This is a genomic window from Delftia sp. DT-2, assembly GCF_028401915.1.
Taxonomy (GTDB): Bacteria; Pseudomonadota; Gammaproteobacteria; order Burkholderiales; family Burkholderiaceae_C; genus Comamonas; species Comamonas tsuruhatensis.
Genome location: NZ_JAQOTI010000018.1, coordinates 58,482 through 107,408, shown reverse-complemented (window position 1 = coordinate 107,408; position 48,927 = coordinate 58,482). Strand labels below are relative to the sequence as shown.

The 48,927-nt window shown below is 67.2% G+C and carries 44 protein-coding genes and 1 pseudogene; 29 read left to right on the top strand and 16 right to left on the bottom strand.

Going from position 1 to position 48,927, the window contains the following annotated elements; translation table 11 throughout:
* The 9 genes and pseudogenes from PO605_RS26490 to cydX all read left to right on the top strand — a co-directional run.
* Nucleotides 1-123: pseudogene (locus PO605_RS26490) on the top strand (electron transfer flavoprotein subunit alpha/FixB family protein); the annotation flags it as partial.
* Nucleotides 124-278: 155 nt separating this feature from the next.
* Entirely contained in the window at nucleotides 279-1,421 is a 1,143-nt protein-coding gene (locus tag PO605_RS26485) for an ABC transporter substrate-binding protein (protein ID WP_016450177.1), read from the top strand.
* 97 nt (nucleotides 1,422-1,518) lie between these two features.
* Nucleotides 1,519-3,309, top strand: a complete 1,791-nt coding sequence (locus PO605_RS26480) for an acyl-CoA dehydrogenase (protein WP_272207132.1) — start codon at nucleotides 1,519-1,521, stop codon at nucleotides 3,307-3,309.
* Between the two features lie 60 nt (nucleotides 3,310-3,369).
* Entirely contained in the window at nucleotides 3,370-4,329 is a 960-nt protein-coding gene (locus tag PO605_RS26475) for an NAD(P)H-dependent flavin oxidoreductase (protein WP_012204314.1), read from the top strand.
* Between the two features lie 292 nt (nucleotides 4,330-4,621).
* Nucleotides 4,622-6,277: a thiol reductant ABC exporter subunit CydD gene (gene cydD, locus PO605_RS26470; protein WP_272207134.1), complete on the top strand. Its 1,656-nt coding sequence runs from the start codon at nucleotides 4,622-4,624 to the stop codon at nucleotides 6,275-6,277.
* Nucleotides 6,274-7,959 carry an amino acid ABC transporter ATP-binding/permease protein gene (locus PO605_RS26465; RefSeq protein ID WP_272207131.1) on the top strand — a complete coding sequence of 562 codons (1,686 nt, stop codon included), beginning with the start codon at nucleotides 6,274-6,276 and terminating at the stop codon, nucleotides 7,957-7,959. Before cydD ends, PO605_RS26465 begins: the two co-directional genes overlap by 4 nt.
* Before the next feature lie 41 nt (nucleotides 7,960-8,000).
* Nucleotides 8,001-9,587 (top strand): cytochrome ubiquinol oxidase subunit I, encoded by a 1,587-nt coding sequence (locus PO605_RS26460; protein ID WP_016450181.1) that lies wholly within the window; start codon nucleotides 8,001-8,003, stop codon nucleotides 9,585-9,587.
* An 18-nt stretch (nucleotides 9,588-9,605) separates the two neighbouring features.
* Nucleotides 9,606-10,757 (top strand): cytochrome d ubiquinol oxidase subunit II, encoded by a 1,152-nt coding sequence (cydB, locus tag PO605_RS26455; RefSeq protein ID WP_012204318.1) that lies wholly within the window; start codon nucleotides 9,606-9,608, stop codon nucleotides 10,755-10,757.
* 49 nt (nucleotides 10,758-10,806) lie between these two features.
* A complete protein-coding gene (gene cydX / locus PO605_RS26450) occupies nucleotides 10,807-10,932 on the top strand; it encodes a cytochrome bd-I oxidase subunit CydX (RefSeq protein WP_012204319.1) in 126 nt (41 codons plus the stop codon).
* Nucleotides 10,933-11,131: 199 nt separating this feature from the next.
* Here cydX and PO605_RS26445 read toward each other — a convergent pair whose 3' ends face one another.
* On the bottom strand, nucleotides 11,132-11,728 hold the full coding sequence (locus PO605_RS26445) for a GbsR/MarR family transcriptional regulator (RefSeq protein WP_012204320.1): 597 nt from the start codon (nucleotides 11,726-11,728) through the stop codon (nucleotides 11,132-11,134).
* Between the two features lie 169 nt (nucleotides 11,729-11,897).
* On the opposite strand from PO605_RS26445, the gene PO605_RS26440 reads away from it, so the two are divergent.
* Complete coding sequence (locus tag PO605_RS26440; protein ID WP_272207130.1) at nucleotides 11,898-13,055, top strand: acyltransferase family protein; 1,158 nt, start codon at nucleotides 11,898-11,900, stop codon at nucleotides 13,053-13,055.
* Nucleotides 13,056-13,128: 73 nt separating this feature from the next.
* Here the strand turns inward: PO605_RS26440 and rnk are convergent, their stop codons facing one another.
* Nucleotides 13,129-13,533, bottom strand: coding sequence for a nucleoside diphosphate kinase regulator (gene rnk, locus PO605_RS26435; protein WP_272207129.1), 405 nt, complete (start codon nucleotides 13,531-13,533; stop codon nucleotides 13,129-13,131).
* A 294-nt stretch (nucleotides 13,534-13,827) separates the two neighbouring features.
* Here rnk and PO605_RS26430 point away from each other — a divergent pair, with 294 nt between their 5' ends.
* Nucleotides 13,828-14,970 carry a PA0069 family radical SAM protein gene (locus tag PO605_RS26430; RefSeq protein ID WP_272207128.1) on the top strand — a complete coding sequence of 381 codons (1,143 nt, stop codon included), beginning with the start codon at nucleotides 13,828-13,830 and terminating at the stop codon, nucleotides 14,968-14,970.
* Between the two features lie 73 nt (nucleotides 14,971-15,043).
* Here the strand turns inward: PO605_RS26430 and PO605_RS26425 are convergent, their stop codons facing one another.
* Nucleotides 15,044-15,976, bottom strand: coding sequence for a LysR family transcriptional regulator (locus PO605_RS26425; RefSeq protein WP_074923092.1), 933 nt, complete (start codon nucleotides 15,974-15,976; stop codon nucleotides 15,044-15,046).
* A gap of 370 nt (nucleotides 15,977-16,346) precedes the next feature.
* On the opposite strand from PO605_RS26425, the gene PO605_RS26420 reads away from it, so the two are divergent.
* From PO605_RS26420 to PO605_RS26390, 7 genes are read left to right on the top strand one after another with little or no spacing between them, the layout of a single operon-like run.
* The gene (locus tag PO605_RS26420; RefSeq protein WP_272207127.1) at nucleotides 16,347-17,327 is read left to right on the top strand and encodes a porin; all 981 of its coding nucleotides are present in this window, start codon (nucleotides 16,347-16,349) and stop codon (nucleotides 17,325-17,327) included.
* A gap of 55 nt (nucleotides 17,328-17,382) precedes the next feature.
* Nucleotides 17,383-18,885, top strand: a complete 1,503-nt coding sequence (locus PO605_RS26415) for an FAD-dependent monooxygenase (RefSeq protein WP_272207126.1) — start codon at nucleotides 17,383-17,385, stop codon at nucleotides 18,883-18,885.
* A complete protein-coding gene (locus PO605_RS26410) occupies nucleotides 18,882-20,228 on the top strand; it encodes an amidohydrolase family protein (RefSeq protein ID WP_272207125.1) in 1,347 nt (448 codons plus the stop codon). The genes PO605_RS26415 and PO605_RS26410 overlap by 4 nt, the downstream gene beginning before the upstream one ends.
* 10 nt (nucleotides 20,229-20,238) lie before the next feature.
* Nucleotides 20,239-21,246 carry an alpha/beta hydrolase gene (locus PO605_RS26405; RefSeq protein ID WP_272207124.1) on the top strand — a complete coding sequence of 336 codons (1,008 nt, stop codon included), beginning with the start codon at nucleotides 20,239-20,241 and terminating at the stop codon, nucleotides 21,244-21,246.
* 17 nt (nucleotides 21,247-21,263) lie between these two features.
* Nucleotides 21,264-22,268, top strand: coding sequence for a Bug family tripartite tricarboxylate transporter substrate binding protein (locus PO605_RS26400; RefSeq protein WP_047325751.1), 1,005 nt, complete (start codon nucleotides 21,264-21,266; stop codon nucleotides 22,266-22,268).
* A gap of 26 nt (nucleotides 22,269-22,294) precedes the next feature.
* Complete coding sequence (locus PO605_RS26395) at nucleotides 22,295-23,230, top strand: VOC family protein (RefSeq protein WP_272207123.1); 936 nt, start codon at nucleotides 22,295-22,297, stop codon at nucleotides 23,228-23,230.
* A 21-nt stretch (nucleotides 23,231-23,251) separates the two neighbouring features.
* Complete coding sequence (locus PO605_RS26390) at nucleotides 23,252-24,118, top strand: fumarylacetoacetate hydrolase family protein (protein WP_272207122.1); 867 nt, start codon at nucleotides 23,252-23,254, stop codon at nucleotides 24,116-24,118.
* 53 nt (nucleotides 24,119-24,171) lie between these two features.
* On the opposite strand, the gene PO605_RS26385 is transcribed toward PO605_RS26390, so the two are convergent.
* Entirely contained in the window at nucleotides 24,172-25,026 is an 855-nt protein-coding gene (locus tag PO605_RS26385; protein ID WP_272207121.1) for a LysR substrate-binding domain-containing protein, read from the bottom strand.
* A gap of 181 nt (nucleotides 25,027-25,207) precedes the next feature.
* Between PO605_RS26385 and phnD the strand changes: the two genes are divergently transcribed.
* The 5 genes from phnD to phnX are packed head-to-tail and all read left to right on the top strand — an operon-like array spanning nucleotide 25,208 to nucleotide 29,869.
* Nucleotides 25,208-26,095, top strand: coding sequence for a phosphonate ABC transporter substrate-binding protein (gene phnD / locus PO605_RS26380; protein ID WP_272207120.1), 888 nt, complete (start codon nucleotides 25,208-25,210; stop codon nucleotides 26,093-26,095).
* Nucleotides 26,092-26,982 carry a phosphonate ABC transporter ATP-binding protein gene (gene phnC / locus PO605_RS26375; RefSeq protein WP_099752408.1) on the top strand — a complete coding sequence of 297 codons (891 nt, stop codon included), beginning with the start codon at nucleotides 26,092-26,094 and terminating at the stop codon, nucleotides 26,980-26,982. Before phnD ends, phnC begins: the two co-directional genes overlap by 4 nt.
* The gene (gene phnE, locus PO605_RS26370; protein ID WP_272207119.1) at nucleotides 26,982-27,827 is read left to right on the top strand and encodes a phosphonate ABC transporter, permease protein PhnE; all 846 of its coding nucleotides are present in this window, start codon (nucleotides 26,982-26,984) and stop codon (nucleotides 27,825-27,827) included. Before phnC ends, phnE begins: the two co-directional genes overlap by 1 nt.
* Before the next feature lie 50 nt (nucleotides 27,828-27,877).
* A complete protein-coding gene (gene psrA / locus PO605_RS26365; RefSeq protein WP_272207118.1) occupies nucleotides 27,878-28,966 on the top strand; it encodes an iron-containing alcohol dehydrogenase PsrA in 1,089 nt (362 codons plus the stop codon).
* A 54-nt stretch (nucleotides 28,967-29,020) separates the two neighbouring features.
* Nucleotides 29,021-29,869, top strand: coding sequence for a phosphonoacetaldehyde hydrolase (phnX, locus tag PO605_RS26360; protein WP_272207117.1), 849 nt, complete (start codon nucleotides 29,021-29,023; stop codon nucleotides 29,867-29,869).
* Between the two features lie 159 nt (nucleotides 29,870-30,028).
* Here phnX and fghA read toward each other — a convergent pair whose 3' ends face one another.
* Both fghA and PO605_RS26350 read right to left on the bottom strand, forming a co-directional pair.
* The gene (fghA, locus tag PO605_RS26355) at nucleotides 30,029-30,901 is read right to left on the bottom strand and encodes an S-formylglutathione hydrolase (protein ID WP_046240405.1); all 873 of its coding nucleotides are present in this window, start codon (nucleotides 30,899-30,901) and stop codon (nucleotides 30,029-30,031) included.
* Nucleotides 30,902-31,150: 249 nt separating this feature from the next.
* A complete protein-coding gene (locus PO605_RS26350; protein ID WP_012204334.1) occupies nucleotides 31,151-32,260 on the bottom strand; it encodes an S-(hydroxymethyl)glutathione dehydrogenase/class III alcohol dehydrogenase in 1,110 nt (369 codons plus the stop codon).
* Between the two features lie 238 nt (nucleotides 32,261-32,498).
* Between PO605_RS26350 and PO605_RS26345 the strand changes: the two genes are divergently transcribed.
* On the top strand, nucleotides 32,499-33,536 hold the full coding sequence (locus tag PO605_RS26345; RefSeq protein WP_016450194.1) for a GlxA family transcriptional regulator: 1,038 nt from the start codon (nucleotides 32,499-32,501) through the stop codon (nucleotides 33,534-33,536).
* Between the two features lie 11 nt (nucleotides 33,537-33,547).
* Here PO605_RS26345 and PO605_RS26340 read toward each other — a convergent pair whose 3' ends face one another.
* The 10 genes from PO605_RS26340 to PO605_RS26295 all read right to left on the bottom strand — a co-directional run bounded on the left by PO605_RS26340 (nucleotide 33,548) and on the right by PO605_RS26295 (nucleotide 42,470).
* A complete protein-coding gene (locus PO605_RS26340) occupies nucleotides 33,548-34,864 on the bottom strand; it encodes a DEAD/DEAH box helicase (RefSeq protein WP_272207116.1) in 1,317 nt (438 codons plus the stop codon).
* A 253-nt stretch (nucleotides 34,865-35,117) separates the two neighbouring features.
* Entirely contained in the window at nucleotides 35,118-35,627 is a 510-nt protein-coding gene (locus PO605_RS26335) for a hypothetical protein (protein ID WP_272207115.1), read from the bottom strand.
* Nucleotides 35,624-36,277 (bottom strand): peptidoglycan recognition protein family protein, encoded by a 654-nt coding sequence (locus PO605_RS26330; RefSeq protein WP_272207114.1) that lies wholly within the window; start codon nucleotides 36,275-36,277, stop codon nucleotides 35,624-35,626. The genes PO605_RS26335 and PO605_RS26330 overlap by 4 nt, the downstream gene beginning before the upstream one ends.
* A gap of 240 nt (nucleotides 36,278-36,517) precedes the next feature.
* Nucleotides 36,518-37,828: a citrate synthase gene (locus PO605_RS26325; RefSeq protein ID WP_016450198.1), complete on the bottom strand. Its 1,311-nt coding sequence runs from the start codon at nucleotides 37,826-37,828 to the stop codon at nucleotides 36,518-36,520.
* 25 nt (nucleotides 37,829-37,853) lie between these two features.
* Nucleotides 37,854-38,153 carry an FAD assembly factor SdhE gene (locus PO605_RS26320; protein ID WP_012204343.1) on the bottom strand — a complete coding sequence of 100 codons (300 nt, stop codon included), beginning with the start codon at nucleotides 38,151-38,153 and terminating at the stop codon, nucleotides 37,854-37,856.
* Nucleotides 38,153-38,857, bottom strand: coding sequence for a succinate dehydrogenase iron-sulfur subunit (locus PO605_RS26315; protein WP_012204344.1), 705 nt, complete (start codon nucleotides 38,855-38,857; stop codon nucleotides 38,153-38,155). Before PO605_RS26315 ends, PO605_RS26320 begins: the two co-directional genes overlap by 1 nt.
* Before the next feature lie 27 nt (nucleotides 38,858-38,884).
* Complete coding sequence (gene sdhA / locus PO605_RS26310) at nucleotides 38,885-40,690, bottom strand: succinate dehydrogenase flavoprotein subunit (protein WP_016450199.1); 1,806 nt, start codon at nucleotides 40,688-40,690, stop codon at nucleotides 38,885-38,887.
* A gap of 33 nt (nucleotides 40,691-40,723) precedes the next feature.
* A complete protein-coding gene (gene sdhD, locus PO605_RS26305; RefSeq protein ID WP_012204346.1) occupies nucleotides 40,724-41,089 on the bottom strand; it encodes a succinate dehydrogenase, hydrophobic membrane anchor protein in 366 nt (121 codons plus the stop codon).
* Between the two features lie 35 nt (nucleotides 41,090-41,124).
* On the bottom strand, nucleotides 41,125-41,547 hold the full coding sequence (gene sdhC, locus PO605_RS26300) for a succinate dehydrogenase, cytochrome b556 subunit (protein ID WP_272207113.1): 423 nt from the start codon (nucleotides 41,545-41,547) through the stop codon (nucleotides 41,125-41,127).
* Nucleotides 41,548-41,681: 134 nt separating this feature from the next.
* A complete protein-coding gene (locus PO605_RS26295; RefSeq protein WP_016450201.1) occupies nucleotides 41,682-42,470 on the bottom strand; it encodes a GntR family transcriptional regulator in 789 nt (262 codons plus the stop codon).
* Nucleotides 42,471-42,688: 218 nt separating this feature from the next.
* Here PO605_RS26295 and PO605_RS26290 point away from each other — a divergent pair, with 218 nt between their 5' ends.
* From PO605_RS26290 to acnB, 5 genes are all read left to right on the top strand, one after another.
* Nucleotides 42,689-43,675, top strand: coding sequence for a malate dehydrogenase (locus tag PO605_RS26290; protein ID WP_012204349.1), 987 nt, complete (start codon nucleotides 42,689-42,691; stop codon nucleotides 43,673-43,675).
* A 14-nt stretch (nucleotides 43,676-43,689) separates the two neighbouring features.
* Entirely contained in the window at nucleotides 43,690-44,496 is an 807-nt protein-coding gene (gene tam, locus PO605_RS26285; RefSeq protein ID WP_272207112.1) for a trans-aconitate 2-methyltransferase, read from the top strand.
* Complete coding sequence (locus PO605_RS26280) at nucleotides 44,493-45,512, top strand: HpcH/HpaI aldolase/citrate lyase family protein (protein WP_012204351.1); 1,020 nt, start codon at nucleotides 44,493-44,495, stop codon at nucleotides 45,510-45,512. Before tam ends, PO605_RS26280 begins: the two co-directional genes overlap by 4 nt.
* Nucleotides 45,513-45,543: 31 nt before the next feature.
* On the top strand, nucleotides 45,544-46,125 hold the full coding sequence (locus PO605_RS26275) for a hypothetical protein (RefSeq protein WP_016450203.1): 582 nt from the start codon (nucleotides 45,544-45,546) through the stop codon (nucleotides 46,123-46,125).
* A 63-nt stretch (nucleotides 46,126-46,188) separates the two neighbouring features.
* Entirely contained in the window at nucleotides 46,189-48,780 is a 2,592-nt protein-coding gene (acnB, locus tag PO605_RS26270; RefSeq protein ID WP_016450204.1) for a bifunctional aconitate hydratase 2/2-methylisocitrate dehydratase, read from the top strand.
* The last annotated feature ends 147 nt before the right edge of the window (nucleotides 48,781-48,927 follow it).

Here is a 48,927-nt window from a genome sequence, read left to right as displayed (position 1 = left end):
AAGGACTCCAAGGTGATCGTGGCGATCAACAAGGACCCCGAGGCACCGATCTTCTCGGTGGCCGACTACGGCCTGGAGGCCGACCTGTTCCAGGCCGTGCCCGAGCTGGTGCAGGCGCTGTAAGCGACCAAAGCTGAAAAATGAGGGGCACAAGGCCCCTCTTTTTCCGTCACGGATGCCGGGATGGCCCGCTGGTCATGGTTCGCGGCAACGACTACAACAACGGCTTTGGCCGCCAGCGGGTGCTGGCAATGGCATGAACCGAGAGGGAGATTGAAATGAAGATGATGCGCTTGCGCCTGGCCCGCACGGCCGTGGCCTTTGTCTGTGGCGCCATGGCGCTGGCCGCCGAGGCCAATGCCTGGGTGGTGGGGCAGGTGGCACCCATGTCGGGAGCCGGCGCGACGCAGGGCCGGGCCTATGCCCAGGGCATGCGCCTGTACTTCGACCAGATCAACAAGGCCGGCGGCGTGCAGGGCCAGCCCGTGCAACTGGTCACGGTGGACGATGTGGGCCACCCCGATGAAACCGTGGACAAGACCCGCAAGCTGCTGGACGAGTCCAAGCCCGTGGTGCTGGCCGGCTATTTCGGCAACCGCAACATGGCTTCGCTGCTGGACAGCAAGCTGCTCGACCAGTCCCAGATCTCCCTGGTGGGTTACCAGAGCACGGACACGCGGGTGCTGAGCCATCCCCAGATCTTCAGCACCCGCGCCAACCTGCCCGAGGAAATGGCCAAGATCGCCTCGCACCTGGCCACCGTGGGCATCACGCGCCTGGCCCTGCTGCATGACGAGCGCCCGGATGCCAAGGCCGTGGCTGAACTCGTGGACAAGGCGATTGCGCCTTCCAAGGCCAAGCTGGTGGTCAGCGCCTCGCTGAGCACGGGCAAGGGCGCCATGGACAAGGCCGTGTCCCAGTTGCAAAAGGCCCAGCCTTCGGCGCAGGCCGTGATGGTGGTGGCCTCCAGCCCCGTGACCTCGGCCTTCGTCGAGGCGTACCGCATGGCGGGCGGCACGGCCCAGATCTACGCGACGTCCGAAGCCGATATCGAGCAACTGGCCAAGCGCCTGCCCGTGGAGTTCATGAGCGGCCTGTCCATTGCCCAGGTCGTGCCCAGTCCCTACAAGGTGACCATGCGCCTGAACAAGGAGTTCAGGGACGCGGCCACCGCTGCCGGCAAGTCGCTGACCGTGCCGGTCAGCTACGCCATGATGGAAGGCTATGTGAACGCCCGCGTCATCGTGGAGGCCATGCGCCGCACCCAGCCGCTGACGCGCGAGAAGCTGGCCGCTTCGCTGCGCGGCCTGGACGCCTTCGATCTGGGCGGCTACTGGGTTACCTATCGTCCGGGCTCGCAGGCGGGCTCGAAATTCGTGGATTTGTCCATCGTCAACGCATCGGGCCGCGTCACGCAATAACGCAGCAATGCAGTAGTGCCGTGGCGGCGCGCCCGCTGTCCCAGGTCGCCGCGCGCTGCGCGCCGGCGGTCCAGGCTCTGTTCAGGAAGGTTCAACAATGACTTACTCGGCTCCCCTCAAAGACATGCTGTTCGCCATGGAGCATCTGGCGCAGATCGACCAGGTGGCGCAGTTGCCCGGTTTCGAGGAGGCTGGCCTCGAGACCGCCCAGGCCGTGCTGGAGGAATGCGCCAAGCTGTGCGAAGGCGTGGTGGCACCTCTGAACCTGCCGGGCGACGTGGCGCCTTCCAGCCTCAAGGACGGCGTGGTCACCACCACGGCGGGCTTCAAGCAGGCCTTTCGCCAGTACGCCGAAGGCGGCTGGCAGGGGCTGCAGCATCCGCAGGATTTTGGCGGCCAGGGCCTGCCCAAGACGATTGGCGCGGCCTGCGTGGAAATGCTCAACAGCGCCAACCTGAGCTTTGCGCTGTGCCCGCTGCTGACCGACGGCGCCATCGAGGCCCTGCTGACGGCCGGAAGCGATGAGCTCAAGGCCACCTATCTCGAGAAGCTGGTGACCGGCGAGTGGACCGGCACCATGAACCTGACCGAGCCCCAGGCCGGCTCCGACCTGGCCCTGGTGCGCACCAAGGCCGATCCGCAGCCCGATGGCAGCTACAAGGTCTTCGGCACCAAGATCTTCATCACCTATGGCGAGCACGACATGGCCGAGAACATCGTCCATCTGGTGCTGGCCCGCGTGGCCGGGGCGCCCGAGGGTGTCAAGGGCATCAGCCTGTTCGTGGTGCCCAAGTTCCTGGTCAACAAGGATGGCTCGCTGGGCGCGCGCAACGATGTGCACTGCGTGAGCATCGAGCACAAGATGGGGATCAAGGCCTCGCCCACGGCCGTGCTGCAGTACGGCGACAACGGGGGCGCCATCGGCTATCTGGTTGGCGAGGAAAACCGCGGCCTCGAATACATGTTCATCATGATGAACGCGGCCCGCTACGCCGTGGGCGTGCAGGGCATTGCCGTGGCCGAGCGCTCCTACCAGCATGCCGTGGCCTATGCCCGCGAGCGCGTGCAAAGCCGCCCCGTGGACGGCAGCGTCAAGGCCAGCGCCACCATCATCCACCACCCCGATGTGCGCCGCATGCTCATGACCATGCGCGCCTACACCGAGGGCTGCCGCGCCATGGCGGCCACGGCCGCCGCGGCCTACGACGCATCCCACCACCATGCCGATGCCCAGGTGCGCGAGGCCAATGCGGCCTTCTATGAATTCATGGTTCCCCTGGTCAAGGGCTACAGCACCGAGATGAGCCTGGAAGTCACCAGCCTGGGCGTTCAGGTGCACGGCGGCATGGGCTTCATCGAGGAGACGGGCGCCGCCCAGTACTACCGCGACGCCAAGATCCTGACCATCTACGAAGGCACGACCGCCATCCAGGCCAATGACCTGGTGGGCCGCAAGACGGCGCGCGATGGCGGCCAGACCGCGCTGGCCATTGCGGGCCAGATCGAGAAGACCGAGGCCGAGCTGGCCGCCAGCGGCACGCCCGAGGCACTGGCCGTGGCCCGCCAGCTGGCCGCCGCGCGCCAGGCTTTCGCGGAGGCGGTGCACTTCGTCTCGGGCCAGGCCAAGGCCGAGCCCAATGCCGTGTACGCCGGCAGCGTTCCCTACCTGATGCTGGCGGGCAACCTGGTGGCAGGCTGGCAGATGGGCCGCGCCCTGCTGGCGGCCGAGCAGCTGTTGCACAAGGGACAGGACGAGGCCTTCATGCGCGCGAAGATTGCGACGGCGCGCTTTTATGCCGAGCACATCCTCGTCAAGGCGGCGGGCCTGCGCGATGCCATCGTGCACGGCGCAGGCAGCGTGATGGCACTGCCCATGGACGCCTTCTGACCCGGCGCTTGCGCACGGCACAACGCAGACAGAGACACCGAGAACCAACGGAGACAACGCATGTCCAAGCTTCCCCCGGCGCTGAAGAAACTGGCCCTGCCAGTGATCGGCTCGCCGCTGTTCATCATCAGCAACCCCAAGCTCGTGATCGCCCAGTGCCAGGCCGGCATCGTGGGTTCCATGCCCGCGCTCAACGCGCGCCCGGCCGAGCAGCTCGAAGACTGGCTGGCCGAGATCACCGAGACCCTGGCCGCCTGGGACAAGGCCCATCCGGACCGGCCCTCGGCGCCGTTCGCCATCAACCAGATCGTGCACAAGAGCAATGACCGGCTCGAGCACGACATGCAGATGTGCGCCAAGTACAAGGTGCCCATCGTCATCACCAGCCTGGGTGCGCGCGAGGACGTGAACCAGGCCGTGCACAGCTGGGGCGGCGTGGTGCTGCACGACATCATCAACAACAAGTTCGCGCACAAGGCCATCGAAAAGGGGGCCGACGGCCTGATCGCCGTGGCGGCGGGCGCGGGAGGCCATGCGGGTGTCAAGAGCCCGTTCGCGCTGATCCAGGAGATCCGCGAATGGTTCGACGGCCCCGTGGCGCTGTCGGGCTCCATCGCCTCGGGCGGTGCCATCCTCGCGGCCCAGGCCATGGGTGCGGACTTCGCCTATATCGGCTCGGCCTTCATCGCCACGCATGAGGCGCGTGCGCACGACGCCTACAAGCAGGCCATCGTGGACGGCACGTCCGACGACATCGTCTACAGCAACCTGTTCACGGGCGTGCACGGCAACTACCTGGCGCCGTCCATCCGTGCGGCAGGCCTGGACCCCGACAACCTGCCCGAATCGGACCCCAGCAAGATGAACTTCGGCGGCGACGCCAAGAAGGCCTGGAAGGACATCTGGGGCTGCGGCCAGGGCATTGGCGCCATTCGCGAAGTCACGGGTGCGGGCGAGCTGGTGGAGCGTCTCAAGCGTGAATACAACCAGGCGCGCGACCGCCTGCTGTCCACCCCGTAAGGTCGGCAGAGCCCAGGACGGGCTCTTCTCCTACTCTGCCAGACGGCGCCTTCGGGCGCCGTTTTCTTTGGGTATTACCCACGCTGTGCGGGTCCGGTCCTCGAAGTTGTTTGCGCAAAACCCCTTGCGCACGCTTGACTGCTTCACTCGGCTTCCCCCTACGAGCGACTTGCCTGGAGCAAGTTTGTTTAGAATTCTTTGCGTAATTTCAGTAAATACTGAAATTACAGAATAAATGAACAAACCTTGTACCCCGTCATTGCCTGAGTTCCACCAGCTGGCGCGTCGTCCGATGGCGGGTACGGGGCGCCTGGTGCTGGCCTCGCTGCTGTGGCTGCCCCAGGCGGCGCTGCTGGCGCTGGCCGTGCAGTCCATGGCCGATGGCGCGGGCGCGGGCGTGGAGCCGCTGTGGCCACTGTGGCCACTGTGGCAGCTTGCGGCCGGCGTGGCACTGCTGGGCGGGTTGCGCGCCTGGTGCGATGCCAGCGGCACACGCCGCGCCAATCTGCAGGCACGCAGCCTGGTGAGCGCGCTGCGCGCGCAGGTGCTGCGCACGCTGGCGGGCACCTCGCCGCTGGACCGCCAGCGCGCGGCCTCGGGCCAGGCGGCCAGCGCCATGGCCGAGCAGGCCGAGGCCATCGTGCCCTGGCTGTCGCGCTACCAGACCGCCATGTGGCGCGTGCGCACCGTGCCGCTGGTGATTGCGCTGGCCGTGGCCAGCCAGAGCTGGGTGGTGGCGCTGATCCTGGTGGTGGCCGCGCCGCTGATCCCGCTGTTCATGGCCATCGTCGGCTGGCGCGCCAAGGCGGCCAGCCAGGCGCAGATGGTGGAGCTGGGCGGCATGAACGCCTTCCTGCTCGATCGCCTGCGCGGCCTGTCCACCCTGCGCGCCCTGGGCGCGGTGGATGCCACGGCGCAGCGGCTGCGCGCCAATGCCGAATCCCTGCGCGAACGCAGCATGCGCGTGCTGCGCATCGCCTTTCTGTCCTCCGCGGTGCTGGAACTGTTCTCGGCCCTGGGCGTGGCCATGGTGGCCGTCTACGTGGGGTTTCACCTGCTGGGCCATCTGCCCTTTGGCAGCTGGGGCCAGACACTGAGCCTGGGCCAGGCGCTGTTCGTGCTGCTGCTGGCGCCCAGCTTCTTCGATCCCCTGCGTGAGCTGTCTGCCGTCTGGCACGACCGCGCCAGCGGCGAGGCTGCGCTGCAGGCCCTGGGCGATCTGGGCCGCGATGCGCAGCCGCTGCCCGGCGCACTGGCTGCGCCCGGCAGGGCGGCCGGCCAGGCCTGCGCCCTGCACCTGGAGCAGGTGCGGCCCCAGGCGCCAGGCGGCGCGGTCACGCTGCCGGCGCTCACGCTGGACGTGCGGCCTGGCGAGCATGTGGCGCTGTGGAGCCCCAGCGGCAGCGGAAAGTCGCTGCTGCTGGCGCAGATTGCCGGCCTGCTGCCGGTGGCCGAGCCTGGGCGCATCCATATCGACGGCCAGCTGCTCGACGGCGAATCGGCCGGACGGCTGCGCGCGCGCATGGCCTGGATGGGGCAGAGCCCCCATGTGTTCGCCGGCTCGGTGGCCGAAAACCTCCGGCTGGGCCGCCCGGGATTCACCTTCGGCGAACTGCGCCAGGCCTTGCGGCTGGCCGGTCTGGGCAAGCTGGCCGAGGCCCGTGCCGGCGCCACGCTGGGCGAGGGCGGAGCCGGCCTGTCGGGCGGGGAGATCGTGCGCCTGGCCCTGGCGCGCCTGGCCCTGTCGCGCGATGCAGGCCTGCTGCTGGTCGATGAACCCACGGCCCACCTGGACCCGGCCACGGCCGCCCAGGTCACCGATGCCCTGCTGCAACTGGCGCGCGGGCGCACGCTGATCGTCGCCACCCACGATGCCGAGCTGGCCGCCGCCATGCACCGCGTGGTGGAGCTGGCGGGCCATGCCGCCCCGCAGGAGCTGGCCGCATGAAGCCCCGCTCCACCCTCCGGCCCGTGCTTGCCGCCCTGGCGCGCATGGCGCCCCGGCGCCTGTGGCTGGGTGGCGCGCTGCTGGCCCTGCTCACGGTGCTCATGGGCATGGCGCTGCTGGGCCTGTCGGGCTGGTTCATCACGGCCACGGCGCTGGCCGGGCTGCTGCCGGCCACGGCCATCGTTTTCGACGTCTTCATGCCCTCGGCCGGCATCCGCCTGCTGGCCCTGGGCCGCACGGGCACCCGCTATGCCGAACGGCTGGTCACCCATGACGCCACCCTGGCCGTGCTGGCCGCCCTGCGCGAGCGGCTGCTGCGCAGCTGGGCCACTCCCGCCGCCGCCCTGAGCCTGCGCCTGCGGCCCGCGCGCCTGCTGCAGCGGCTGACGGCCGACGTGGATGCGCTGGACAGCCTGTACCTGCGCCTGTTCGTCCCCTTGCTGGCCGCCACCGGTGCCACGCTGGTGGCCGCCCTGGCGCTGGGCCTGATGCGCTGGTGGCTGGGCCTGGCCTTGGCTGCGTGGCTGCTGGCCACGGGCCTGGGCAGCGCCCTGTGGCTGGCCCGCAGTGCGCGCCGGCCCGCCGTGCGCCGCGCGCTGGCGCTGGAGTCCCTGCGCGCCCGCACGGCCGACCTGGTGGCCGGGCAGGCGGAGCTGGCCATGGCCGGCACCCTGGCCGCGCATTGCGAACGCATTGCCGCCCTGGACGCCCGCGTGGCCGAGGCCGACGCCGCACTCCACGGCCTGGAGGCCCGAACCTCCTTCGTGCAAGGCCTGTGCGGCGCCCTGGCCCTGGCCGGTGTGCTGCTGGGCGTAGGCTGGCTGGCCGAGGCCGGCCTGCTGGGCGCCCCCGTGGCCGCGCTGGCCCTGCTGCTGGCGCTGACGGCCATGGAGCCCTTTGCGGCATTGCGCCGTGGCGCGCTGGAGGCCGGCCGCAGCTGGCTGGCCGCGCGCCGGCTGGCGCCTGCCCTGCGCGACGGCGCTGCGCAAGGCGCCTGCGAACCGGCGGCGCCCGGGCAGGGCTTGGCGGTTGAGCTGGAGCAGGTCGTGGCACCCCGTGCCGCCGTGCTGGCCCAGGACATCCGTATCGCCGAGGGCGAGCGTGTCGCCCTGCTGGGCGCCAGCGGCGCGGGCAAGACCACGCTGCTGTCCCTGATGGCCGGCGAGCTCCAGCCGCTGGCCGGCGCCGTGCGTGCCCGGCGCTGCACCTGGATGACGCAGCGCACCGAACTATTCGAGGACAGCCTGCGCGACAACCTTTTGCTGGCCTGCCCCCAGGCCGCCGAGGACACGCTGTGGGCGGCGCTGGAAGTCGCCGGGCTGGCCGGCGATGTGCGGGCCATGGCGCAGGGTCTGGACACGCGGCTGGGCGAGGGCGGGCTGGGCCTGTCCGGCGGCCAGGCACGGCGCCTGGCGCTGGCGCGGCTGCTGCTGAGCCCCGCGCGCTGCTGGCTGCTGGACGAAGTGACCGAAGGCCTGGATGCACGCACGGCCGCCGACCTGCTGGTGCGGCTGGACAGTGCAGCCCGGGGCCGCACCCTGGTGCTGGCCACCCACAAGCTGCGGGAGGCGCAACTGGCCGACCGGCTGCTGTGGGTGGAGCAGGGCCGCGTGGTGTCCGAGGCGCTGCGCGGCACACCGCCGTTCGAGGCGGCCCTGGCGCGCCTGCGGCAGGACGGCTGATCAAGGATTTCACCAAGTACCCCGAGAGAAAGGATCTCACCATGGACCTCGACATCGTCGATCTATCGCGGCTGCAGTTCGCGGTAACGGCGCTCTACCACTTCCTGTTCGTGCCGCTGACCATCGGCCTGGCCGTGATCATCGCCATCATGGAGACCGTCTTCGTGATGACGGGCCGCACCATCTGGCGCGACATGACGAAGTTCTGGGGCACGTTGTTCGGCATCAACTTCGCCATGGGCGTGGCCACGGGCATCGTGATGGAGTTTCAGTTCGGCATGAACTGGAGCTACTACAGCCACTACGTGGGCGACATCTTCGGCGCGCCGCTGGCCATCGAGGGGCTGATGGCCTTCTTCCTCGAAGCCACCTTCGTGGGCCTGTTCTTCTTCGGCTGGGACCGCCTGAGCAAGGTCGGTCACCTGGTGACCACCTGGTGCGTGGCCCTGGGCTCGAACTTCTCGGCGCTGTGGATCCTGATCGCCAACGGCTGGATGCAAAACCCCGTGGGCGCGGCGTTCAACCCGCAGACCATGCGCATGGAGGTCACCGACTTCTTCGCGGTGCTGACCAACCCCGTGGCCCAGGCCAAGTTCGTGCACACGGTCTCGGCAGGCTACGTGACGGCGGCCATCTTCGTGCTGGGCGTCTCGGCCTGGTATCTGCTCAAGGGCCGGCACATCCAGCTGGCGCGCCGCTCCATGACGGTGGCCACCTCGTTCGGCCTGGCCGCCGCGCTGTCGGTGGTGGTGCTGGGCGATGAAAGCGGCTACCTGTCGTCGGAGCACCAGAAGATGAAGCTGGCCGCCATCGAGGCCATGTGGGATACCGAGCCCGCACCGGCCGCCTTCACGGCCTTCGGTTTCCCCGACAAGGCCGCACGCGAGACGCACTACGCCGTGCACATTCCCTGGGTCATGGGCCTGATCGGCACGCGCTCGCTGACCACCGAGATCCCCGGCATCAACGACCTGGTCCAGCGCACCGAGCAGTACATCCGCAACGGCATCGAGGCCTATGGCGCGCTGGAGGCCATCCGCGCCGCCGGCCCCACGGGCCAGGTGCCGGCCGAGGCCAAGGCCGTCTTCGAGGACAAGGGCGGGCAACTGGGCTACGCGCTGCTGCTCAAGCGCTACGTGGACGACCCGCGCCAGGCCACGGACGCGCAGATCGCCCAGGCCGCCTGGGACACCGTGCCGGCCGTGGGGCCGCTGTTCTGGGCCTTCCGCATCATGGTGGGGCTGGGCATGTTCTTCATCGCGCTCACGGCGGCCTTCTTCTGGCTGTCGGTGCGGCGCAGGCTGGACGCCCATCCGTGGATGCTCAAGCTGGCCGTGATCGCCATTCCCCTGCCCTGGATCGCGGCCGAGTGCGGCTGGATCGTGGCCGAGGTGGGCCGCCAGCCCTGGATCATCGAAGGCGTGCTGCCCACGGCGCTGGCCGTCTCCAACCTGGGCGCGGGCACGCTGCTGCTGACGATTGCAGGCTTCATCGCCATCTACTCCGTGCTCTTCGTCATCGAGATGAAGCTCATGGTGAAGGCCATCCGCAAGGGACCGCAGGAGGAAAGCGCACCGCACCTGACCACCTACTTCCCTCTGATGCAAAAACTCGCCCGCGGGCAATGACCAAGGGAGATTGTCACCATGATTCTTCACGAACTGATCAGCTACGACATCCTGCGCCTGCTGTGGTGGGGCCTGCTGGGCGTGCTGCTCATCGCCTTTGCCGTCACCGATGGCTTTGACCTGGGCGCTGCCGCGCTGCTGCCGCTGGCGGCCAGGACCGACGTGGAGCGCCGCGTCGTCATCAACTCTCTGGGCCCGGTCTGGGAAGGCAACCAGGTCTGGCTCATCCTGGGCGGCGGCGCCATCTTTGCGGCCTGGCCGCAGCTGTACGCGGTCTCGTTCTCGGGCTTTTACCTGGCCATGTTCGCGGCGCTGGTGGCGCTGATCCTGCGGCCCGTGGCCTTCAAGTTCCGCAGCAAGCGCGAGGAGCCGGCCTGGCGCGCGCGCTGGGATGCCGTGCTGTGCATGGCCGGCGTGGTGCCCGCGCTGATCTTCGGCGTGGCCCTTGGCAATGTGCTGCAGGGCGTGCCCTTCCGCCTGGCGCCCGACATGCGCATCTACTACGAGGGCACGTTCTTCGGCCTGCTCAACCCGTTTGCGTTGCTGGCCGGCCTGGTCTCGCTGTGCATGCTGCTCATGCATGGTGCGTCCTGGCTGGTGTTCAAGACCGAGGGCGATGTGGCCGCGCGCGCGCGCCGCTTCGGCATGGTGGCGGCCGTCGCCACCACGGTGCTGTTCGCGGCGGCCGGCGTGTGGCTGGCCGCGCTCAATGGCTACCGCATCACCAGCGAGATCAACACCACCGGACCGTCCAACCCGCTGTTCAAGACGGCTGCGCTGCAGGCGGGCGCCTGGTTCGCCAACTACCAGGCCCGGCCCGTGCTCTGGGCCGTGCCGGCCATCGGCCTGCTGATGCCGCTGCTGGCGGCGCTGGGCCTGTGGCTGCGCCGCGAGTGGCTGGCCCTGCTGTCCAGCGGCCTGGGCATTGCCGGCATCATCGCCAGCGTGGGGGCGTCCATGTTCCCGTTCATCCTGCCCTCGTCGCTCAACCCGCAGCACAGCCTCACGGTCTGGGACTCTTCGTCCAGCCATGTGACGCTGTTCATCATGCTGGTGTGCGCGCTGATCTTCGTGCCCCTCATCGTGGCCTACACCAGCTGGGTCTACAGCGTGCTGCGCGGCAAGGTCGACCCGATGGCCATCATCGAGGGCCGTGGCCACTCGTACTGATCCACCGAATCAAGAAACGACAGTCAACGTCAAGAAAGGACACAACACCATGTGGTACTTCGCCTGGTTGCTAGGCCTGCCGCTGGCGGCCGCCTTCGCGGTGCTCAACGCGATGTGGTACGAACTGATGGACGACGAGGCCACGCGCCGCGAACTCCTGGCCCGGGAGAAATAAAGCTCCCCCTGAGGCGCTTCGCGCCTTCCCCCTCTCTCTTCGGGAGGGGGGCGACACCCTCGCTGCGGGGGCGGCCCTTGCTCGGTGTCCCTCGCTTTGGGCTACGCCAGTTTTTGCACGCGCTTACCGCCAATGAAGCATTGCTGTAAACACAATGAGCTCCCTCGGGAGCTCATTTTTGTACGCAGGCTTGCCAGGTTCAATCGTCGGTGTCATCCGCCTTGGCGCGGCCCTTGCCGCCCGTGATGCGGTCCTTCAGATCCAGCAGCCGCGTCACGGCCGTGCCCATGCCCATGAGCTGCATGGCGGTCTCGGGTGACAGGCGCTGCACGTCGTCGAACCAGTTCATGAGCCGGTCGATCAGCTCGTACATGTCGCGCATGCGCTGCTGGGCGTAGCGTTCCTCTTCGGTGGTGACTTCCTCCAGCATGGCGGCGCGCAGCATGGACTGGGTGGGCTCGATCTCGCGGCGGCGGCGTTCCTCGGCCAGGCGGCGGAAGATTTCCCAGACATCCTGCGGCGCCTCGAAATACTCGCGCCGGTCGCCGGGCTGGTGGCGCAACTGCACCAGGCGCCAGGCCTGCAATTCCTTGAGCCCCATGCTCACGTTGGAGCGCGAGAACTCCAGCGTCTCGGCGATCTGGTCGGCATTGAGCGGCTCGGGCGAAAGAAATAGCAGTGCGTAGATCTGGCCTACCGTGCGGTTGATGCCCCAGCGGCTGCCCATCTCGCCGAAGTGCGAGACAAACTGCCGGTTCAACGCCGGAAGAGGTTTGGATTGCGTCATGGCATGCATTGTGCCTGCGCGTGCGCGGCACGCTCCGGGCGGCTTGGGAAGCGATGTGTCAGCTTTCTGCAAGTCGCGTCCAAAAGGCGCACAATGGCGCCTTTGCGGGCTTGCGGCCAGGCGGCCCGGGCCCAACGCCTCCCGCTTCCCGACCCGTTCGCAGATTGCAGATTGCCCCATGTCCCACGCTAGCCGCAGTGCGCTGATCGACTGCACCAAGGGCCTGGCCTGTGCCGCCATCATCTGGCACCACCTGGCCTTCTACGGCCCCATGTCCGATATCGCCCATCCGGCCGCGCCGGACCTCATCGACTGGCTCTATGAATATGCGCGCATGGCCGTGCAGATCTTCCTGGTGCTGGGCGGCTACCTGGCGGCAGCCAGCATGGCGCCGCAAGGCCACGGCCTGCACAGCGATCCGTGGTCGCGCATCGGGCGCCGCTTCGTGCGCCTGGTCGTGCCCTATGCCGTGGCCCTGGTCGTGGCCGTCGTGGTCTCGGCGGCCGTGCGGCCCTGGTTCGACCATGCATCGGTCTCCGGCGAGCCCGATCTCTGGCAACTGGTGGCGCATGCGCTGCTGCTGCAGAACATCGTGGGCGAGGAGTCGCTGTCCGCGGGCGTCTGGTATGTGTCCATCGACTTCCAGCTTTTTGCGCTGACTGCGCTGCTGCTGGCCGGCACGCGCTGGGGCGGTGCCTTGCTGCGCCGCCGCTTTGGCGGCGACGCCCTGTCACGCTGCTGGCCCTGGGCGCTGAGCGTGGCGCAGGCGCTGGTGGTGATCGGCGTGGCGGCTTCGCTGCTGGGCTTCAATCTGGATGCGCAATGGGATGTGTGGGCTCCGTACTTCTTTGGCGCCTACGGCCTGGGCATGCTGGCCTACTGGGCCGCGCATGCGGACCAGTCCTCGACGGCCTGGAGCTGGTCCCTGCTGATCGCGGCCCTGGTCGTGGCGGCGCTGGCAGTGGAGTGGCGCGACCGCATCGCGCTGGCCGGTGCCACGGCGCTGGCCCTGGTCGTGGCCATGCGCAGCCCCGCGTTTGCGCAGGCACAAGGCTGGGCGCCGCTGCGCCGGCTGGGCAAGATTTCGTACTCGGTGTTTCTCGTGCACTTCTCGGTCTGCCTGCTGGTCAATGCCGTGGAAAGCCATTTCTGGCCACATTCCATTCCCGCCGCCCTGCTGGGCATGTGCACGGCCTTTGCGCTGTCGATTGCGGCCGGCCACCTGCTGTACGAGCGCGTGGAGCGCCACGTTCCCAGCTGGCACATGGCGCTGCGCTGGCAGGCGGGCCTGGTGGGCACCGGCCTGATCGCGGCGTTTCTGGCAGGCCTGCGCTGAGGCGCTGTGCATCAGTCCGTAAACAAAAAAGGCAGCCGGTTGGCTGCCTTTTTCGCTTCACGCCGGTCGGCGTTCAACGGTGCAGCTCGCCTGCGCTTTCCGGCTGGAACTCGATGGCATCCACGCGCACGGTGACCTGGCCCGAGGGGCCGGCCATGCGCGACTGGTCGCCCACGCTCAGGCCCAGCAGGGCAATGCCCACGGGCGCGAAGACCGACACCTTGTCGGCGCTGCCGTCCATCTCCTTGGGATAGACCAGGGTCAGCGTATTGGACTTGCCCGACTCCAGCAGCGTGAAGCGCACGGTGGAGTTCATGGTCACCACGTTGGGCGGCATTTCCTTGGGCTCGAGCACGTCGGCGCGGTCCAGCTCGGCCTCGAGCGCCTCGCGGCCGGGAAAGGCGGGCTGCTTGTCCAGCAGGGCCTCGATGCGTTCCAGGTCCAGGGACGAAAGAATGATGTGGGGCTTGCGCTCCATGGTGTTGGCTCCCTTGTGTGCTTGCGCCGTGGCTGCAGTGAAGGGCAGCGGCGCCCAAACGGACAAAAGCCCGGGCAACGCGGTTGTCCGGGCCAAGGCATCTTCAGAAAAGAGAAAAGCACCAAGTTGGTGCGATAGGCCCATTGTGCAGGCCCGTGTGGGTTCTGCCAAGCGAACCCGCACGGTGCGGTGCGGATTGGCGTGGGCACTTGCCAAGCCGGCAAAACCCACTTCGCAACTGCAGGCATGCGGGGAGTGCTTGGCGGTATGGCTGTATTTTTATACAGTTTCTCCATGCTTCCCAGTCCTCCCACGCCTCATCACGACACGGCCCGGGTGCCCCTGCACGCCATCAAGGGCCGGGGCGCAGCCAGCCAACTGGCCCACCGCTTCACCACCGACCCGCGCGAGGCGTTTGACGACGGCTGGGGCAGCCTTGAGGCGCCGGCCGAAGGCGAGGAAGCCGCTGCGCTGCGCACCGAACTGCGCTGGGAGCAGGCCCGCTCGGCGCTGAGCCGCCACCAGTCGCCCGACCTGCCGTTTCACATGGGGCTCAATCCCTACCGGGGCTGCGAGCATGGCTGCATCTATTGCTATGCCCGGCCCACGCACAGCTACCTGGGCTGGTCGCCAGGGCTGGACTTCGAGACCCGGCTCATCGCCAAGCAGAACCTGCCCGAGCTGCTGCGCGCCGAGCTGTCGCGCGCCAGCCATGTGGCCGCGCCCGTGATGCTGGGCTCGGTCACCGACTGCTACCAGCCCGTGGAGCGCGAACTGGGGCTGACGCGCCGCCTCATCGAAGTGCTGGCCGAGGCGCGCCACCCGTTTTCCATCGTCACCAAGGGCAGCGGGGTGGAGCGTGACCTGGACCTGCTGGCCCCGCTGGCGCGCCAGGGCCTGGCCTCGGTGCACATCACGCTGACCACGCTGGATGCCGACCTGGCCCGCCACCTGGAGCCGCGCGCCGCCGCGCCGCACCGCCGGCTGCGCAGCATCCGCGCGCTGACCGAGGCGGGCGTGCCCGTGGGCGTGAGCCTGGCACCGCAGATTCCCTTCATCAACGAAGACCTGGAGAAGGTGCTGGAGGCGGCCGCCGGCGCAGGCGCGCGCCACGCCTTCTATGCCGTGCTGCGACTGCCCTGGGAAGTGGCGCCGCTGTTCGAGCAATGGCTGCAGGTGCACTACCCCGACCGCGCCCGCCGCGTGATGGAGCGCGTGCGCGACCTGCACGGCATCCAGGGCGAGCAGCGCGAGGCCGGCCGCGTGTACAACGCCGAGTTCGGCCAGCGCATGAAAGGTACTGGCCACTGGGCCGAGCTGCTGCGCCAGCGCTTTGCCCTGGCCTGCCGTCGGCATGGATTCAACCGCGAGCCGCTGCGGCTCGATTGCAGCCTCTACCACCCGTCGCTTTTGCTGCCGCAGCGCAGCCTGTTCTGAAACGGCCCTTTTGAGCGTGCAGGGCGGCTGCCAGTGGCGAGCGCAAGCCCACCATGCCACAGCCCACACCAGCTCAATGTCCCACGCCCGGGGCGAGCCGGTCCAGGCTGGCGCCGGCATCGCGGATCAGGGAACGCAGCCAGGCGATGGCCGGATCTCGCTCCTGGTGCTTGTGCCATTGCAACAATTCCGTGAACCGGGGAATCTCCACCGGGCACTGCAGCACCTGCAGCGCAAAGCGCCGCGCCATGTGCTGCGCCAGGCGAGTGGGCAGTGTGGCAATGCGCTGCGTGCCCACGAGCAGCTCCGGCAGCAGGGTGAAGTTGGGGGCGATCACTTCCTGGCGGCGGCTGCGCTTGCCGGTGGACATCAGCCGCGCGTCGAACGTGGTGCGCCTGCCGCCACCCCATTCCACGCCGATGTGGGCCGCATCGAAATACCGTGCCGGCGTCAGCGGGCCGTCGAGTAGCGGGCTGTCCGCGCAGACGAGGCAGGAGAAGCCATCTTCGAACAAAGGCTCGAAGGGGTGGCCTGCCACTTTCGCGAATTCGGGGGCGATCAGCAGCTCGGCCTCTCCGCTGTCCAGATGTTCGGGCGTCTGCGGGCTGATGGCGCGCAGGTCGAACTGCATCAGCGGCGCCAGGGTGGCGGCCCGTCGCACCACCTGTGTCAGCAGCACGCTGATCACGTAGTCGGAGGACTCTATGGTGAAGCGCCGCTGCGAGGTGGCCGGATCGAAGGAGGGCCGGGCATGCGCGATGGTCTGGATCTGCAGCAGCACGTCGCGCACGGGCTTGGCCAGCTCGTTGGCCAGCGGCGTGGGCACCAGGGTCTTGCCCACTGAAACCAGCAGCTCGTCCTTGAAGTAGTCGCGCAGCCGCCCCAGCGCAAGGCTGGTCGCGGGCTGGCTCAGGAAAAGCCGCTCGGCGGACTTGCTCACGCTGTGCGTGGCCAACAGGGCGTCGAGGACAACCAGCAGGTTCAGGTCGAGCTTGTGAAAGCGCATGGCGCGTCTCCGTATTTGCTGTGCAAATGGATTGAATTTAAACAATAAATTTTACGTATGTCTTCCCGAGGTCGATCATCCGCTCCGGACCCGCAAAACCACAGGCGCTTCCATGCAGGGCGCATCCATTTCGGAGACATACATGTTCGGATTGCCTACACGACGCGAATCGGGCGATGGACCACGCCCTCTTTTCCCTGACGCTCGCGTGCGCAGCGGCCTGTGCCTGATGGCGGGCCTGTGCGGCGCCGGCACGGGGCTGCCGGTAGCTGCCCAGTCCCAGCCGGTGACGCAGGCCCAAACCCAAACCCAAACCCAAGCCCAAACCCAAACCCAAACCCAGGGGCAGCCATTGACATCGAGCCTGTCCTTGTCGGGCCTGTTGGGCGCCGGCGTGCTCTATACCCGGGATTCGGACGGTGGCGGCAAGTTGCAGCAGACGGGCACCCATGCGGCGCCCTCCATCGCGCTGTCGGGGCGCGAGTCGTTGGGAGGCGGTCTGTCGGCCATCTTCCGCTGGAGCCAGTACGTATTCACCGATACGGGGACCATGGCGCCACTGGAGAGCTATGTGGGCCTGACTTCGGCCACCTGGGGAAGCTTCACGATGGGGGCGATGTACGACCTTTTGGCCGACGCCGTGCCCTTCACCTCGGAGCGGTTCACCTCGCTGCTGGCCACCCATCCAGGCAATCTGGACCGCACGGTGGGCACGGCACTGAACAACACGCTCAAGTACAAGTCCCCCGTGCGCGGCGGCTGGCAGTTCGGCGCGATGTACGGCGCGGCGGAGCGGGATTCAGCCACCCACACGGGGCGAGTGGTGGGCGCCCAACTGGGCTACAGCGATGGCCCCTTGCAGGCGGTGGCCATCTGGGAATCGGTCAAGGGCGTTCCCTACGCGCCCGGGCTGAGGCTGGGCGTGCCGCGGCTGTACGGCCAGGACTTCAGCCAGGCGCCGGCCACAGCGATCTCCCAGGACCAGGAGACCGGTACGGCGGGCCTGGCCTACACCCGCGATGGCTGGCGCTGGATGGGCAACTACAGCCATACGCGCCTGTCGGCCCTGGGCCGGCGTGAGCGGGCGCAGACCCTGGATCTGGGCTTCTACAAATATGTGACGCCGGCGCTGCGCGTGGGCGGCGGCTATGCGTTCACGCGGCTGGCCTCCTACCGCTGGAGCCAGGCGCACGCCCATGCCGACTACGCGCTGTCGCGGCGAACCAGCCTGTATGTGCTGGGCGTGGTGCAGCAGGCCGGGGAGGGGCAAAAGGCCGTGATGCGCAATCAGGCTCCGGCCTCGGGGCGGCGCCAACTGGCGCTGGAAGTGGGCGTGACGCACGCCTTCTAGGCCGGTGGGTCACAGGTTTTTCGATGTGAATGGGGGCGATGCGATGCAGTGGGATGTGATTGTGGTGGGAGCGGGCCCGTCGGGGCTGACCATGGCGGCCGAACTGGCGGGGGCCGGCGCGCGCACGCTGGTGCTGGAAAGGCGCACGCAGGGCGTGCAGTCGCGTGCGGGCACCCTGTTGCCCCGGGTGCTGGAGTTGTTCGACGCGCGGGGGATTGCGGACCGATTCATCCGCAAGACCCGTGAGATCGTGGACTATCCGTTCCGGCCATCGCACATTTGGGCGGGCTTTCATCCCATCGAATGGCGCCATCTGCACACGCGCTTCGGCTTCACGCTGGGCCTGCCCCAGAACATGACCGAGGATCTTCTTTGGGCGTGGGCGCAAGAGTGCGGGGCGCAGATCCGCCGGGGTATGGAGGTGACGGCACTGCGCCAGCATGCCGACGGTGTGGAAGTGGACGTGCAAGACCCGCAGCAAGCCCAGGGCGCCGTCACCACGTTGAGGGCGAAGTATCTGGTCGGGGCCGATGGGGGACGCAGCGTGGTGCGTACCCAGGCGGGGATTGCATTCGAGGGCCGGCCGGGCACGTTCCGGGGCATGGTGATCGATGCGCAACTGACCGCGCCCTGGCCCGGCGGACGGCTCAATGCGGACAACGAACTGGGCTGGGTACGGGGCTATGCGTTTGGCGAGGGCATCACGCGGTTCAACATCGTGCACCGCGAGCGCATGCATGCGCCCAAGGACGAGCCCGTCACGCTGCAGGAGGCGCTGCAGTGCATACGCGACGTGCACGGCACCGACTACGGCATCCAGGGCTTGCGCTGGGCTTCGCGCTTCGACGACCAGATGCGGGCCGTGCCCCAACTGCGGCAGGGGCGGGTGCTGCTGGTCGGCGAGTCCGCGCGTATCCACTATCCATCCAGCGGTGTGGGCATGAATTTCTGCCTGCAGGACGCCTTCAACCTGGGCTGGAAGCTCGCTCTCGTGGTCAGGGGTCTGGCCGGCGATGCCGTTCTCGACACCTATGAGAGCGAGCGGCTGCCGGTGATGCACGCGCTGCTGGAGAGCGTGAAGGCGCAGTGCGCGCTGCAGTTCAGCTTCGGGCCGGAGGCGGTGGCGCTCAAACGGCGCATGGCCCAGCACATCGTTCCCCTGCCCGATGTACAGCGCAAGCTGGTGCTGGAGTTGTGCGGCCTGGAGGCGCCATACCGCAGCGAGCCGGGCAGCCATGCGCTGGCCGGCCACCGCATGCCCGATATCGATCTGCTGCTGCTGGACGGGCGCTCGGCCAGCGTCACGCAACTGCTGCGCGGGCGGCACTTTTTGTTGCTCGATCTGGACGGCACGGGCCGGCAGTTCGCGGATCTCGATGTGCAGGGCCTGCCCGTCACGGTGCTGCAGGCCCGCGCCGCCCATGCGCCGGCGTCCATGGCCCAGGTCAAGGCGCTGCTGGTGCGGCCTGACGCCTATGTGGCCTGGGCCAGTGACGGCCTGGCCAGGCCCGGCGAAGTGCAGGCGCAACTGGCCCGCTGGCTGAAGGTGGCGGCATGAGCGAGGAATGCTTGCTGCTGAGCGGCGGCTGGATCATCAGCATGGACCCGGGCATTGGTGAGCTGCGCAGCGGCGATGTGTTGATCGAGGGCGAGCGCATCGCTGCCGTGGCCCCGCGCATCGAGGCACCGCATGCCCAGCGCATCGATGCGCGCAACACCATCGTGCTGCCGGGCTTTGTGGACACGCACCGCCATACCTGGCAAAGCTGCGTGCGCCATTGCTACGCGGACATCGATCCGCAGATTTACTTCGCCGAGATGCTGGGCGCCAGGGGGGCCGGCTACCGCGCCGAGGACGTGCATGTGGGCACGCTGCTGGGCGCCGTGTCGGCTCTGGATGGCGGCATCACGACCATGCTCGACTGGTCGCATGTGCAGAACTCGCCCGAGCATGCCGACGCCGCCATCCTGGGTCTGCGCGAGGCGGGCATCCGTGGTGTGTTCGCCCATGGCTGGCCGCTGGTGGATGGCGCGTCGTGGATGTTTGACAGCCAGCGTGGACATCCGCAGGACATCAGGCGGCTGCGCGCCCGCTATTTCTCCAGCGACGACCAGTTGCTGACGCTGGCCATGGCCGGGCGCGGCCCCGAGATGGCGCGGCGCGAGGTCTGGCTGGACGATCTGCGGCTGGCGCGCGAGCTGGGACTGCGCTCGACCATCCACATGGGGGCCTATGCGCGCAATGCGCAGGTGCGGGCGATCGCGCAGATGCACGAGGCCGGCGTGCTGGGCGATGACCTGACCTTTGTGCACTGCTGCTTCAGCGGCGCCGACGAGATTGCGATGATGGCCGATGCCGGGGTCAGTGCCTCGCTGGGCGTGCACTGCGAGATGAACGCCCAGGGCATAGGCGACATACCGTTCGACCGCATGCTGGCCGTGGGCATCCGGCCCAGCCTCAGCGGCGACACCGAGACCAAATGCTCGGGCGACATGTTCACGCAGATGCGCCATGCCTTCGCCTACTACCGATCCTGGATGGGTGGTCGGCATTGCCGCGTGGAGCACGCGCCGCCTACTCTTTCGCTGCGCGATGTGCTGGAGTTCGCCACGGTGGCCGGTGCACATGCCACGGGCCTGTCGCACAAGATCGGCTCGCTGACGCCTGGAAAGCAGGCCGATGTCATCTTGATCCGCACCGACGACATCAACCTGGCGCCCGTCTGCGACGCCGTGGGCGCGGTGGTGCTGGCTGCCCATCCGGGCAATGTGGACAGCGTCTTCGTCGCGGGCAGGGCGGTCAAGCGCCATGGCCGCATGCTCCATGTCGATCTGGATGCGCTGCGCCAGCGCGCGTTCGTGTCGCAGGCCCATGTGCTGGGACTGCATAACACGCTCTAAGGAGGCCGGCATGGACATGCCCCTGGACCCCGCACTGGCCGCCATCGTCGAGGCGTCGCGCCAGCGAGGCGCCGTGCCACCGTTTTCGGGCACGCCGGCGCAGGCGCGCGAACGCCTGCGCGCGGCCGTCATGGCGATGCGCCAAGCGGCGCCGCCCGTGCCCGTGGCCTGCACGCAGGACCGGCTGGCACGGCATGGCGTCACCACCGTGCCCGTGCGCATCTATCGCCCCGAGGCCGATACGGTGCCCCGGCCCACCGTGGTGTTCTTCCATGGCGGAGGCTTTGTGCTGGGCGGCATCGAATGCATGGATGACATCGCGCGCAAGCTGTGCCGCGACGTGGGGGCGGTCATCGTCTCGGTGGGCTACCGGCTGGCGCCAGAGCATCCGTTTCCCGCAGCGCACGACGATGCCATCGCCGCCACGCTGTGGGCCATGGACCAGGTCATGGAGCTAGGCGGTGATCCGGCCCGCGTGGCCGTGGCCGGAGAAAGCGCCGGAGGCAACCTGGCCGCCTCGACGGCCATCGTGCTGCAGCGCCGTGGATGGGCGCTGGCCGCACAACTGCTCGTGGTGCCCGGTGTGGACATGGCCCGCGATACCGAGGCACTGCAGGCGCGCCGCAGCGACCACCCCATGCTGACGCCGGCCGACCTGCGCGACATCACCCGCCTGTACATGGGCGCGCGCATGGCCGAGGCCGGTGCGTTTCCGCCGTCTCCGCTGCGGGCGGGCAGCCTGGCCGGGCTGCCGCCCGCCGTCATCGCGCTGGCCGGGCATGACCCCTTGTTCGGAGAAGGCAGCGCCTACGCCAGCCGCCTGGCCGAGGCCGGCGTGCCCGTGCAACGGCTGTGCTTTGGCGACATGTTCCATCCGTTCCTGGGCTTTTTCCAGGTCTCGCAAGCGGCGCGAAGGGCCAGCGACCGCATCTGCCAGGCCTTCGCGGATTGCCTGGGCAGCAAGGCGCCACGGGTTTCACCCGATCGGGCCTTGCGTTCCGTTCCGCGCAAGCCATGACAACCAAGGAGACAGAGATGACCCCCGATTTTCACGAGAAACCTTTTCGCCGTGCCCTGCTGGTCGCGAGTGCGCTGCTGTGCGCGGCAGGGCAGGTCCAGGCCCAGTCCCATGTGCCATACCCGTCCAAGCCCATACGCTTTGTCGTGCCCTTTGCCGCGGGCGGCGCGCTCGACTATGTGGCGCGCGTGCTGGGCGCTGAAATCACGCGCCAGAGCCGTGCGCAGGTCATCGTTGACAACCGGCCCGGCGCATCGGGCATTCTTGCGGCCGAGAACGTCAGGGGTTCGGCCCCCGATGGCTATTCGGTGCTGATCACCAACATGGAGTCCCATGTGAACAACCTGGGCCTGTTCAAATCGCTGCCCTACGACCCCGTGCGCGACTTCCAGCCCGTGGGCCTGATCGCCTCGGCAGCGGCCATCCTGGTGGGCAATGCGGCCATGCCGCCGAGCAGCCTCGCACAGTTCGTCGCCTATGCGCGGGCCGACAAGGGCGGTGTCTCCTTCGGAACCTGGGGCAACGGCACCTATTCGCACATCGCCATTGCCACCTTGGGGCGCATCGACCGGTTCGCCGTGGTCACCGTGCCCTACAAGGGCGAGTCGCCCGTGGTGCAGGATCTGCTGGGTGGCAACCTGTCGTTCGCCATGGCCAGCGTGCTCGTGGCCAAGGCCCAGACCGACAAGGGTGCGATGAAGGCCTACGCGGTCAACGGAGACAGGCGCCTGGCCCTGATGCCCACGGTGCCCACCTTCAAGGAGCTGGGCTACACCGATCCGGTGCTGAACATGCGCCCCTGGTTCGCCGCCTATGCGCCGGCCGGCACGCCCAAGGCGGTGGTGGAAAGGATCAATACGCTGCTGCGCGATGCGCTGCGCGATCCGAGCGTGGCCAGCAGCCTCAGCGACAAGGGCTTCGAGCCCATCGGCAGCTCGCCGGCCGAGCACCAGCGCGAGCTGGCCCGGCAGATCCAGACCTTCACCAAGGTGATGCACGACATCGGCATCCGCCCCGAATGACCCACGGCGCCAGGCGCGCAGCAGCCATGATCCTCACACCGCCTTTGGCCGCCGTGCATTCGGTGGACCGCTTCGTCTTCTCCGTGCCCGATCTGGGCGAGGCATTGCATTTCTACCGGCACTTCGGCCTGGACGTGCGGCCGGCCGATGGCCGCCTGGATCTGCATACCTTCGGTTCGCATCACTGCTGGGCGAGCGTATACGCCTCGGGGCGGGCCAAGAAGCTGGAATATGTGCGCTTTGGCATCTTCGACGATGATGCCGAGGCCATGCGCGAGCGCATCGCTGCGCAGGGCATCGCGGCAGCCCCGCATGCGCTGTCGGACGGCGAGGGGCTGTGGCTGCGCAATCCCGATGGCGTACTGGTGCAGCTCGTGGTTGCCCCCAAGGTGTCGCCCGGCGCCAAGTGCAGGCCGGTGCCCGCCATGGCGCCGCAGCCGGGTCGCGGCGCGGCGCCCGCGCGCAGCCGGGTGGAGCAGGTCCGGCCCCGGCATCTGTCCCATGTGCTGTTCTTCACGCCCGATGTCTCGCGCATGGTCCGGTTTTGCGAGCAGGTGCTGGGCCTGAGGCTGTCGGACCGCTCTGGCGATGGCATCGCCTTCCTGCATGGGGTCCATGGCAGCGACCACCATCTCGTGGCCTTTGCCCGATCGCATGCGCCAGGCCTGCACCACAGCAGTTGGGACGTGGCCAGCATCGACGAGGTCGGCTGCGGCGCCGAGCAGATGCGCGGGGCCGGCTACGACAAGGGCTGGGGCCTGGGGCGCCATGTGCTGGGCTCCAACTACTTCCACTACGTGCGTGACCCCTGGGGCAGCTATGCCGAATACTCGTTCGACATAGATTTCGTGCCGGCGGGCAGCCTGTGGCCAGCCGCCGACCACTCACCGGAGGATGCGCTGTATGTCTGGGGACCGGCGCTTCCTGAGGATTTCATTACCAACCACGAGCCTTGCGCTTGACGCTTTCAACGGAGTATTTCCATGCGAATCATTGCCTTCAGAAATGCCCAGGGCCGGCCGGCCCTGGGCGTGCGGTCCGGCCAGGAGCTGGTGGACATCACGGCCCTGGGCCTGCCCGCGACACTGGACGAATTGCTCGCGCAAGGGCCCCACGGCCTGCAGGCCGCGCAACAGGCGGCCGCCGCGGCCAGCAAGCGTTTGTCCCTGCAGGGGCTGAAGATCCTGCCGCCCGTGCTCAACCCGTCCAAGGCTTTCGCCATAGGGCTCAACTACGTGGACCATGCCGCCGAGAGCCATTTCGAGCTGCCCCGGCATCCTGTCATCTTCCAGCGCTATGCCTCCTCGTGGGTGGCGCATGGGCAGGCGCTGGAGCGCCCGCCTGTGTCCACCCAGTTCGACTACGAGGCCGAGCTGGTGGCGGTGATCGGCAAGGCCGGGCGCTATATCGACAAGGCCCGCGCGCTGGAGCATGTGGCCGGCTACTCGCTGTTCAACGATGGGTCGGTGCGCGACTACCAGGTTCGCTCCGCCCAGTGGCTGTGGGGTAAGAACTTCGACCGCAGCGGCGGTTTCGGACCCGAGTTCGTCACCGCCGACGAACTGCCGCCGGGCGCGGCCGGCCTGCGCATCCAGTGCCGGCTCAACGGCCAGGTGCTGCAGGACGCGAATACGCGCGACATGATCTTCGATGTGGCCACCCTGGTCGCGGCCTGCTCGCAGGGCATGGCGCTGCAGCCTGGCGACATCATCATCACGGGCACGCCCTCGGGCGTCGGTCTGGCGCGCAGCCCCCAGGTCTGGATGAAGGCGGGCGATGTCTGCGAGGTGGAGGTGGAGCGCATCGGCATTCTCCGCAATCCGATCGTCGATGCGCCGGCCCTGGACTGACGGCGGGTGGCGGGCGGCGAGCTGCGAGCTGCAGCGTCTGCGGCATCGGCTGATCACTGTGACGCGTCCATGAACGACCTCACCAGCAGGCTGTCGCTGCGCTCGCGCATGCAATAGACATAGGTGGTGGTGCTGGCCGGGTCGCCCGCGATGCGCAGCGGGCGAAAGCGCGGGTCGGGGATGAATTCGGCTTCGGACACGGCGCCCAGTCCCAGGCCGCGCGCCACGGCTTCGCGTATGGCTTCGCGGCTGCCGATCTCCAGTTCGGTGCGCGGCTGCACGCCGGCGGCCTGCAGCACCGATTCCAGCGCGGTGCGCGTGGTCGAGCCGTGCTCGCGCAGCAGCAAAGGCTGGCCCTGCAGTTCGGACAGCGCGATTTCGCTGCGCCGCGCGAAGGGATGGGCCACATGGGCGAACAGCACGATGACGTGGCGCGCGTACTCGCGTGCCAGCAGCTCCGGGCGGTCGTAGAGGCCGGCGAGCACGGCCACGTCGGTGTCGTAGCGTTCCAGGTCGGCCAGCACCTGCTGCGAGTTGCCCATGCGGATGGACAGCTGCATGCCCGGGTGCCGTGCGCGGTAGGCGGCCACCATTTCGATCACATGGAAGGGCCCCACGGCGCCGATCTTGAGCTCGCCCTGGTGCAACTGCCCCGAGTCGCGCAGGAAGAATTCGGCCTCGGCCTCCAGCGCCATGATTTTCTGCGCCATGGGCAGCAGTCTGGCGCCTGCGCCAGTGAGCGTCATGCGGTAGCCGCGGCGGTGGAACAGCTCGATCTGGCTTTGGCGCTCCAGCGTGGCGATCTGCGTGGAGATGGTGGGCTGGCTCACGCCCAGTGCGCGGGCGGCGGCGCTGAGGCTGCCATGGTGGGCGACGGCGATGAAGGCGCGGTAGCGGGCGTTGCTCACGAAAGTCGGTATCTCAAGGTTTTGTCTATGGATGCTGTCAAAACCGATTCTGAAACTTTCACATGGCAGAAATATGTCGCTCCTAGCATTCAGCCATCCCCACCCGCCTGGCGATTTGGCCGGCGATTCACGGATCCACCGATCTGCCGATGTGCCTGACCTGATGCAAAGGAACGCTCCCATGAAGATGAACCGCAAGACCTGGCTGCGCCATGCCGGTGCCGTGCTGGCCCTGGCCGCCACCGCCGCCACCGCTACCACTGCCGTCTTTGCCCAGAGCGCCGAGCTGCGCGTGGGCCTGATCCCTTCGGAGGACGCGCAGGCCATGATCCGCGCCAGCCAGCAGGTCATGGACCAGCTGGCCACCCGCACCGGCATGAAGGTGCGGCCCTTCGTGGCCAATGACTACAACGGCGTGATCGAGGCGCTGCGCTCCAACAAGATCGACATCGCCTTCCTCGGCCCGTTCTCGTACGTGCTGGCCAGCCAGGTGGCAGGCGCCGAGGCCTTTGCCGTGGCCGTGACCAAGAAGACGGGCAAGAGCGCGTACCACAGCATGGTGATCTCCCGCAAGGACAAGGGCCCGGCCAGCGTGGCCGATCTCAAGGGCCGCAGCTTTGCCTTTGTGGACCCGACCTCGGCGTCGGGCCACCTGTTTCCCAAGGCCGGGTTGATGGCCGAGGGCTTCGATGCGGACAAGGGCTTTTCGCGCGTGATCTTCTCGGGCTCGCACGACGCCAGCATCATGGCCGTGGCCAACGGCAAGGTGGATGCGGCGGCCGTGGCCGACCGCATCTTCGACTCGGCCGTGAACAAGGGCCTGGTCAAGCGCGAGGACTTCCAGATCGTCTGGCGCTCCCAGCCCATCCCCGAGTCGCCCATGACCTGGCGCAAGAACCTGGACGCCGGCACCAAGCAGAAGGTGGCTGCGGCCCTGGCCGAGGTCAAGGACCTGCCCTGGGGTGACCAGGGCGTGCTCGACGGCTTCGCGGCCACGGATGACAAGGCCTACGACGTGGTGCGCCAGACGGCCAAGGCCCTGAAGCTGGACCTCGGGAGCATGAAATGATCCGCATCCGCCAATTGCGCAAGAGCTATGGTAGCAACCATGTGCTGCATGGCATCGACCTGGATGTGCAGCCCGGCGAGTTCGTCGTCATGCTGGGCCTGTCGGGGGCCGGCAAGTCCACGCTGCTGCGCTGCATGAACGGCCTGGCCCGCGCCGACAGCGGCACGCTGGAGGTGGGCGGCATGGACCTGATGCTGGGAGGCGGCAGGCACAGCCGGCGCGAGCTGGCTCGCCACGTGGCCATGGTCTTCCAGCACCACAACCTGGTGCCGCGCCTGTCGGTGCGCAAGAACGTGCTGACCGGGCGCCTGGGCCAGACCGGCACCCTGGCCTCGGTGCTGCAGCTGTTCCGCGAAAGCGATATCCGCCTGGCCGACCAGTGCCTGGAGCGCGTGGGCCTGGCCCACAAGGCGCTGGAACGCACCGAGGCGCTGTCGGGCGGGCAGATGCAGCGCGTGGGCATTGCCCGCGCGCTGGCCCAGCAGCCCCAGGTCATCCTGGCCGACGAGCCCGTGGCCAGCCTGGACCCCAAGACCGCGCGCAGCGTGCTGCAGTACCTGCGTGATGCCACGCGCGAGCTGGGCATTGCCGTGGTCTGCAACCTGCACCAGGTGGACTACGCGCGGGAGTTCGGCGACCGCGTGCTGGGCCTGGCCCAGGGCCGCATGGTCTATGACGGATCGCCGCAGGCGCTGGACGAGGCCGCGCTGCAGGCCATCTACCATGCGCAGCCCACTGCTGGGCAAGGCGCAGGGCAAGGAGCAGGGCAGGGCGCAGAGCCGGACACACCACCGGGCACGGCGGCCATAGGGCCTGCCGGCCTGCATGCGCAGGCGCCGGTGCCTGCCTCGTGGATGCGGGCCAGCGCGCCCGCAGGAGGACTGTGATGACCAGCGCCAATTCCTGGAGCCCCGAGCCGCGCGGCCGCTGGCAATGGACCGCGCCGCGCCCCCACGGCACCCTGGGCTGGACAGGCTATGCGGCTGCGGCCCTGGCCATCGCCTGGGTGCTGCACTGGAGCGCGGGCGGCGCGCAGATGAGCTGGGGCGAACTGGCGGCAGGCATGCCCCAGATCGCAGACTTCGTGGCGCGCTCCGTGCCGCCGGACTGGAGCATGCTGCCGCGCCTGATGGCGCCCGCGCTGGAGACGGTGCAGATCGCCATCTGGGGCACGCTGCTGTCCGTGGTGCTGGCGCTGCCGCTGTCCTTCATCGCGGCCAGCAACCTGCATGGCTGGCACTGGCTGCGGCGCATCACGCGTCAGTTCCTGAACGTGGTGCGCAGCATCAACGAGCTGATCCTGGCGCTGGTCTTTGTCTCGGCCGTGGGCCTGGGGCCGTTTCCCGGCGTGCTGGCCCTGGCCCTGCATGGCATGGGCATGCTGGGCAAGTTCTTCGCCGAGAGCATCGAAGAGATCGACGACGGCCCGCTGCAGGCCCTGCGCAGCGCAGGCGCCACGCAATTGCAGCTCATCGTCTTCGGCGTGATACCGCAGGCCATCACGGCCTGGATCGCGGTCGTGCTCTACCGCTTCGAGGTCAACCTGCGCTCGGCCACGGTGCTGGGCATGGTGGGCGCGGGCGGGCTGGGGTTCGAGCTGGTCGGCAGCCTCAAGCTGTTCCGCTACCAGGAGACGGCCACCTGCATCGTGGTCATCACCGTGATGGTGATCGCCGCCGATCTCGTCTCCCACTGGCTGCGCCGCCGCATCCAGCAGGGCACCCGCCATTGAGGGCAGCGCTTTTTTTCCCGGCACCCCCGTTTCATTCAAAGGACCGATTTGTGTGGACCTATCAAAACCCCGTTGCCATCCATGCCGGCCCCGGCCGCCTGGACCGCCTGCCCGAGCTGCTGGCCGGGCGCGACTGCCTGCTGGTGACGTTTCCCGAGGCCGAATCCCTGGGCCTGGTGCAGCAACTGCGCCAACGGCTGGGCAGCCAGCTGCGCGGCGTGGTGGACGGCATTGCGCCCAATCCCGATGTGCAGTGGCTGGCCCCGCTGTATGACCGCGTGCACCGCGAATACGCCGAGGTCCCGTGCATCGTGGCCCTGGGCGGCGGCAGCGCCATCGACTCGGCCAAGGCGCTGATGTGCGCCACGCCCACGCGGCGTTTCGGCGAACTGCTGCAGGCCCTGGAGCAGGGGCTGGCCCTGCCGGCCGCAGGCCACAAGGCGCTGATCGCCATTCCCACCACGGCCGGCACGGGCAGCGAGGTCACGCCCTGGGCCACGATCTGGGACCAGGCCGCTGGCCGCAAGCACTCGCTGCACCAGCACTGGACCTGGCCCGAGGCCGCCATCATCGACGCGCAGCTCATGCAAAGCCTGCCGGCCGGCGCCACGCTGGCCTCGGGGCTGGATGCGCTGTCGCATGCGCTGGAGTCCATCTGGAACCGGCACCGCAATCCCGTCTCCACCACCTTGGCCGTGGGCGCCGCGCGCCGCACCCTGGCCACGCTGCCCGCGCTGATGCAGGACCTGGGCAGCCTGCCGCTGCGAAGCCGCATGGCCGAGGCCGCCCTGATGGCCGGCCTGGCCTTCTCCAACACCCGCACGGCGCTGGCGCATTCGCTGTCCTACGACATCACGCTGCGCCATGGCGTGGCCCACGGCATTGCCTGCTCGTTCAGCCTGCCGCTGGTGCTGGAGATGGCCCTGGGCGCCGACGATGAGGCCGATGCGGCCCTGCTGTCCATCTTCGATGCCGCCACGGGCGAGCTGGCCGTGCAGCGCCTGCGCAACTTCCTCGAAGGCCTGGGCGTGGCCACCGATCCCGCCCACTACGGCGTGCCTGGGGATGAGTGGCAGCAGCTGCTGCAGTCGGCCGCATCCGGCCCGCGCGGGCGCAATTTCATCCGCACGCTGGAATGAACAGGCGCGTGCGGCCCTCTTCTGTTTGAACCTCTTTCCTAGTCAAAAAGCACCATGAACCACACCACCGTCTCCACCGCCGCCGCCGCCGATCTGTCGCCGCTGCAGGCCGTCATCTTCGACTGGGCCGGCACCCTGGTCGATTTCGGCTCGCTGGCACCCACGCAGATCTTTGTCGAGGCCTTTGCCAGCTTCGGCATCACCATCACCCTGGCCCAGGCACGCGGCCCCATGGGCCTGTCCAAGTGGCAGCACATCCACGAACTGCTGCAGGACGAAGGCATCTGCGCGCAATGGCACAAGGCCTTCGGCCAGCCGCCTGGCGACGCCGACGTGGACGCCATCTACGCCCGCTTCATGCCCATGCAGATCGCCAAGGTCGGCGAGTTCTCGGCACCCATCGAAGGCGCGCCCGAGCTGCTGGGCTGGCTGCGCGCGCAGGGCCTGAAGGTGGGCTCGTGCTCGGGCTATCCGCGTGAAGTCCTGAACCAGCTGCTGCCGCAGGCAGCGGCCAACGGCCTGGCTCCTGACCATGTGGTGGCCGGCGATGAAATGGCCGCAGGCGGCCGCCCCGGCCCCTTCATGGCGCTGGCCAATGTGCTGGCGCTGGGCATCGGCGATGTGCGCGCCTGCGTGAAGGTGGACGACACCGTGCCCGGCATCGAGGAAGGCCGCAACGCCGGCATGTGGACCGTGGGCCTGACCCTGTCCGGCAACGAAGTCGGCTACTCCCCCGCCGAACTGGCCGCCGCCCCCGCCGAAGAAGTGCGCGAGCGCGTGGCCCGCGCCGAAGCCAAGCTGCGCGCAGCCGGCGCCCACCACGTGATCGCCAGCGTCAAGAACCTGCCGCAGGTACTGGAGCGTATTGCGCAGGACATGCGCGCTGGCCATAGGCCAGGTTGAGGCAAGCTGCCCTGCACCTGTTGGGCTTATCACCCTTTGAAACTGGCGCGGCCAAAAAAACAGGGACGCCGAGCAAGAGCCGCCTCGCGGCGATGGCGTCGTCCCCCTCCCGCGAAGCGAGAGAGGGCGCCGTGCACACGGGGGAAGGCGCGAAGCGCCTCAGGGGGTACTCAACTGCTCTGCATGATGGCGCAGATGGTCATCAATGAAGCTCTGGATGAAGTAGTAGCCGTGGTCGTAGCCGCCGTGGCGGCGCAGCGTCAGCGGCTGGCCGGCCTGGGCGCAGGCGGCCTCGAAGGCTTCGGGCAGCAGCTGCTTTTCGATCAGGAACTTGTCGGCCAGGCCCTGGTCCACGAGGATGCCGGCCGGGTAGGGCGCCTGGGTCTGGGCGGCCATCAGGCAGCTGGCGTCATGCGCTTCCCAAGCCTTGCGGTCATCGCCCAGATAGCCTGAGAAGGCTTTCTGGCCCCAGGGGCAGTTGACGGGGTTGGCGATGGGCGCGAAGGCCGACAGGCTCTTGAAGCGGCCCGGATGGCGCAGCGCCAGCGTGAGCGCGCCGTGGCCGCCCATGGAGTGGCCGAAGATGCCCAGCCGCTGCGCGTCGATGGGCAGGCGCGCGGCGATCAGCGGCAGCAGCTCGCCCAGCAGATAGCTTTCCATGCGCCAGTGCAGTGCCCAGGGCCTGGTGGTGGCGTCCAGGTAGAAGCCCGCGCCCACGCCGAAGTCCCAGGCATCGGCCTCGCCGGGCAGGCCTGCGCCGCGCGGGCTGGTGTCGGGCGCGATCAGGGCGATGCCCAGCTCGGCGGCCAGGCGCTGGGCGCCGGCCTTGGTCATGAAGGTCTCTTCGGTGCAGGTCAGCCCGGCCAGATAGAGCACGGCGGGCACCTTCTCGCCGGCCACGGCCTTGGGCGGCAGGAAGACCGAGAACTTCATGTTCAGGCCGATCTCGGCGGAGAAATGCTCGTAGAAACGCTGTGCGCCGCCGAAGCAGGCATGGGCGTTCTTGAGTTCCAGGGGCGGCAGTGCGGACATGGTGTTCCTCAAAAAAGAAAAATGCTACGAGCACCTTGGCAAGCGGTGCGTGCAGCATTCAAAGATGGGAGTTGATACGCTATACACGGTCAACGGCCCATGAAACTGGCGCTGCCCAGACGAGAGACGCCGAGCAAGAGCCGCCTCGCGGCGGGGGCGCCCAGCCGAGGGCATCGTCCCCCTCCCTCGCGTAGCGAGTAGAGAGGCGCCGTGCAACGGGGGAGGGCGCGCAGCGCCTCAGGGGGAGCTTCAGTACACGACGACGGAGCGGATGGACTTGCCTTCGTGCATCAGGTCAAAAGCCTCGTTGATCTCCGGCAGGCCCATGGTGTGCGTGACGAAGGGGGCCAGCTGGATCTCGCCGCTCATGGCCTGCTCGACCATGCCGGGCAGCTCGCTGCGGCCCTTGACGCCGCCGAAGGCCGTGCCCAGCCACTTGCGGCCCGTCACCAGCTGGAAGGGGCGTGTGGAGATTTCCTGGCCCGCGCCGGCCACGCCGATGATGACCGACTGGCCCCAGCCGCGGTGCGCGCATTCCAGGGCGGCACGCATCACGTTGACGTTGCCGATGCACTCGAAGCTGTGGTCCACGCCCCAGCCCGTCATCTCGACGATGACCTGCTGGATGGGCTTGTCGAAATCCTTGGGATTCACGCAGTCGGTGGCGCCGAAGGTACGGGCCAGGTCGAACTTGGAGGGGTTGGTGTCCACGGCGATGATGCGGCCGGCCTTGGCCAGCTTGGCGCCCTGGATCACGGCCAGGCCGATGCCGCCCAGGCCGAACACGGCCACGGTGTCGCCTTCCTGGACCTTGGCGGTGTTCTTGACGGCACCCAGGCCCGTGGTCACGCCGCAGCCCAGCAGGCAGACCTGCTCGGGGTTGGCATCGGGGTGGATCTTGGCCAGCGAGACTTCGGCGACCACGGTGTACTCGCTGAAGGTGGAGCAGCCCATGTAGTGGTAGATGGGCTCGCCGTTGTACGAAAAGCGCGTGGTGCCGTCGGGCATCACGCCCTTGCCCTGGGTGGCGCGCACGGAAACGCACAGGTTGGTCTTGCCGCTCTTGCAGAACAGGCATTCGCCGCATTCGGCGGTGTACAGCGGGATGACGTGGTCGCCGGGCTTGACGCTGGTCACGCCTTCGCCGACCTCGACGACGATGCCCGCGCCTTCATGGCCGAGCACGGCGGGGAAGATGCCTTCGGGGTCGTCGCCCGACAGCGTGAACGCGTCGGTGTGGCAGACGCCGGTGTGGGTGATCTTGATCAGGACCTCGCCCTTCTTCGGGGGGGCCACGTCGATCTCGACGATCTGCAGGGGTTCTCCAGCCTTGAAGGCGACGGCGGCTTTGGATTTCATGGGCGTGTCTTTCTGTCGGGGTGGCTCAGGAGCGGCAGTGCGCGCGCTCCGCGAAGCCTTGAATGTAGGCCATGGCCGGGCGGCCCGGCCACATCATGGCCGCAGCCCCAGGTGATATGTCCGAATCTGAGGGGTGTGGCCGGCGTCGGCCGGGCCTGCTGGCCGTGGGTGCTTGCGTCTTTTCGTATAGTCCGCCCCATTCTTTCCACCCTGACCGCCTCCGAGCCCGCCGTTTCCCATGGACCACCGCCACGCCAGCGCCCACCGCATCGATCTTGTCGTCTACCCCGGCTTCAAGGCGCTGGAGGCCATAGGGCCCATGTCGGTGTTCGACTATGCCAACGTGCACCTGCGCGCCCGGGGCCAGAGCGACGGCTACGAGGTGCGCGTGGTCTCGCAGCGGCAAGGGCCCGTGCGCTCGGACACGCTGATGTCGCTGGAGGCCACGCATACGCTGGCCGGGCTGGAGGCTGCAGGCATGGGCTGCACCGTGGTCGTCGTGGGCTCGCGCCATATCGAGCAGGTGCTGGGCGGCTCGGCCGAGCTGGTCGCCTGGCTGGGCCGCGTGGCGCCGCGCGTGCAGCGGCTGATTGCGCTGTGCTCGGGCAGCTTCTTCCTGGCCGAGGCGGGCTTGCTGGACGGCCGGCGCGCGGCCACGCACTGGAGCGTGACGGCGCAACTGGCCCAGCGCCATCCGCGCGTGCAGGTCGATGCCGATGCCATCTACCTGCGCGAGGAGATCCGCGATGGCGAAGGCAGCCGCCAACTGTGGACCTCGGCCGGCGTGACGGCCGGCATCGACCTGGCCCTGGCCGTGGTGGAAGAGGATTTCGGCCACGCGCTGGCGCTGGAGGTGGCGCGTGACCTGGTCATGTACCTCAAGCGTCCCGGTGGCCAGTCGCAGTTCAGCGTGCCGCTGGCGGCCCAGGCCGCGCAGCACGGCGGCGTGCAGGCCGTGCAGCAGTGGGTGATGGCCCACCTGGCCGAGCCCCTGACCCTTGCGCAGATGGCCGAGCAGGCGCACATGAGCGAGCGCCACCTGCGCCGAGTGTTCCAGCAGGAAACCGGGCAAAGCCCCACGGCCTTTGTGGAGAGCGCGCGGCTGGAGGCGGCCAAGCAACTGCTGGAAAGCCAGGCCCATCTGCCGCTCAAGACCGTGGCCGCGCGCGTGGGCCTGGGCTCGGAGCAGGCGCTGCGCCACCTGTTCGTGCGCCACCTGGGCATTACCCCGGTGGCGTACCGGGATCGCTTTGGCGGGCGAGGCGGCGCGGGCTGAACCGGAAACGCTCAGTTCTTTTTTGCGGTCTCGGCTGCTTCGGCGGCCGCGGCGCGCAGCTTGTCCTTCTTGCTGGGGCGGCGGCCCTTGATGCCGCCGTTGCCGTCCTGGGCCACCGGGGGCGGCGGCACGGGCTCGGTGGGCTCGAAGCCCGGCAACTGCTCCAGTTCAAGGTCCAGCTGGTTGCGCTTGCAGATCAGCGCCCAGTGCGCCTGGTCGGCCGGCGTGACAAAGCTGATGGCCGTGCCGTCCTCGCCCGCGCGGCCCGTGCGGCCGATGCGGTGCACATAGTCGGTGGCCGAGCGCGGCAGGTCGTAGTTGACGACCAGGGGCAACTGGGTGATATCGATGCCGCGCGCCGCCAGGTCGGTGGTGATCATCACCTGCCAGCGCCTGGCCTTGAAGTCGGCCAGCGCTTCCTTGCGTGCGCCCTGGCTCAGGTCGCCATGGAAGGCCGTGGCGAAGATGCCGGCCTTGTAGAGCTTTTCCGCCACCAGTTCGGCCGTGTGCCGCGTGGCCACGAAGACCAGGGCGCGCTCCAGCGTGGCGGGGTCGGTGCCGGGCGCCGTCTCCCCCTGTACCAGTGTGCGCAGCAGCTGGGTGCGGCGCGCACGGTCCACGGCAATGGCGCGCTGGGTGATGCTTTGCGGGCTGGCGGTATCCTGGCCTTCGGCGGCATCGACGCGTGCCTGCACGGGATCGTGCAGCAGGCCCGTGGCCAGCGATTGCACGGCATCGGGATAGGTGGCCGAGAACAGCAGGGTCTGGCGTTGCTTCGGCAGCAGGGCCAGCACGCGCTGCAGCTCTTCCTGAAAGCCCAGGTCCAGCAGGCGGTCGGCCTCGTCCAGCACCAGGTGGCGCAAGGCGGACAGGCGCACGGCGTTGTGCTCCACCAGGTCCAGCAGGCGGCCCGGCGTGGCCACCAGGAAGTCGGCACTGCCGCGCAGCATCATCATCTGCGGGTTGATGGACACGCCGCCATAGACCACGCCGATGCGCGGCGGCTGCTTGAGCGCGCGGCCCAGGTCGGACAGCGTCTCGCCGACCTGCTGGGCCAGCTCGCGCGTGGGCACCACGATCAGCGTGGTCAGGGTTCGCACAAAGCCGCCCTGGGCACCCTGGGCCTTGCCGCCATCCATCCAGCGCTGCAGCAGCGGCAGCAGGTAGGCGGCCGTCTTGCCCGAGCCCGTGGGCGCACAGGCCCAGAGGTCGCGGCCCGCAAGCACGGGGGCGATGGACTGGGTCTGTATGGGCGTGGGATCGACCAAGCCCAGGTCTTGGAGGCTGGAGACCAGCGCCGGGCTCAGGCCGAGGGAGGCAAAGTTCATGGTGTGCAGGAGTGGCTGGGGCCGGAACCCCGGCGCAAGAAAGGCCCGGCCACGAGGGCCGGGGGGGCATTGTCGGCGAAACCGCGCCGCTGCGTGAAGCAGGGGGCTTGGCCCGGCTGTCAGGCCAGGCGGCGCAGCCGGCCAGCGGGCCATTCACCAGGCCACCTGCCGTTGCAGCTGGGCCGGTGGCGCGTGCATGCCCAGGGATCGGGCATCGCCGAAATGAGTGCCCAGAAGATCGAATGGAGGCGGCTCATGGAGGAAGTCGTCCCTGCCTCTTCAGCTCCTTGAGCCGTCGTTCGGTTGCGCGGTCCAGGGCGTCCTGCAGCAGGTCCATCTTGCGTTTGTTGCAGGGTTGGCAGTCGTAGAAGCTTCCAGGTACTCCAATAGGGTCCAGCTTTTTGTTGGCCTCGAAAAGATTAATACGTCCTGTGGGTTCGATTCCCATGACGATGATTTTTCCGCTCTTGAACTTGACGGACGCTCCTCCTGAACACCCTGTTCTTTCCATATATTCACCGAAGTAGTGCTTCTCTGAAATTTTGCGCATGTGCTGCAGCGCATATCGCACATCCTCTTCGGTCAATATCACATCGTTGCAATCAAGCCAGTTCTTGTCTTCCCAAGAAGAGCCGCCTGAGGGCTCGATGATGTCGATTTTCTGTATCTGCCTGACTGGGTATCTGGCATCGGCCGCATGGAGCATCGATGTCATGGCCATTGCCGAAATCACAGTCACAGTGCGAAAGAAAATGAAGCTCATGGTGCCATTTCCCTGTTTGCGCCTTCTGCCTCGGACAGGTTCTTCCGGCTTACTTCAGGGTGCTTGAAGACTTCACTGGGCGATAGTTGCATGGAATCTTGCAGTGCTTCAACCAGCCATGTCAGAGCACGGTTTTGTGCCTCAGTCGGTGTGGGGTAGACGCCAAATTCTCCCCGAATCCCTTCCGGACTCAGTTCCTTTCGTCGCTGAGGGGGCTTGAACCCTTTCGGCAGCACAGCCCTGCCAACCATCTCGATGCCTATGGCTTCCATGTTGCTCGGATAGCGATCGCCAGGGGCTTTCATCATCTCGATGCGGTGCATTCCCTTTACGCCTGCTCCTTCATAGTCCCTGGCCCTGCATTTCCCCACAAGCAGGCATCTCGCCTTCAGCGGCCCCACATGGTTGGTGCGCTGGTAGATGGCCGCAGTCTGGTAGATGGTTCCGTCCTTGTCGATGAGAAAGTGTGCCGCATTGGCCTTCGGGTTTTTGTAGCTGTTCAGCGAAGACTGGGCCGTGTTGGCATCGGTCTGGTGCACGACGATGCCGGTGATGGCGGCGGTCCGCTTTCCTCTCTCGATGGCGGGGCTGCGCGCATTCTTGACGCGCGCATGGATGAGCATTCCGTCCTTGGTGATTTCGACAAGCATGTGAGTCCCGGGGTTGCGTTGAACGGCAGCGGGCATTGCGCTGCGCCTCCATCCCGTTTCAGGGAGGGTCAACGGTCACCTTAGGGTAGATGTGATCAATCGAGATCCATGCCACGATAGCCAGAATGGTGTTCCTAGGAGTGGCGTAGCCTTCTGGAACGGTGGACTCGCCCATGAAAAAAGCCCCATGCAAAGGCATGGGGCTTTTGGGTGCCGGGCCGCTGAGGCCCGGACCTGCGATCAGCGCTGGCCGATCGGCTTGACGTCGCGGGACACGGAGCCCGTGAACAGCTGGCGGGGACGGCCGATCTTGTACTCGGGGTCGGCCATCTGCTCGTTGAGCTGGGCGATCCAGCCCACGGTGCGGGCCAGGGCGAAGATGCCGGTGAACAGGTTCACGGGCACGCCGATGGCGCGCTGCACGATGCCGGAGTAGAAGTCCACGTTCGGGTAGAGCTTGCGCTGCACGAAGTAGTCGTCTTCCAGGGCGATCTTCTCGACTTCCTTGGCCAGGGCGAACAGGGGGTCCTTTTCCAGGCCCAGTTCGGCCAGCACTTCATTGCAGGTTTCCTGCATGAGCTTGGCGCGGGGGTCGTAGTTCTTGTAGACGCGGTGGCCGAAGCCCATCAGCTTGACGCCGCTGTTCTTGTCCTTGACCTGTTCCATGAACTCGCCGACCTTGGCAACGCCGCCGTTGGCCTGCAGGTATTCCAGCATGTTCAGGCAGGCTTCGTTGGCGCCGCCGTGGGCAGGGCCCCACAGGCAGGCCACGCCGGCCGAGATGGCGGCGAAGGGGTTGGTGCCCGACGAGCCGCACAGACGCACGGTGGAGGTGGAGGCGTTTTGCTCGTGGTCTGCGTGCAGGATGAAGATGCGGTCCAGTGCGCGCTCGACCACGGGGTTCACCTTGAACTCCTCGCAGGGGTTGCCGAACATCATGCGCATGAAGTTGCCGGCGTAGCTCAGGTCGTTCTTGGGGTACATGTACGGCGCACCGATGCCGTACTTGTAGGCCATGGAGACCAGCGTGGGCATCTTGGCGATCAGGCGGATCGCGGCGATGTCGCGGTGCTCGGCGTTGTTGATGTCCATGTTGTCGTGGTAGAAGGCCGACATGCCGCCGACCAGACCCGTCAGGACGGCCATGGGGTGGGCGTCACGGCGGAAACCACGCAGGAAGAACTGCATCTGCTCGTTGACCATGGTGTGCTTGGTCACGCGCTCGACGAAGTCGGCCTTCTGCGACTCGTTGGGCAGCTCGCCGTACAGCAGCAGGTAGCAGGTCTCGAGGTAGTCGCAGTTCTTGGCCAGTTGCTCGATGGGGTAGCCGCGGTACAGCAGCTCGCCCTTGTCGCCATCGATGTAGGTGATGGCGGACTGGCACGAGGCGGTAGAGAGGAAGCCCGGGTCATAGGTGAACATGCCGGTCTGCGCGTACAGCTTGCGGATGTCCACCACGTCGGGACCGACGTTGCCCTGGTAGACGGGCAGCTCGACGCTGGGGGCGCCGTTGCTGAAAGACAGCGTTGCTTTGTTGTCTGCGAGTTTCATTTCCAAACTTCCTTCTCTAGATTACCTAGCCTACTAGCGGGAGAGAACCGGGCTTGCGCTTGCGCACCAGTTCCAGAACTTCCCTGATTTCTTGGGTATCGAGTTCACCTTCAGGCTCCTTGCGACGCAAGAAGAGGTCCATCAGGTCGTTGTCTGCCAGGTCCATCAAGGCAGACAGACCGCTCGCGTGTCTCCGCGTGAGCTGGTCTCCGTAGGTGGCGAAGAACTGCGCGATGAACAGGTCGTTCTCGACCAGGCCGCGCCGGCAGCGCCAGCGCAGCAGGTCTCGCTCGCGTTCGTCGAGCAGAGTATTCGTCATGGTCATCAGATGGCCCGACGGACCATCAGTTCCTTGATCTTGCCAATGGCCTGCGTGGGGTTCAGGTGCTTGGGGCACACGTCCACGCAGTTCATGATGGTGTGGCAACGGAAGAGGCGGTACGGATCTTCCAGGTTGTCAAGGCGGTCACCCGTGGCCTCGTCGCGGCTGTCCGCGATGAAGCGGTAGGCCTGCAGCAGGCCGGCCGGGCCCACGAACTTGTCGGGGTTCCACCAGAAGCTGGGGCAGCTGGTGGAGCAGCTGGCGCACAGAATGCACTCGTACAGGCCGTTGAGCTCTTCGCGCTCTTCAGGCGACTGCAGGCGTTCCTTGGTGGGAGACGCGAAGCTGTCGTTCTGCAGGTACGGCTTGATCGAGTGGTACTGCTTGAAGAACTGCGTCATGTCCACGATCAGGTCGCGGATCACGGGCAGGCCGGGCAGGGGCTTGAGAACGATGTCGCCCTGCAGGGTCTTCATGTTCGTCAGGCAGGCCAGGCCGTTCTTGCCATTGATGTTCATCGCGTCCGAGCCGCACACGCCTTCGCGGCAGGAGCGGCGGAACGAGATGGAGGGGTCCATCTCCTTGAGCTTGACCAGGGCGTCCAGCAGCATGCGCTCGTGGCCGTCCAGCTCGACCTCGACGGTCTGCATGTAGGGCTTGGCATCCTTGTCCGGGTCGTAGCGGTAGATCTTGAAAGTGCGCTTCATTTGTCTGTTCTCTCGTGGGCTGCTGGATTAGAACGTGCGGACCTTGGGCGGCACGCTGTCCACCGTGAGGGGCTTCAGGTTCACGGGCTTGTAGTCCAGGCTGTTGGTGGCGCTGTACCACAGGGTGTGCTTGAGCCATTCCTTGTCATTGCGGCCCAGCGGGAACTCGGCGTGGTCGGCAGGATGCTCGTAGTCGTACACGGTGTGGGCGCCGCGGCATTCGTGGCGGGCAGCGGCCGAGATCATGGTGGCCTGGGCCACTTCGATCAGGTTGTCCACTTCCAGCGCTTCCATGCGGGCGGTGTTCCAGACCTTGGACTTGTCCTTGAGGGTCACGGAGCCCACGCGTTCGCGGATGGCGTTGATCTTGACTTCGCCTTCGTCCATGCTCTTTTGCGTGCGGAACACGCCGGCATGCTGCTGCATCGTGGCGCGGATGTCGCCAGCCAGGTCCTGGGCGTAGGTGCCTTCCTTGGAGTCGTCGAGCTGGTTCAGGCGCGTGAGCGTGCGCTCCGAGCCATCGGCCGGCACGGGCTTGTGGTCGCCGAAGCCGTTGACGAACTGCACGATGTGCTTGCCGGCCGACTTGCCGAAGACCAGCAGGTCCAGCAGCGAGTTCGTGCCCAGGCGGTTGGCGCCGTGCACCGACACGCACGAGCATTCGCCCACGGCATACAGGCCATTGACCACGTTGTTCTGCTGGCCGTCCCACACCACGACCTGGCCGTTGATGTTGGTGGGAATGCCGCCCATCTGGTAGTGGATGGTGGGCACCACGGGAATCGGTTCCTTGGTGATGTCCACGTTGGCGAAGTTGTGGCCGATCTCTTCCACCGAAGGCAGGCGCTTGCGGATGGTGTCGGCGCCCAGGTGGTCCAGCTTCATCAGGATGTAGTCCTTGTTGGGACCACAGCCACGGCCTTCCTTGATTTCCTGGTCCATGGAGCGGGACACGAAGTCACGCGGTGCCAGATCCTTCAGCGTGGGAGCGTAGCGCTCCATGAAACGTTCGCCTTCGCTGTTGAGCAGGATGGCGCCTTCGCCGCGGCAGCCTTCGGTCAGCAGCACGCCCGCGCCGGCCACGCCGGTGGGGTGGAACTGCCAGAACTCCATGTCCTGCAGCGGGATGCCTGCGCGTGCAGCCATGCCCAGGCCGTCGCCGGTGTTGATGAAGGCATTGGTCGATGCCTGGAAGATGCGGCCAGCGCCACCCGTGGCCAGCAGCACGGCCTTGGCGTGCAGCTCGTACAGGTCGCCGGTTTCCAGTTCGATGGCGGTCACGCCGACCACGTCGCCCTGGGTGTTGCGGATCAGGTCCAGCGCCATCCACTCCACGAAGAAGTTGGTCTTGGACTTGACGTTCTGCTGGTACAGCGTGTGCAGCATGGCGTGGCCGGTACGGTCGGCCGCGGCGCAGGCGCGCTGCACGGGCTTTTCACCGTAGTTGGCCGTGTGGCCGCCGAAGGGGCGCTGGTAGATGGTGCCGTCGGGGTTGCGGTCGAACGGCATGCCGAAGTGTTCCAGCTCGATCACGACGTTGGGCGCTTCGCGGCACATGAACTCGATCGCATCCTGGTCGCCGAGCCAGTCGGAGCCCTTGATGGTGTCGTAGAAGTGGTAGTGCCAGTTGTCCTCGCTCATGTTGCCCAGCGAAGCGGACACGCCGCCCTGCGCGGCCACGGTGTGCGAGCGCGTGGGGAAGACCTTGGACAGCGAGGCCACGGACAGGCCGGCGCGCGACAGTTCCAGCGCGGCACGCAGGCCGGAGCCGCCAGCGCCGACGATGACGACGTCAAACTTGCGCTTGGTGATGTTTGCTTTGGAGTAGCTCATTCTTAACCTTCAATCGTGGAGACCGAGTCTCTATCAGATACGCCACAGGATCTGGATGCCCCAGCCGGCGCAGCCGACCAGCCAGACCAGGGTGAAAACGTTCAGCACCAGGCGCAGGCCCACGGGCTTGACGTAGTCCATCCAGATGTCGCGCACGCCGACCCAGACGTGCCAGGCCAGCGAGACGATCACGGCGAAGGTCAGGAACTTCATCCACTGCGGGGCAAAGATGCCGGCCCACAGGTCATAGCCGACGGAGCCGGTGCTGAAGATCAGCTTGGCCAGCAGCACGATGGTGAACAGTGCCATCAGCACGCCGGTGACGCGCTGCACCATCCAGTCGCGGATGCCGTAGTGCGCACCGACCACGGTGCGCTTGGAGCCGTAATTCACGGACATGGTTCTTTTTCCTTATCGTGAGGGGAGATCGTCTATCAGTACAGGCCGAACAGCTTGGCGCCCAGGATCAGGGTCAGACCCACGCTCAGCACCAGCACCACCAGGGCGGAGGTCTTGCCGAACTGCTTGTTGACCGCATGGTGGTTCACGTCCATGAACAGGTGGCGCAGGCCGGCGCAGAAGTGGTGCAGGTAGGCCCAGATCAATGCCAGGCACACGAGCTTGAGGAACCATCCGAAGGGACCCGTGAAAACCGAGGTGAAGCCGTCGAAGGAGATCTCCGAGGTCAGCGACATGTCCATCATCCACAGGATGAAAGGCAGCAGGATGAACATCAGCAGGCCGCTGATGCGGTGCAGGATGGACACGATGCCGGCCGGCGGCAACCGGTAGGTGGGGAGGTCCTTGAAGAAGTTGATGTTGCGGAACTCTGGCCGCTTTTTGGCTTGCTCAGTCATGGCAGGGTACTTTCGTGGATGTAACTGCTTCGTAATCGCTCAGGGGCGGCGATGCAAAATTCTATTGCAATGCAATAAAAACAGCTTTGCTGGGAATTGCGTATTTTCGCCCGCATCTCTGGGGAACGGATCGTTCAGCTCAACGCGTTGCGGTAGTGATGGGTGTCGGTGCGGTACAGGCCACGGCGTAACTCCATGGGAACATCGTTGTATGTGTAAGCGGTGCGCTCCACGCTCAGCAGGGGCGTGGTGCTGGGCACGTCCAGCAGCAGGGCCTGTTCGGCCTCGGGCAGGACGGCGCGGATCTTTTCGTCGGCGCGCACCATGCGCACGCCGTAGTCCAGCTCGAACATGGCGTAGGTGGGGCCCTGGTAGGCGGACATCTGCTCGGCGGTCAGGCCCTTGAAGGCGTGGCCCGGCAGCCAGATGTCTTCCAAAATGGTCGGGATTGCGGAGAACGACAGCACGCGGCGCACATGCATCACGGCGTCGCCGCTGCGCAGCGCCAGGCCGCGCGCCACGTCGGCCGATGCGCGCAGGCGCCGGCAGTCGATGATGCGGCGCTCGGCACGGCCCTCGCCCTGCTGGTCGCCGGCGTCGGGCTGCAGCTTGAGGAAGCGGTACTGCACATGCTGGGCCGCGTGGGTGGCCACGAAGGTGCCCTTGCCCTGGCGGCGCATCACCAGGTTTTCCGCGGCCAGCTCGTCGATGGCCTTGCGCACCGTGCCCTGGCTCACGCGAAAGCGCGCCGCCAGCTCCATCTCGCTGGGGATCAGCTCGCCGGGCCGCCATTCGCCTGCTTCAAGGCTTTGCAGTATCAGTCCCTTGATCTGCTGGTACAGCGGGCTGAAGGCCGGGGTCGATGCGCCCGCGCCGATGGTGGCAGCGGCGGTTTCAGAGGCGAGGGGAGGCAGGGCTGGCATGGGAAAGTTCGGGGTGGGGAGGCTCCCGGCGACGCAGATGAAAGACTTGGAAACAGACGTCGATCATATCTTATATAAGACATAAGACAAATTGACCGGGCTCCGAAATCGGGAGTACACTTTCGCGTTGTTTGCGGAGCACGGGCTGCTGGTTTCTGACGCTGGTGCGACCTGGCGCCGATAACACCTGATTTTTTCCCCATCCCTGGAGTTTCATCATGAGCAAGAAGCCCGTTCGTGTCGCCGTCACCGGTGCCGCCGGTCAAATTGGTTACGCCCTGCTGTTTCGCATCGCCTCCGGCGAAATGCTGGGTAAGGACCAGCCCGTCATTCTGCAACTGCTGGAGATTCCCGACGAGAAGGCCCAGAACGCGCTCAAGGGCGTGATCATGGAACTCGAAGACTGCGCCTTCCCCCTGCTGGCCGGCATAGAAGCCCACTCCGACCCCCTGCAAGCCTTCAAGGACACCGACTACGCCCTGCTGGTCGGCGCGCGTCCCCGCGGCCCCGGCATGGAACGTGCCGACCTGCTGGCTGCCAACGCACAGATCTTCACGGCCCAGGGCAAGGCGCTGAACGCCGTGGCCTCGCGCAACGTGAAGGTGCTGGTCGTCGGCAACCCCGCCAACACCAACGCCTACATCGCCATGAAGTCGGCTCCGGACCTGCCGGCCAAGAACTTCACCGCCATGCTGCGCCTGGACCACAACCGCGCTGCATCGCAGCTGGCTGCCAAGGCCGGTTTCAAGGTCGGCGACATCCGCAAGCTGACCGTCTGGGGCAACCACTCGCCCACGATGTACGCCGACTACCGCTTCGCCACCGTCAACGGTGAAAGCGTCAAGGCCAAGATCAACGACCAGGCCTGGAACAAGGACGTGTTCCTGCCCACCGTCGGCAAGCGTGGCGCCGCCATCATTGCAGCGCGCGGCCTGTCCTCGGCTGCCTCGGCTGCCAACGCCGCCATCGACCACATGCGCGACTGGGCCCTGGGCTCGGGCGGCGAATGGGTCACCATGGGCGTGCCCTCCAACGGCGAATACGGCATCCCCGCCGGCATCGTCTTCGGCTTCCCGGTCACCACCGAGAACGGCGAGTACAAGATCGTCGAAGGCCTGGAAATCGACGCCTTCTCGCAAGAGTGCATCGACAAGACCCTGGCCGAGCTGCAAGGCGAACAGGACGGCGTCAAGCACCTGCTGTAAGCCGCCGGCAAGCCATGCTCGACTGGAATCCCGCGCTTTACCTGCGTTTCGCCAATGAGCGTACGCGCCCCGCAGCCGAGCTGCTGGAGCGTGTGCCCTTGGCCCAGGCCCGCCATGTGGTGGACCTGGGATGCGGGCCGGGCAATTCCACCGCGCTGCTTGCACAGCGCTATGCCGGTGCCACGATCACCGGCATAGACAACTCCCAGGCGATGCTGGCCACCGCGCGCCAGCATCTGCCTGAGGCCCGCTTCGCGCTGGCCGACATTGCTTGCTGGACGCCCGCCCCCGGCGAGAGCGCTCCCGACCTGATTTATGCCAATGCCTCCCTCCAGTGGGTGGGGGAGCATGAAACGCTGATACCCCGCCTGTTCGCCCAACTGGCGCCAGGGGGCGTGCTGGCGATACAGATGCCCGACAACCGGCAGGAAGCCACGCACCGCGTGATGCGCGAGATCGCCAGCCTGCCCAAGTTTGCCGCCTACATCGGCGATGCCGCCAAGGTGCGGGCCGACATCCTGCCCATCCGCAGCTACTACGACCTGCTGGCCGGACCGCAGGAGCAGGCCGGCGTCGAGGCCGGCGCCGTCGATGTCTGGCACACCGTCTACCAGCATCCCATGGACTCGGCCGGCGCCATCGTCCAATGGCTGCGCGGCACCGGCCTCAAGCCTTTCGTCGAGGGCCTGCCCGAAGCCCTGCAGGCCGACTTCCTCACCGAATACGAAAACCGCGTGGACGCCGCCTACGGCGTGCGCGCCGACGGCCGGCGCCTGCTGGCCTTCCCCCGCCTGTTCATCGTCGCCCAGCGCAAGCCATGACCGCCGCCACGTCCACACCCTCTCGCGCACACCCGGCCCAGGTGCTGCTCGATGCGCAGGGCGGTGCCCTGCACCTGCCCGTCTGCGACCACTACAGCGGCGTGGAAGTGCGCATGCGCAAGAGCCTGCAGCTGCAGGCCGAGATGATGGCCGAGTTCGGCACCTGCGTGTTCGACGTCACGCTGGACTGCGAGGACGGTGCCCCCGTGGGCCAGGAGGCGGCCCATGCGCGCCTGGTGGCCTCGCTGGCGCGCGATGCCGCGCCCGGCGCCCGCGTGGCTGCGCGCGTGCATGCCGTGGACCACGCCAGTTTCGCGCAGGACCTGGACATCATCGTCGGCGAGGCCGGCGACCGCCTGTGCCACCTCATGCTGCCCAAGGTGGAAAGCGTGGACGACGTGCTGCTGGCCGAGCGGCATCTGGGCCGACTGGGCTGCCGCGAACTGCCGCTGCATGTGCTCATCGAGTCGCCCGCCGCCGTGCACCGTGCCTTCGACATCGCCGCACACCCGCGCGTGCAGAGCATTTCCTTCGGCCTGATGGACTTCGTCTCGGCCCATGGCGGCGCGATTCCCGCCTCGGCCATGGGCTCGGCCGGCCAGTTCGACCATCCGCTGGTCGTGCGTGCCAAGCTGGAGATCGCAGCTGCCTGCCACGCGCACGGCAAGGTGCCTTCGCACTGCGTGGTCACCGAATTCAGGAATCCACAGGCGCTGCAGGCCGCTGCCACACAGGCGTCACGGCGGCTCGGCTATACCCGCATGTGGAGCATCCACCCGGACCAGATCCGTCCCATCCTCGCCGCGTTCGCGCCCCAGGCCGACGAAGTGGCGCAGGCCGCACAAATACTTACCGCCGCCGAGGCCGCCGACTGGGCGCCCGTCAGCGTGGATGGTGTATTACATGACCGGGCGAGCTACCGCTACTTCTGGCAGTTGCTCACACGTGCCCACCAGACCGGCCAGGCGCTGCCCCCGCAGGTGCAGCCCTGGTTTGCATCAGAATCACTTGCTTAGCCCACACCGGGAATTTGCAGGAGCCCAACGTATGAAGACAGCTATCGCCTCCATCCTGATCGCAGCCCCCTTGCTGGCCATGGGCCTGGGCGCCAGCGCCGCCGAACCTGCCAAGAAGGCTCCGGCCAAGGCCGCCGCCAAGCCTGCGGTCAAGAAGGCTCCCGCCAAGAAGGCCACCGCGGCCAAGGCCGCTGCCGGCGCTGCCGCAGTCGGCGGTGCGGCTGCCGTGGCAGCTGCTGCCCAGCAGCCGCTGTCCGCCGAAGACCTGGCCATCTCGGAGCGCGTGCACACCGGCCGCATTCCCTGCGAGCTGGGCGCCTTCGTCAATGTGACGGCCGACCAGTCCAACCCCGGCTACTTCAACATCGACGGCAAGGGCTTCAAGTACCACATGGCGCCCGTCAAGACCTCGACCGGCACCGTGCGCCTGGAAGACAAGCATGCCGGCGCCGTCTGGCTGCAGATCGCCAACAAGTCCATGCTCATGAACCAGAAGGTCGGCCAGCGCCTGGCCGACGAATGCATGAGCCCTGACCAGCTTCAGGTGGCCGAGGCCATCAAGAAGAACCCGCCTCCCAGCCTGCTGGAAGCACCCAAGCCCGCCGGCCAGTAATCCAGGCCCGGACCTGAGCGTCCCGCAAGCAGCCCCACTTTAGAAAACCATGGAGAGAGAATCATGTTGAAAGCCTACCGTGACCACGTGGCCGAACGCGCCGCGCTCGGTATCCCCCCGCTGCCGCTGGATGCCAAGCAGGTTGCCGAACTGATCGAGCTGATCAAGAACCCGCCCGCTGGCGAGGACGCCTTCCTGCTCGACCTGCTCACGCACCGCGTTCCTCCGGGCGTGGACGATGCCGCCAAGGTCAAGGCCAGCTTCCTGGCAGCCGTGGCCCACGGTGACATCCAGGTGGCTCTCATCTCCAAGGCCAAGGCCACCGAGCTGCTGGGCACCATGGTGGGCGGCTACAACGTGCATCCCCTGATCGAGCTGCTGGACGACGCCGAAGTCGCCGGCGTCGCTGCCGACGCGCTGAAGAAGACGCTGCTGATGTTCGACTTCTTCAACGACGTGGCCACCAAGGCCAAGGCCGGCAACGCCAAGGCCCAGGAAGTCATGCAGAGCTGGGCCGACGCCGAGTGGTTCACCTCGCGCCCCGAAGTGGACAAGAAGATCACCGTCACCGTCTTCAAGGTGCCCGGTGAGACCAACACCGACGACCTGTCGCCTGCACCCGATGCCTGGAGCCGTCCGGACATCCCGCTGCACTACCTGGCCATGCTCAAGAACACCCGTCCCGACGCGGCCTTCAAGCCCGAGGAAGACGGCAAGCGCGGCCCGATGCAGTTCATCGACGACCTCAAGAAGAAGGGCCACCTGGTCGCCTACGTGGGCGACGTGGTCGGCACCGGCTCCTCGCGCAAGTCGGCCACCAACTCCATCGTCTGGGCCACGGGCCAGGACATCCCCTTCGTGCCCAACAAGCGCTTCGGCGGCGTGACCCTGGGCGGCAAGATCGCCCCCATCTTCTTCAACACGCAGGAAGACTCCGGCTCGCTGCCCATCGAAGTGGACGTCTCCAAGCTGGAGATGGGCGACGTCATCGACGTGCTGCCCTATGACGGCAAGCTGGTCAAGAACGGCGAGACCGTCGCCGAGTTCCAGCTCAAGAGCGACGTGCTGTTCGACGAAGTGCGCGCCGGCGGCCGCATCAACCTGATCATCGGCCGTTCGCTGACCGCCAAGGCCCGCGAATTCCTGGGCCTGTCTGCCTCCACCGTGTTCCGCCTGCCCCAGGCGCCCGCTGCTTCGAACGCCGGCTTCACGCTGGCCCAGAAGATGGTCGGCCGCGCCGTCGGCCTGCCGGAAGGCCAGGGCGTGCGCCCCGGTACCTACTGCGAGCCGCGCATGACCACCGTGGGTTCGCAGGACACCACCGGCCCCATGACCCGCGACGAGCTCAAGGACCTGGCCTGCCTGGGCTTCTCGGCCGACATGGTCATGCAGTCCTTCTGCCACACGGCCGCCTACCCCAAGCCCGTGGACGTCAAGACCCACCGCGAGCTGCCTGCCTTCATCAGCAACCGCGGCGGCGTGGCCCTGCGTCCCGGTGACGGCGTGATCCACTCCTGGCTCAACCGCCTGCTGCTGCCCGACACCGTGGGCACGGGCGGCGACTCGCACACGCGCTTCCCCATCGGCATCTCCTTCCCTGCAGGTTCCGGCCTGGTGGCCTTCGGCGCCGCCACGGGCGTGATGCCCCTGGACATGCCCGAGTCCGTGCTCGTGCGCTTCAAGGGCGAAATGCAGCCCGGCGTCACCCTGCGTGACCTGGTGCATGCCATTCCGCTGTACGCCATCAAGGCAGGCGCACTGACCGTGGCCAAGGCCGGCAAGAAGAACATCTTCTCGGGCCGCATCCTGGAAATCGAAGGCCTGCCCGACCTCAAGGTGGAACAGGCCTTCGAGCTGTCCGACGCCTCGGCCGAGCGCTCGGCTGCCGGCTGCACGATCAAGCTCAACCCCGAGCCGATCAAGGAGTACCTGACCTCGAACATCGTTCTGATGAAGAACATGATCGCCGACGGCTACGCCGACGCCAAGACGCTGCAGCGCCGCATCGAGAAGGTCGAAGCCTGGCTGGCCAAGCCCGACCTGCTCGAAGCCGACAAGGACGCCGAATACGCTGCCGTGTTCGAGATCGACCTGGCCGACATCAAGGAACCCATCGTCTGCTGCCCCAACGATCCCGATGACGCCAAGTTCCTGTCCGAAGTGGCCGGCACCAAGATCGATGAAGCCTTCATCGGTTCGTGCATGACCAACATCGGCCACTTCCGCGCAGCAGCCAAGCTGCTGGGCGGCCAGCGCGACATCCCCGTCAAGCTGTGGGTGGCTCCGCCCACCAAGATGGACCAGAACGAGCTGATCAAGGAAGGCCACTACGCTGCCTTCGGCACGGCCGGTGCCCGCACCGAAATGCCGGGCTGCTCGCTGTGCATGGGCAACCAGGCCCAGGTCCGCGAAGGCGCGACGGTGATCTCCACCTCGACCCGCAACTTCCCCAACCGCCTGGGCAAGAACACCAACGTGTTCCTGGGCTCGGCCGAGCTGGCCGCCATCGCATCGCGCCTGGGCAAGCTGCCCACCAAGGAGGAATACCTCAAGGAAATGGGCGTGATCGATGCCGACAAGTCCAGCGTCTACCGCTACATGAACTTCGACCAGATCGAAGAGTACGCGGATGTGGCCAAGGGCGTGAGCGCCTGAGTCCGGCCTGATCCGGCTCCATGAGCAAAGCCCGCTTCGGCGGGCTTTGTCTTTTGCGATGGGTCTGTCTGGGCATCTGGCATGTCCGCAAGCATGCTTTTGAGCATGTGCTAACGTGGAAACCAAGTGAACCAGTGGAGCCTCGCC

What these genes read in the sequence shown, in the direction of transcription:
- PO605_RS26485 (WP_016450177.1), top strand. Translation starts at nt 279, where the DNA reads ATGAAGATGATGCGCTTGCGCCTGGCCCGCACGGCCGTGGCCTTTGTC.
- PO605_RS26480 (WP_272207132.1), top strand. Translation starts at nt 1,519, where the DNA reads ATGACTTACTCGGCTCCCCTCAAAGACATGCTGTTCGCCATGGAGCAT.
- PO605_RS26475 (WP_012204314.1), top strand. Translation starts at nt 3,370, where the DNA reads ATGTCCAAGCTTCCCCCGGCGCTGAAGAAACTGGCCCTGCCAGTGATC.
- cydD (WP_272207134.1), top strand. Translation starts at nt 4,622, where the DNA reads ATGGCGGGTACGGGGCGCCTGGTGCTGGCCTCGCTGCTGTGGCTGCCC.
- PO605_RS26465 (WP_272207131.1), top strand. Translation starts at nt 6,274, where the DNA reads ATGAAGCCCCGCTCCACCCTCCGGCCCGTGCTTGCCGCCCTGGCGCGC.
- PO605_RS26460 (WP_016450181.1), top strand. Translation starts at nt 8,001, where the DNA reads ATGGACCTCGACATCGTCGATCTATCGCGGCTGCAGTTCGCGGTAACG.
- cydB (WP_012204318.1), top strand. Translation starts at nt 9,606, where the DNA reads ATGATTCTTCACGAACTGATCAGCTACGACATCCTGCGCCTGCTGTGG.
- cydX (WP_012204319.1), top strand. Translation starts at nt 10,807, where the DNA reads ATGTGGTACTTCGCCTGGTTGCTAGGCCTGCCGCTGGCGGCCGCCTTC.
- PO605_RS26445 (WP_012204320.1), bottom strand. Translation starts at nt 11,728, where the DNA reads ATGCATGCCATGACGCAATCCAAACCTCTTCCGGCGTTGAACCGGCAG.
- PO605_RS26440 (WP_272207130.1), top strand. Translation starts at nt 11,898, where the DNA reads ATGTCCCACGCTAGCCGCAGTGCGCTGATCGACTGCACCAAGGGCCTG.
- rnk (WP_272207129.1), bottom strand. Translation starts at nt 13,533, where the DNA reads ATGGAGCGCAAGCCCCACATCATTCTTTCGTCCCTGGACCTGGAACGC.
- PO605_RS26430 (WP_272207128.1), top strand. Translation starts at nt 13,828, where the DNA reads ATGCTTCCCAGTCCTCCCACGCCTCATCACGACACGGCCCGGGTGCCC.
- PO605_RS26425 (WP_074923092.1), bottom strand. Translation starts at nt 15,976, where the DNA reads ATGCGCTTTCACAAGCTCGACCTGAACCTGCTGGTTGTCCTCGACGCC.
- PO605_RS26410 (WP_272207125.1), top strand. Translation starts at nt 18,882, where the DNA reads ATGAGCGAGGAATGCTTGCTGCTGAGCGGCGGCTGGATCATCAGCATG.
- PO605_RS26405 (WP_272207124.1), top strand. Translation starts at nt 20,239, where the DNA reads ATGGACATGCCCCTGGACCCCGCACTGGCCGCCATCGTCGAGGCGTCG.
- PO605_RS26400 (WP_047325751.1), top strand. Translation starts at nt 21,264, where the DNA reads ATGACCCCCGATTTTCACGAGAAACCTTTTCGCCGTGCCCTGCTGGTC.
- PO605_RS26395 (WP_272207123.1), top strand. Translation starts at nt 22,295, where the DNA reads ATGATCCTCACACCGCCTTTGGCCGCCGTGCATTCGGTGGACCGCTTC.
- PO605_RS26390 (WP_272207122.1), top strand. Translation starts at nt 23,252, where the DNA reads ATGCGAATCATTGCCTTCAGAAATGCCCAGGGCCGGCCGGCCCTGGGC.
- phnD (WP_272207120.1), top strand. Translation starts at nt 25,208, where the DNA reads ATGAAGATGAACCGCAAGACCTGGCTGCGCCATGCCGGTGCCGTGCTG.
- phnC (WP_099752408.1), top strand. Translation starts at nt 26,092, where the DNA reads ATGATCCGCATCCGCCAATTGCGCAAGAGCTATGGTAGCAACCATGTG.
- phnE (WP_272207119.1), top strand. Translation starts at nt 26,982, where the DNA reads ATGACCAGCGCCAATTCCTGGAGCCCCGAGCCGCGCGGCCGCTGGCAA.
- phnX (WP_272207117.1), top strand. Translation starts at nt 29,021, where the DNA reads ATGAACCACACCACCGTCTCCACCGCCGCCGCCGCCGATCTGTCGCCG.
- fghA (WP_046240405.1), bottom strand. Translation starts at nt 30,901, where the DNA reads ATGTCCGCACTGCCGCCCCTGGAACTCAAGAACGCCCATGCCTGCTTC.
- PO605_RS26350 (WP_012204334.1), bottom strand. Translation starts at nt 32,260, where the DNA reads ATGAAATCCAAAGCCGCCGTCGCCTTCAAGGCTGGAGAACCCCTGCAG.
- PO605_RS26345 (WP_016450194.1), top strand. Translation starts at nt 32,499, where the DNA reads ATGGACCACCGCCACGCCAGCGCCCACCGCATCGATCTTGTCGTCTAC.
- PO605_RS26340 (WP_272207116.1), bottom strand. Translation starts at nt 34,864, where the DNA reads ATGAACTTTGCCTCCCTCGGCCTGAGCCCGGCGCTGGTCTCCAGCCTC.
- PO605_RS26335 (WP_272207115.1), bottom strand. Translation starts at nt 35,627, where the DNA reads ATGAGCTTCATTTTCTTTCGCACTGTGACTGTGATTTCGGCAATGGCC.
- PO605_RS26330 (WP_272207114.1), bottom strand. Translation starts at nt 36,277, where the DNA reads ATGCTTGTCGAAATCACCAAGGACGGAATGCTCATCCATGCGCGCGTC.
- PO605_RS26325 (WP_016450198.1), bottom strand. Translation starts at nt 37,828, where the DNA reads ATGAAACTCGCAGACAACAAAGCAACGCTGTCTTTCAGCAACGGCGCC.
- PO605_RS26320 (WP_012204343.1), bottom strand. Translation starts at nt 38,153, where the DNA reads ATGACCATGACGAATACTCTGCTCGACGAACGCGAGCGAGACCTGCTG.
- PO605_RS26315 (WP_012204344.1), bottom strand. Translation starts at nt 38,857, where the DNA reads ATGAAGCGCACTTTCAAGATCTACCGCTACGACCCGGACAAGGATGCC.
- sdhA (WP_016450199.1), bottom strand. Translation starts at nt 40,690, where the DNA reads ATGAGCTACTCCAAAGCAAACATCACCAAGCGCAAGTTTGACGTCGTC.
- sdhD (WP_012204346.1), bottom strand. Translation starts at nt 41,089, where the DNA reads ATGTCCGTGAATTACGGCTCCAAGCGCACCGTGGTCGGTGCGCACTAC.
- sdhC (WP_272207113.1), bottom strand. Translation starts at nt 41,547, where the DNA reads ATGACTGAGCAAGCCAAAAAGCGGCCAGAGTTCCGCAACATCAACTTC.
- PO605_RS26295 (WP_016450201.1), bottom strand. Translation starts at nt 42,470, where the DNA reads ATGCCAGCCCTGCCTCCCCTCGCCTCTGAAACCGCCGCTGCCACCATC.
- PO605_RS26290 (WP_012204349.1), top strand. Translation starts at nt 42,689, where the DNA reads ATGAGCAAGAAGCCCGTTCGTGTCGCCGTCACCGGTGCCGCCGGTCAA.
- tam (WP_272207112.1), top strand. Translation starts at nt 43,690, where the DNA reads ATGCTCGACTGGAATCCCGCGCTTTACCTGCGTTTCGCCAATGAGCGT.
- PO605_RS26280 (WP_012204351.1), top strand. Translation starts at nt 44,493, where the DNA reads ATGACCGCCGCCACGTCCACACCCTCTCGCGCACACCCGGCCCAGGTG.
- PO605_RS26275 (WP_016450203.1), top strand. Translation starts at nt 45,544, where the DNA reads ATGAAGACAGCTATCGCCTCCATCCTGATCGCAGCCCCCTTGCTGGCC.
- acnB (WP_016450204.1), top strand. Translation starts at nt 46,189, where the DNA reads ATGTTGAAAGCCTACCGTGACCACGTGGCCGAACGCGCCGCGCTCGGT.